This window comes from Paracoccus marcusii (assembly GCF_006151785.1).
In the GTDB taxonomy this organism is placed as follows: Bacteria; Pseudomonadota; Alphaproteobacteria; order Rhodobacterales; family Rhodobacteraceae; genus Paracoccus; species Paracoccus marcusii.
The window spans coordinates 1-54,504 of sequence record NZ_VDDD01000003.1 but is presented as its reverse complement, the minus strand read 5'-3'; the positions used below and the strand labels follow the sequence as shown (position 1 = coordinate 54,504).

The 54,504-nt window shown below is 66.1% G+C and carries 60 protein-coding genes (1 of these 60 only partly in view); 25 read left to right on the top strand and 35 right to left on the bottom strand.

Features of this window, described 5'->3' with window-relative positions:
* Positions 1-882: the 5' portion of a dTDP-glucose 4,6-dehydratase gene (gene rfbB, locus FHD68_RS01245; RefSeq protein WP_139085054.1), read on the bottom strand. 156 nt of this gene lie to the left of the window's left edge; 882 of the gene's 1,038 nt are visible here — the first part of the coding sequence; the start codon lies at positions 880-882; its stop codon lies beyond the left edge, outside the window.
* Positions 879-1,439: a dTDP-4-dehydrorhamnose 3,5-epimerase gene (gene rfbC, locus FHD68_RS01240; protein WP_139085052.1), complete on the bottom strand. Its 561-nt coding sequence runs from the start codon at positions 1,437-1,439 to the stop codon at positions 879-881. The genes rfbB and rfbC overlap by 4 nt, the downstream gene beginning before the upstream one ends.
* 172 nt (positions 1,440-1,611) lie before the next feature.
* Here rfbC and FHD68_RS01235 point away from each other — a divergent pair, with 172 nt between their 5' ends.
* Positions 1,612-2,598, top strand: a complete 987-nt coding sequence (locus FHD68_RS01235) for a glycosyltransferase (RefSeq protein ID WP_139085048.1) — start codon at positions 1,612-1,614, stop codon at positions 2,596-2,598.
* On the opposite strand, the gene FHD68_RS01230 is transcribed toward FHD68_RS01235, so the two are convergent.
* The 6 genes from FHD68_RS01230 to FHD68_RS01205 are packed head-to-tail and all read right to left on the bottom strand — an operon-like array spanning position 2,595 to position 7,539.
* Positions 2,595-3,185 (bottom strand): hypothetical protein, encoded by a 591-nt coding sequence (locus FHD68_RS01230; protein WP_045981878.1) that lies wholly within the window; start codon positions 3,183-3,185, stop codon positions 2,595-2,597. The two genes, FHD68_RS01235 and FHD68_RS01230, sit on opposite strands and share 4 nt — an antisense overlap.
* On the bottom strand, positions 3,182-4,006 hold the full coding sequence (locus FHD68_RS01225; RefSeq protein ID WP_045981879.1) for an ABC transporter permease: 825 nt from the start codon (positions 4,004-4,006) through the stop codon (positions 3,182-3,184). The genes FHD68_RS01230 and FHD68_RS01225 overlap by 4 nt, the downstream gene beginning before the upstream one ends.
* Positions 4,003-4,725 (bottom strand): ABC transporter ATP-binding protein, encoded by a 723-nt coding sequence (locus FHD68_RS01220; RefSeq protein ID WP_045981880.1) that lies wholly within the window; start codon positions 4,723-4,725, stop codon positions 4,003-4,005. The genes FHD68_RS01225 and FHD68_RS01220 overlap by 4 nt, the downstream gene beginning before the upstream one ends.
* Positions 4,726-4,731: 6 nt before the next feature.
* Complete coding sequence (locus FHD68_RS01215; RefSeq protein ID WP_239441292.1) at positions 4,732-5,349, bottom strand: cupredoxin domain-containing protein; 618 nt, start codon at positions 5,347-5,349, stop codon at positions 4,732-4,734.
* Between the two features lie 37 nt (positions 5,350-5,386).
* Positions 5,387-6,358 carry a YVTN family beta-propeller repeat protein gene (locus FHD68_RS01210; protein WP_045981881.1) on the bottom strand — a complete coding sequence of 324 codons (972 nt, stop codon included), beginning with the start codon at positions 6,356-6,358 and terminating at the stop codon, positions 5,387-5,389.
* Positions 6,359-6,366: 8 nt separating this feature from the next.
* Complete coding sequence (locus FHD68_RS01205; protein WP_045981882.1) at positions 6,367-7,539, bottom strand: ABC transporter substrate-binding protein; 1,173 nt, start codon at positions 7,537-7,539, stop codon at positions 6,367-6,369.
* A gap of 175 nt (positions 7,540-7,714) precedes the next feature.
* Between FHD68_RS01205 and FHD68_RS01200 the strand changes: the two genes are divergently transcribed.
* Genes FHD68_RS01200 through FHD68_RS01190 form a run of 3 tightly spaced genes read left to right on the top strand, consistent with a single transcriptional unit; the run spans position 7,715 to position 9,705 of the window.
* A complete protein-coding gene (locus FHD68_RS01200; RefSeq protein ID WP_045981883.1) occupies positions 7,715-8,221 on the top strand; it encodes a DUF3280 domain-containing protein in 507 nt (168 codons plus the stop codon).
* Positions 8,218-8,775, top strand: a complete 558-nt coding sequence (locus FHD68_RS01195) for an SRPBCC family protein (RefSeq protein WP_045981884.1) — start codon at positions 8,218-8,220, stop codon at positions 8,773-8,775. Before FHD68_RS01200 ends, FHD68_RS01195 begins: the two co-directional genes overlap by 4 nt.
* Positions 8,776-9,705 (top strand): YncE family protein, encoded by a 930-nt coding sequence (locus tag FHD68_RS01190; RefSeq protein ID WP_139085045.1) that lies wholly within the window; start codon positions 8,776-8,778, stop codon positions 9,703-9,705.
* Here FHD68_RS01190 and FHD68_RS01185 read toward each other — a convergent pair.
* The 11 genes from FHD68_RS01185 to hrcA all read right to left on the bottom strand — a co-directional run bounded on the left by FHD68_RS01185 (position 9,680) and on the right by hrcA (position 19,365).
* On the bottom strand, positions 9,680-10,210 hold the full coding sequence (locus tag FHD68_RS01185) for a PQQ-dependent catabolism-associated CXXCW motif protein (protein WP_046000539.1): 531 nt from the start codon (positions 10,208-10,210) through the stop codon (positions 9,680-9,682). The genes FHD68_RS01190 and FHD68_RS01185 overlap by 26 nt on opposite strands.
* Positions 10,207-11,028 carry a quinoprotein dehydrogenase-associated putative ABC transporter substrate-binding protein gene (locus tag FHD68_RS01180; RefSeq protein WP_164871375.1) on the bottom strand — a complete coding sequence of 274 codons (822 nt, stop codon included), beginning with the start codon at positions 11,026-11,028 and terminating at the stop codon, positions 10,207-10,209. Before FHD68_RS01180 ends, FHD68_RS01185 begins: the two co-directional genes overlap by 4 nt.
* Entirely contained in the window at positions 11,025-11,687 is a 663-nt protein-coding gene (locus FHD68_RS01175; protein WP_045981887.1) for a c-type cytochrome, methanol metabolism-related, read from the bottom strand. The genes FHD68_RS01180 and FHD68_RS01175 overlap by 4 nt, the downstream gene beginning before the upstream one ends.
* Positions 11,688-11,816: 129 nt before the next feature.
* On the bottom strand, positions 11,817-13,619 hold the full coding sequence (locus tag FHD68_RS01170) for a methanol/ethanol family PQQ-dependent dehydrogenase (protein ID WP_127897541.1): 1,803 nt from the start codon (positions 13,617-13,619) through the stop codon (positions 11,817-11,819).
* Between the two features lie 169 nt (positions 13,620-13,788).
* The gene (gene fghA, locus FHD68_RS01165) at positions 13,789-14,622 is read right to left on the bottom strand and encodes an S-formylglutathione hydrolase (protein WP_045981889.1); all 834 of its coding nucleotides are present in this window, start codon (positions 14,620-14,622) and stop codon (positions 13,789-13,791) included.
* Positions 14,612-15,115 (bottom strand): GNAT family N-acetyltransferase, encoded by a 504-nt coding sequence (locus FHD68_RS01160; protein ID WP_341872746.1) that lies wholly within the window; start codon positions 15,113-15,115, stop codon positions 14,612-14,614. Before FHD68_RS01160 ends, fghA begins: the two co-directional genes overlap by 11 nt.
* Positions 15,116-15,129: 14 nt before the next feature.
* On the bottom strand, positions 15,130-15,762 hold the full coding sequence (locus FHD68_RS01155) for an ATP-dependent Clp protease proteolytic subunit (protein ID WP_045981891.1): 633 nt from the start codon (positions 15,760-15,762) through the stop codon (positions 15,130-15,132).
* A gap of 79 nt (positions 15,763-15,841) precedes the next feature.
* Positions 15,842-16,972: an S-(hydroxymethyl)glutathione dehydrogenase/class III alcohol dehydrogenase gene (locus FHD68_RS01150; protein WP_046000533.1), complete on the bottom strand. Its 1,131-nt coding sequence runs from the start codon at positions 16,970-16,972 to the stop codon at positions 15,842-15,844.
* Positions 16,973-17,080: 108 nt separating this feature from the next.
* Entirely contained in the window at positions 17,081-17,665 is a 585-nt protein-coding gene (gfa, locus tag FHD68_RS01145; RefSeq protein WP_127899255.1) for an S-(hydroxymethyl)glutathione synthase, read from the bottom strand.
* 107 nt (positions 17,666-17,772) lie between these two features.
* On the bottom strand, positions 17,773-18,303 hold the full coding sequence (locus FHD68_RS01140; protein WP_045981894.1) for a nucleotide exchange factor GrpE: 531 nt from the start codon (positions 18,301-18,303) through the stop codon (positions 17,773-17,775).
* Between the two features lie 6 nt (positions 18,304-18,309).
* Positions 18,310-19,365, bottom strand: a complete 1,056-nt coding sequence (gene hrcA / locus FHD68_RS01135; RefSeq protein WP_045981895.1) for a heat-inducible transcriptional repressor HrcA — start codon at positions 19,363-19,365, stop codon at positions 18,310-18,312.
* Between the two features lie 86 nt (positions 19,366-19,451).
* Between hrcA and rph the strand changes: the two genes are divergently transcribed.
* Genes rph through FHD68_RS01110 form a run of 5 tightly spaced genes read left to right on the top strand, consistent with a single transcriptional unit; the run spans position 19,452 to position 22,660 of the window.
* Positions 19,452-20,165, top strand: a complete 714-nt coding sequence (gene rph, locus FHD68_RS01130; protein ID WP_045981896.1) for a ribonuclease PH — start codon at positions 19,452-19,454, stop codon at positions 20,163-20,165.
* Positions 20,162-20,770 (top strand): non-canonical purine NTP pyrophosphatase, encoded by a 609-nt coding sequence (locus tag FHD68_RS01125; RefSeq protein WP_045981897.1) that lies wholly within the window; start codon positions 20,162-20,164, stop codon positions 20,768-20,770. Before rph ends, FHD68_RS01125 begins: the two co-directional genes overlap by 4 nt.
* Positions 20,763-21,137, top strand: a complete 375-nt coding sequence (locus FHD68_RS01120; RefSeq protein WP_127897540.1) for a RidA family protein — start codon at positions 20,763-20,765, stop codon at positions 21,135-21,137. The genes FHD68_RS01125 and FHD68_RS01120 overlap by 8 nt, the downstream gene beginning before the upstream one ends.
* Positions 21,134-22,300, top strand: coding sequence for a radical SAM family heme chaperone HemW (hemW, locus tag FHD68_RS01115; protein WP_127897539.1), 1,167 nt, complete (start codon positions 21,134-21,136; stop codon positions 22,298-22,300). Before FHD68_RS01120 ends, hemW begins: the two co-directional genes overlap by 4 nt.
* 15 nt (positions 22,301-22,315) lie before the next feature.
* Positions 22,316-22,660 (top strand): YbaN family protein, encoded by a 345-nt coding sequence (locus FHD68_RS01110; RefSeq protein ID WP_127897538.1) that lies wholly within the window; start codon positions 22,316-22,318, stop codon positions 22,658-22,660.
* Between the two features lie 42 nt (positions 22,661-22,702).
* Here the strand turns inward: FHD68_RS01110 and FHD68_RS01105 are convergent, their stop codons facing one another.
* The 7 genes from FHD68_RS01105 to FHD68_RS01075 all read right to left on the bottom strand — a co-directional run bounded on the left by FHD68_RS01105 (position 22,703) and on the right by FHD68_RS01075 (position 29,954).
* Positions 22,703-23,596, bottom strand: coding sequence for a ParB/RepB/Spo0J family partition protein (locus FHD68_RS01105; RefSeq protein ID WP_045981901.1), 894 nt, complete (start codon positions 23,594-23,596; stop codon positions 22,703-22,705).
* Positions 23,596-24,381, bottom strand: a complete 786-nt coding sequence (locus tag FHD68_RS01100; RefSeq protein WP_127897537.1) for a ParA family protein — start codon at positions 24,379-24,381, stop codon at positions 23,596-23,598. Before FHD68_RS01100 ends, FHD68_RS01105 begins: the two co-directional genes overlap by 1 nt.
* Positions 24,374-24,964, bottom strand: coding sequence for a 16S rRNA (guanine(527)-N(7))-methyltransferase RsmG (gene rsmG, locus FHD68_RS01095; RefSeq protein ID WP_127897536.1), 591 nt, complete (start codon positions 24,962-24,964; stop codon positions 24,374-24,376). Before rsmG ends, FHD68_RS01100 begins: the two co-directional genes overlap by 8 nt.
* Positions 24,961-26,820, bottom strand: coding sequence for a tRNA uridine-5-carboxymethylaminomethyl(34) synthesis enzyme MnmG (mnmG, locus tag FHD68_RS01090; protein WP_127897535.1), 1,860 nt, complete (start codon positions 26,818-26,820; stop codon positions 24,961-24,963). Before mnmG ends, rsmG begins: the two co-directional genes overlap by 4 nt.
* A 12-nt stretch (positions 26,821-26,832) precedes the next feature.
* Positions 26,833-28,098, bottom strand: a complete 1,266-nt coding sequence (gene mnmE, locus FHD68_RS01085) for a tRNA uridine-5-carboxymethylaminomethyl(34) synthesis GTPase MnmE (protein ID WP_139085042.1) — start codon at positions 28,096-28,098, stop codon at positions 26,833-26,835.
* A 10-nt stretch (positions 28,099-28,108) separates the two neighbouring features.
* Complete coding sequence (rho, locus tag FHD68_RS01080) at positions 28,109-29,380, bottom strand: transcription termination factor Rho (protein WP_045981904.1); 1,272 nt, start codon at positions 29,378-29,380, stop codon at positions 28,109-28,111.
* A 127-nt stretch (positions 29,381-29,507) separates the two neighbouring features.
* The gene (locus FHD68_RS01075) at positions 29,508-29,954 is read right to left on the bottom strand and encodes a CopD family protein (RefSeq protein ID WP_127897533.1); all 447 of its coding nucleotides are present in this window, start codon (positions 29,952-29,954) and stop codon (positions 29,508-29,510) included.
* A 493-nt stretch (positions 29,955-30,447) separates the two neighbouring features.
* On the opposite strand from FHD68_RS01075, the gene FHD68_RS01070 reads away from it, so the two are divergent.
* The 4 genes from FHD68_RS01070 to FHD68_RS01055 are packed head-to-tail and all read left to right on the top strand — an operon-like array spanning position 30,448 to position 33,537.
* The gene (locus tag FHD68_RS01070; protein WP_127899254.1) at positions 30,448-31,302 is read left to right on the top strand and encodes a shikimate dehydrogenase; all 855 of its coding nucleotides are present in this window, start codon (positions 30,448-30,450) and stop codon (positions 31,300-31,302) included.
* Positions 31,299-31,886, top strand: coding sequence for a dephospho-CoA kinase (coaE, locus tag FHD68_RS01065; protein ID WP_127897532.1), 588 nt, complete (start codon positions 31,299-31,301; stop codon positions 31,884-31,886). The genes FHD68_RS01070 and coaE overlap by 4 nt, the downstream gene beginning before the upstream one ends.
* Complete coding sequence (dnaQ, locus tag FHD68_RS01060) at positions 31,879-32,586, top strand: DNA polymerase III subunit epsilon (RefSeq protein WP_127897531.1); 708 nt, start codon at positions 31,879-31,881, stop codon at positions 32,584-32,586. Before coaE ends, dnaQ begins: the two co-directional genes overlap by 8 nt.
* A gap of 60 nt (positions 32,587-32,646) precedes the next feature.
* Positions 32,647-33,537 carry a YihY/virulence factor BrkB family protein gene (locus FHD68_RS01055; protein WP_232303326.1) on the top strand — a complete coding sequence of 297 codons (891 nt, stop codon included), beginning with the start codon at positions 32,647-32,649 and terminating at the stop codon, positions 33,535-33,537.
* A gap of 37 nt (positions 33,538-33,574) precedes the next feature.
* On the opposite strand, the gene FHD68_RS01050 is transcribed toward FHD68_RS01055, so the two are convergent.
* Positions 33,575-34,378, bottom strand: a complete 804-nt coding sequence (locus FHD68_RS01050; protein ID WP_127897530.1) for a response regulator — start codon at positions 34,376-34,378, stop codon at positions 33,575-33,577.
* A gap of 131 nt (positions 34,379-34,509) precedes the next feature.
* Here FHD68_RS01050 and FHD68_RS01045 point away from each other — a divergent pair, with 131 nt between their 5' ends.
* From FHD68_RS01045 to FHD68_RS01015, 7 genes are all read left to right on the top strand, one after another.
* Positions 34,510-34,620 carry a NepR family anti-sigma factor gene (locus FHD68_RS01045; protein WP_231558891.1) on the top strand — a complete coding sequence of 37 codons (111 nt, stop codon included), beginning with the start codon at positions 34,510-34,512 and terminating at the stop codon, positions 34,618-34,620.
* A 55-nt stretch (positions 34,621-34,675) separates the two neighbouring features.
* Complete coding sequence (locus FHD68_RS01040; protein WP_045981909.1) at positions 34,676-35,242, top strand: RNA polymerase sigma factor; 567 nt, start codon at positions 34,676-34,678, stop codon at positions 35,240-35,242.
* Positions 35,243-35,318: 76 nt separating this feature from the next.
* Positions 35,319-37,043, top strand: a complete 1,725-nt coding sequence (locus FHD68_RS01035; protein WP_240542476.1) for a sensor histidine kinase — start codon at positions 35,319-35,321, stop codon at positions 37,041-37,043.
* A 78-nt stretch (positions 37,044-37,121) separates the two neighbouring features.
* A complete protein-coding gene (locus tag FHD68_RS01030; protein WP_045981911.1) occupies positions 37,122-37,817 on the top strand; it encodes a paraquat-inducible protein A in 696 nt (231 codons plus the stop codon).
* Positions 37,814-38,476 (top strand): paraquat-inducible protein A, encoded by a 663-nt coding sequence (locus FHD68_RS01025; protein ID WP_045981912.1) that lies wholly within the window; start codon positions 37,814-37,816, stop codon positions 38,474-38,476. The genes FHD68_RS01030 and FHD68_RS01025 overlap by 4 nt, the downstream gene beginning before the upstream one ends.
* Positions 38,477-38,518: 42 nt before the next feature.
* Entirely contained in the window at positions 38,519-40,570 is a 2,052-nt protein-coding gene (locus FHD68_RS01020; RefSeq protein WP_127897528.1) for a PqiB family protein, read from the top strand.
* 2 nt (positions 40,571-40,572) lie between these two features.
* Positions 40,573-41,238, top strand: a complete 666-nt coding sequence (locus FHD68_RS01015; RefSeq protein ID WP_052714671.1) for a PqiC family protein — start codon at positions 40,573-40,575, stop codon at positions 41,236-41,238.
* 118 nt (positions 41,239-41,356) lie between these two features.
* Here the strand turns inward: FHD68_RS01015 and FHD68_RS01010 are convergent, their stop codons facing one another.
* The 3 genes from FHD68_RS01010 to FHD68_RS01000 form a co-directional block, all read right to left on the bottom strand.
* On the bottom strand, positions 41,357-41,734 hold the full coding sequence (locus FHD68_RS01010; RefSeq protein ID WP_045981913.1) for a hypothetical protein: 378 nt from the start codon (positions 41,732-41,734) through the stop codon (positions 41,357-41,359).
* Between the two features lie 78 nt (positions 41,735-41,812).
* Positions 41,813-43,513: a S8/S53 family peptidase gene (locus tag FHD68_RS01005; RefSeq protein WP_139085039.1), complete on the bottom strand. Its 1,701-nt coding sequence runs from the start codon at positions 43,511-43,513 to the stop codon at positions 41,813-41,815.
* Positions 43,514-43,629: 116 nt separating this feature from the next.
* Positions 43,630-44,688, bottom strand: coding sequence for a phosphatase PAP2 family protein (locus FHD68_RS01000; protein WP_127897526.1), 1,059 nt, complete (start codon positions 44,686-44,688; stop codon positions 43,630-43,632).
* Positions 44,689-44,785: 97 nt separating this feature from the next.
* On the opposite strand from FHD68_RS01000, the gene FHD68_RS00995 reads away from it, so the two are divergent.
* Positions 44,786-46,324 (top strand): AfsR/SARP family transcriptional regulator, encoded by a 1,539-nt coding sequence (locus tag FHD68_RS00995; RefSeq protein WP_127897525.1) that lies wholly within the window; start codon positions 44,786-44,788, stop codon positions 46,322-46,324.
* On the opposite strand, the gene FHD68_RS00990 is transcribed toward FHD68_RS00995, so the two are convergent.
* From FHD68_RS00990 to FHD68_RS00980, 3 genes are all read right to left on the bottom strand, one after another.
* Positions 46,321-47,097, bottom strand: coding sequence for a 3'(2'),5'-bisphosphate nucleotidase CysQ (locus tag FHD68_RS00990; RefSeq protein WP_045981915.1), 777 nt, complete (start codon positions 47,095-47,097; stop codon positions 46,321-46,323). The genes FHD68_RS00995 and FHD68_RS00990 overlap by 4 nt on opposite strands.
* Entirely contained in the window at positions 47,084-48,445 is a 1,362-nt protein-coding gene (locus tag FHD68_RS00985) for a TldD/PmbA family protein (protein WP_045981916.1), read from the bottom strand. The genes FHD68_RS00990 and FHD68_RS00985 overlap by 14 nt, the downstream gene beginning before the upstream one ends.
* Positions 48,446-48,511: 66 nt before the next feature.
* Positions 48,512-50,134, bottom strand: a complete 1,623-nt coding sequence (locus tag FHD68_RS00980; protein WP_127897524.1) for a hypothetical protein — start codon at positions 50,132-50,134, stop codon at positions 48,512-48,514.
* Between the two features lie 75 nt (positions 50,135-50,209).
* Between FHD68_RS00980 and FHD68_RS00975 the strand changes: the two genes are divergently transcribed.
* The 4 genes from FHD68_RS00975 (at position 50,210) to FHD68_RS00960 (ending at position 53,177) form a co-directional block, all read left to right on the top strand.
* Positions 50,210-50,836 carry an enoyl-CoA hydratase/isomerase family protein gene (locus tag FHD68_RS00975; protein WP_045981918.1) on the top strand — a complete coding sequence of 209 codons (627 nt, stop codon included), beginning with the start codon at positions 50,210-50,212 and terminating at the stop codon, positions 50,834-50,836.
* Positions 50,837-51,008: 172 nt separating this feature from the next.
* Positions 51,009-51,764, top strand: a complete 756-nt coding sequence (locus FHD68_RS00970) for an amino acid ABC transporter substrate-binding protein (RefSeq protein WP_205963170.1) — start codon at positions 51,009-51,011, stop codon at positions 51,762-51,764.
* Position 51,765: 1 nt separating this feature from the next.
* The gene (locus FHD68_RS00965) at positions 51,766-52,440 is read left to right on the top strand and encodes an amino acid ABC transporter permease (RefSeq protein WP_045981920.1); all 675 of its coding nucleotides are present in this window, start codon (positions 51,766-51,768) and stop codon (positions 52,438-52,440) included.
* Positions 52,437-53,177: an amino acid ABC transporter ATP-binding protein gene (locus FHD68_RS00960; RefSeq protein WP_045981921.1), complete on the top strand. Its 741-nt coding sequence runs from the start codon at positions 52,437-52,439 to the stop codon at positions 53,175-53,177. The genes FHD68_RS00965 and FHD68_RS00960 overlap by 4 nt, the downstream gene beginning before the upstream one ends.
* Here FHD68_RS00960 and FHD68_RS00955 read toward each other — a convergent pair whose 3' ends face one another.
* Both FHD68_RS00955 and FHD68_RS00950 read right to left on the bottom strand, forming a co-directional pair.
* The gene (locus FHD68_RS00955; RefSeq protein WP_127897523.1) at positions 53,178-53,600 is read right to left on the bottom strand and encodes a hypothetical protein; all 423 of its coding nucleotides are present in this window, start codon (positions 53,598-53,600) and stop codon (positions 53,178-53,180) included. It lies immediately after the preceding gene.
* Positions 53,601-53,669: 69 nt separating this feature from the next.
* On the bottom strand, positions 53,670-54,504 hold an 835-nt coding region (locus tag FHD68_RS00950), incomplete at its 5' end, for an ATP-binding protein (RefSeq protein WP_244297731.1).

Below are 54,504 nucleotides of genomic sequence, written 5' to 3'. Positions count from 1 at the left end.
GATTGCATAGCGGCGGTCATGGCCCGGACGGTCGGTCACGAAGGTGATCAGGTCCGCATGCGGCGCGCCCGTCGGGTGCAGCTTGTCCATATGGGCGCAGATGGTTCGGACCAGGTCGATGTTGGTGGCCTCGTTCTCTCCGCCGATATTGTAGCTGCGGTTCAACTGGCCCTTTTCCAGGACCAGCAGCAGCGCATCGGCGTGATCCTCGACATAGAGCCAGTCGCGGATGTTGCCACCGTCGCCATAGACCGGGATCGGCTGGCCCGACAGCGCCTTGAGGATCACCACAGGCACCAGTTTTTCGGGGAAATGATAGGGGCCGTAATTGTTCGAACAGTTCGTCAGCACGACGGGCAGGCCATAGGTTTCGGCCCACGCGCGGACCAGGTGGTCGGACCCCGCCTTGCTGGCCGAATAGGGGCTGCGCGGGTCATAGGGCGTAGTTTCGGTGAACTGCCCCGTCTCGCCCAAGGATCCAAAGACCTCGTCGGTCGAGATGTGGTGAAAGCGAAAGCTGTCGGGGCGCCCTTGGGCCGTCCAGTAGGCGCGGGCGGCCTCCAGCATGTTGAACGTGCCGATCACGTTCGTCTCCACGAAGGCCGCAGGGCCGTCGATGGACCGGTCCACATGGCTCTCCGCGGCCAGGTGCATGATCGCGTCGGGGCGGTGCTGCGCCAGGATGCGGTCCTGCGCCGCGCGGTCGCGGATGTCGGCCTGCTCGAACGCGTAGCGGTCGGACCGGGCGGCCTCGGCCACGTTCTCCAGGTTCGCGGCATAGGTCAGCGCGTCCAGGTTCACGACATGATGCCCACGTGCGATCGCCAGGCGAACGACGGCAGAGCCGATGAATCCGGCGCCGCCGGTGATCAGGATCTTCATGCCTGCTCCTCAAAGACGAAGGGCGATTTCAACTCTGCCAGCGGCTGCGCATCCCGATCCTTGTCGGACAGCAACGGATCGGCGACGTCCCAGTCAATGCCGACGCTGTCCCAAGCCACCGCCCCGTCCGACGCGCGGTCGTAATGGGCCGTGCATTTGTAGACGATCTCGGTATCGGGTTCGCGGGTGACGAAGCCGTGAAGGAAGCCTGCAGGAATCCACAGCTGGCGGCCGTTCTCGAAGCTCAGCTCGGTCCCGAACCATTGGCCATAGGTCGGGCTGCCCACGCGGACGTCCACCGCCACGTCGAACAGCCGGCCACGCCCGCAGCGCACCAGCTTGCCCTGCGCGAAGGGGGGCGACTGATAATGCAGACCCCGCAGCGTGCCGGTCTGCGCGGACATTGAATGGTTGTCCTGCACGAACTCGGGCAGCACGACCCCGGAATCGGCCAGCGTCCTGCGATTCCAGCTTTCCGAGAAGAAGCCGCGCGCATCGCCATGACGGGCCGGCGTCAGCAGCAGCACTCCGGGCAGCGGGGTTGTTTCGATCTGCATCTTTGCCTCGGGCGGTTGTCCTGCACGATGTCTAGGGGCATCGACGCGCCTTGTCAGCCCCGTCCGGCACGGAAAACCAGCATGGGTGGCGGTTGCTGCACAAATGCCCTTCGTGGTATCGCGCGGTCGAACCCGGCCGCAGCCTGCCGGCAGATGACATGATCGGCACGCCATGGCCCATACCCGACCCTCGATCGCCGCCGTGGTGGTCACGCACAACCGGCTGGACAAGCTGACCGTCACGGTCGCGCGCCTGCTGGACCAGCCGGTCGATCACGTGATCGTGGTCGACAATGCCTCGACCGATGGGACCGCCGATTGGCTTTCGGCGCTGAACGACCCGCGCCTGCGCGTCCATCGCAGCGCCACGAACCAAGGCGGGGCGGGCGGGTTTTCCGTCGGCATGCAGCTTGCGCGAGACGAGGCGCAGGCCGACTGGACCTTGGTCACGGACGATGACGGTCGCCCCGCGCCCGGCGCCATCGACGCCTTCCGGGCAATGGATCTGTCGGAATGGGACGCGATCGGCGCCGCGGTGCATCACCCCGACGGCCGCATCTGCGAGATGAACCGCCCCTATCGCAACCCGTTCTGGAATCCGGGGGCCTTCCTGCGCACCCTGGCGCGGATGCCACTGGGCCGCGGCCGTGCCGGGTTCCATCTGGGCGACGGTGATTACCGGACCGGGTCACCGGTCTTGCCGGTGGACATGAGCAGCTTCGTCGGCCTGTTCCTGTCGCGCGCGGCGCTGCAGCGGGCCGGGCTACCCGACCCGCGCCTGTTCATCTATGGCGACGACCAGCTGTACACGCTGCAGATGCGCCGTGCCGGACTGCGCATCGGGTTCGCGCCGCAGGTGCGGTTCGATCACGACACCACGGCCCTGCAGGCGCAGGGCGGTGTCGTGCTGCGCCCGATGTGGAAGGTATTCTACATGTATCGCAATGCGCTGATGGCCTATCGGGTAGCGGCGGGACCGTGGTTCTGGCCGCTGGTCCCGGTGCTGCTGTGCAAGTGGCGGCGCAAGGCCGCGGATTACGGACCGGACGCCGCCCTGTTCCGGACCATCCTGGATCAGGCAGTGCGCGACGGGCTGGCTGGACGGCTGGACCGCAGCCATGACGACATCCTGCGACTGTCGCGCAGCGACGCGCCCTAGTCCAGCTGGCCGGCGATGGCGCGGCCCAGCGTGAAGATGCGCTGTTCCAGGATCACCGGCGTCTCGCACACATAGGTCAGCGACTGCTGGCGTTCGGTGAAGATACGCTGATCCCAGTCCAGGGCCTTTTCCTCGGCGTCGATGGCGTCGAAATCGGGGGCCTCGGCGGCCTCCATTTCGGCCATGCGGGCGCGGCGTTCCTCGATCCGTTCTGACAGGTCCACCTGCGACCGGCCATAGCGCGCGATGCCCGCGATCAGCGCGCTGCGGTCGCTGTCGATCCGGTCGAAGATCGCCTGCATCAGTGCGACCAGATGCGTGTCTGGGGCCTCGGCTCCGAATTCGGCGATCTCCGTCTCGGCCTCCTCGATCGGCAGGCGGCGCTGTTCCAGGCGTTCGGCCAGGCGGGCGATGTCGGGATCGCGGGCAAGGGCCAGCGTCTCGTCGTCCGGGATGGGGCCGGTCCAGACCTGGCCCATCGACAGATGCGGCTGCTTGCGCTGGATGCAGGGCCAGTCGGGATCGGTCCCCGCCGCGCCGAAGGCGGGACCGGCCAGCAGCGCCAGGGCCAGGGTGATGCGGATCATGCGGGACCTCCTTTCCGCCGGGCCCACAGGCCCTTTTGCGGATCATACATGAAGACCGCCGCGCCGAAGAACCCCGCCAAACATCCTAGGACCACCGCCAGGGCGGTCCAGTTCACCTGCATGTACAGCGCAAACCGGATCAGCTCGACCGCGTGGGTGAAGGGATTGACGGCGCAGATGTCGTGCAACAGCGGGCTGCTTTCGCGCATGCGCCACAGCGGGTACAGCGCGGACGAGGCAAAGAACATCGGGAAGATCACGAAGTTCATGACACCCGCGAAATTCTCCAGCTGGCGGATCGCGCTGGACAGGAACAGACCCATCGCGCCCAGCATCAGCCCCGACAGGATCAGCGCCGGGATCACGGTGACATAGCCCCAGACGGGCGGGCGGATGCCCCACCAATACGCGATGGCCAGGAAGGTGAAGACCTGGATGATCGACACGATCACCCCCGCGATCAGCTTGGATCCCAGCAGGTACCAACGCGGAAACGGGCTGACCAGCAGCGTGCGCATGGCCCCGGTCTCTCGGTCGTAGACCATCGACAACGACGACTGCATGCCGTTGAACAGCTGGATCATCGCGACCAGGCCGGGGGTCACGTAGACCTCGTACAGGACATAGGTCTGATAGGGCGGCGTGATCGACAGACCCAGCACGGCGCGGAACCCGGCGGCAAAGATGAACAGCCAGACCAGCGGGCGCACCAGTGCCGCCAAGAACCGCCCGCGCTGGTTGACGAAGCGCAGCGTCTCGCGGCGCGCGATGCCCAGAAAGGCGGTCAGCCAGCCGCGGGGGCGGTCGGTGGGTGCGGTCATGGCGCGACTCCGGTCAGGTCCAGGAAGGCCCGCGTCAGCCCGTGCGGCCCGGCGATGTCGGCGGCGCGACCCTGCCGCAGCACCCGGCCGCGATGCAGGATCACCAGGTCGTCGGCGGGGTCGATCTCGTCCATGATATGGGTGGCCCACAGGGCGGACACGCCATCGCGGGCGATCAGGCGGCGGGTCAGGGCCAGCACCTCGGCCCGCGACTTCACGTCCAGGCCCACCGTCGCCTCGTCCAGCAGCAGCAGGTCGGGGCTGTGGATCAGGGCGCGCGCGATCTCGGCCCGGCGCGACTGGCCGCCGGACAGGGCGGTGACGCGGGTGTCGGCCTTGTCGGCCAGATCGACCTGGCCCAGCACCTGGTCGATGCGTGGCCGCGCCAGCCTGCCGGGTATCCCGTGCAGGCTGGCGTGATAGATCAGGTTCTGGCGGATCGTCAGGTCGGCATCCATCGCGCGGCTTTGAAAGACCACGCCCAGACGGGCCAGCGCCTGCGACGGTTCGCGCCGCAGGTCGTGGCCCGCCACGCGGATCATCCCCGACCGGTTGTTGTAGAGCCGCGTCACAAGCGAGAACAGCGTGGTCTTGCCCGCGCCATTCACCCCCAGAAGGGCGGTGAATCCGCCGCGCGGCACCGTCAGCGACACATCGTCCAGTGCCTGCACGGCACCGAAATTGTGGCTGACATGGTCGATCTGCAACGCGGCGGTCAATGAACCCTACTGGATGTTGAAGACGGCTTGCAGACTGTCGCCCGAAGAACCCGGCACTGACAAGGTGTATCGACCGGGCAGCACCGCGACAAAGCTGAGGACCGCCGTGCCGTCGGCATCGAATTCGATGCTGTGCACGCCCATCGGCCGGATCTCGGTGTCGCCGATGACGATCTCGTTGATCCAGATCGCGCGGAAGAAGTCGCCGCCCGACAGGGCCAGCTCCTGGCTGCCGTCGGCCACGATGTTGATGCGATAGTAACCGCCCGACTTGATCGTGTATTCGCCGCCCGCGACGGGCTGGCCGGATGCCAGCGTCAGGGGCGCCAGGTCGGTGCGGTTCTCTCGCGCCAGAAGGCCAGAAAAGCCGTAATCGAACATGCCGGTCGCGTCATAGGTCCCCTCGGACGGGGCCTCTTCCTCCTCCTCGTCGTCATCATCCTCGTCCGCCTCGACGGCCTCGCCCGATTGGGTGCCCGCCTCGGCGGGTTCGCCCACAACGGCATCGCCGCCGGGTGCCTGCTCAGCAGAGGCGTCGGGGACCGCGGCATCCTGGGCGGTAGCGGGCACCGCCAGGATCAGGGCCAAGGCGGCACCGGACATCAGTTTCGTCAGCGTGGTCATGGAATCTCTCCTCCTCAGGATATGCAGGGATGCCGGATCAGTCCGGGGCGACGACGACACCCCAGGGCTGCTGCCCCACGGGAACCGAGCGGACGACCTCGTTGGCGGCCACGTCGATGATCGACACGTCGTTGGAATTGCCGTTGGTGGTATAGAGGTATTTCTCGTCCGGGCTGAAGGCCAGCTGCCAGACCCGCTGCCCGACCAGCAGGTAATCGGTCACCTCGTCGGTGGCAGCGTCGATCACGGCGACCCGGTTGGCCGGCCCCAGGGCCACGAACAGCTTGGACCCGTCGGACGTCACACGCGCGCCGACCGGCTGGATCGCCTCCGGCAGGACGCCGGGGATGTCGAAACTGATCTTCTTGGTGATCGTCTGCGTGGCCGGGTCGATCACGCTGACCGTGCCGCCGATCTCGGACGTCACGTACAGCTTGGTTCCGTCGGCCGTGTACTGGGCAAAGCGCGGGCGGCTGTCGACCAGCACGTTGGCGGTGATCTGGAACGTCTCGGTGTCGATGAAATGCGCCATGTTCGTCGTTTCCGACGTGTTGATCACGACCTTGCCATCGGGGCTGACGCCCATGCCCTCGGGCTCGACGCCGACCGGCACCTCGGCCAGCATCTGGTGGGTCTTGGTGTCGACCACGGTGACGATGTTGTCGTCCTCGTTGGCGATGAACAGCGGGTTGCCCGACGGGTGCAGCACGAACAGTTCCGGGTCGGGACCGGACGGCAGGGTGTGCATCTCCTCCATCGTCTCGGGGTTGAAGACGCGCACCAGGTTGTCGTCCGACGCGCAGACATACAGCTCGGTCCCGTCGGGGCTGATGGTGATGCCGCGGGGGCGGTTGCCCACGGGATAGGTCCCGATGACCTCGAACGTCTCTCCGTCCAGGACGGTGACGTCGTTGCTGCGTTCGTTGGTGACGAAGACGCGGTTCGCCAGGGCGGGTCCGGCGGCAAGCATCAGCGCAAGCCCGGTGGTGGCACTCAGAAGATGTCGCATGCGGCCTCTCAGAATTGGCATTGGGTTTCGGGGCGGTCGACGCCCAGCGTGTCCAGCTGGCTGGTCTGATGCAGGTACTGGTCCTGCGGGCTGACCGAGGTGGTCAGCACGCCGGTGGTCAGCAGGATGGGTTGGCGCACCTGGTGGTCCCAGTCGCGCACCGTCAGGGCCTGGCCCTTGAATCCCGCGACGTCAAAATCGGGGGACAGGATGAACTCCTTCAGCGCGGCGGGGTCGCCGGAATTGGTGCGGGTCGCCGCCTCTCCGACGATGCGCAGCGACAGCCAGGTCTGGTAATCCTCCTCGCGGATCGGGCGGGCGGCCAGCTTCTCGAAGCGGTTCTGGAACTGGGTGCCGCCCCAGGCCTCCATCGCCGGGTGCCAGCTGCGCGGCACCAGCCCGGCGGATCCCGCCACCGGGCGCGCGTCCCAGGTCAGATAGGGCAGATAGGCGGCGAAGACGTCCGCCTCGTCCGCGGCGATGACCACGTCATGGTCCGCGGCGCGCTGCGTAAAGACGGGCATCTGCGCCTGGACCTGCACGTGACCGCTGTCGGTGCGGCGCGCGCCGCCGGTATCGGTGTATTCACGCTCCTCGACGATCTGGGCGCCGAACTTGGCGGCGCTGGTGCGCCAGGCCTGGGCCAGGGCCTGGTCCTCGGGATGGCTGCCGTGGATCAGGAACCAGCGGGGCCAGTTCTTCCACATCAGGAACTGCGTCATGGCGTCGGTCAGCATCGCGCGGCTTGGCGCGACGTGGATCGTGTTGAACCGGCAATCGGTCCCGCGCAGGTTGTCGCCGCGCGCCATCGCATTGAAGACCATCGCCCGGTCCCCCGCCTGATCGGCCAGGGCCAGGGTCGTCGCGTCATCGGCCAGAAGCACGATGAACTGCACCCCCTCGTCCAGCAGGCGTGCCATCTCGGCCTCGGCGGTCTCGGGGGTGGCAGCCACCTCCTCGGCCTCGAAGTCCTGGCCCATGAAGCGGCCGGTGGTGTCGTTGTCCTCGATCGCCAGGCGCGCGCCCGCAAAACCCAGATCGGCGGGCATCAGGTCCAGCCGCGAGATCGGCGGCAGGCCAGGGTCGTCGACCCGCAGCACGGCCGTGCGGATCTGCACCGGGTCCGGGGTCTGGGCCGCGACGGGCTGGGCCAGTGCCACGGCACCAGCCAAAAGTCCCATGATTCCTTTGAACATTTCGTCTCTCCCTGCAGGCATGGTGGGGGGTGATCCGGGATGCGGCAAGCCGGTTATTGTTCCCGTTTCGTCCGGGAACTTTTCCCTCAACCCAAAGTCGGGGGCGGCTGCACCTTTTGTCTTAATGGACGCCTGCCCGACCCCGGCGCATGGTCGGGGAATGACCCGTTTCGGCCTGATATCGACCTTGCTGCTGGCCCCCATGGCCGCCCTTGCCCAGCCGGCACCGCCCCCGGGGACCGCGACCTGGTTCGGCCTGCATTACATCGACACCTCGACCGAGGGCGCCATCAACGGCGTCCGCGCGGACGAGACCGCGCGCATCGCCATGGTCGAGGATTTCATCGCCGAAGACCTGACCAGACGCGGCTTTGCCCTGACCCCGCCCCCGGCCGAGGCGGTGGCGGGCATCCTGAACCCGGTCCGGTCGAACGGCGCCGATACCAGGATCGCCCGCGGGATGGGATCGGACTATGCCATCGCCGGAGAGGTGCAGAAGGTCTCCAACCTGATCCAGTCGGTCAATCTGACCCTGCGCGATGCCGAAACCGGAGAGACCGTGCGCGCCGGATCGGTCGAGATCCGCGGCAACACCGATGACGCGTTTCGGCGCGGCTACAGCTATCTGCTGAGAAATGTGATCTTTCGGGAGGAACGGAAGGAATGAGGACGACGACAGTTCTGGCGGGCGCGCTTGGTGCGGTGCTGGCCCTGACGGGGATGGCGGGGGCGCATGGCCCGTCGCGCCTGAAGACGGAAAAGACCGTGACGCTGGATGCCACCCCCGCCGAGGTATGGGAGGTGATCGGCCGCTTCGACGACATGAGCTGGCATCCGGTGGTTGCCTCGACCGCGATGACGCCCGAGGGCGCGGCAGCGGACGTTCCCGACGAATCGACCCGCGTGCTGACACTGAACGGCGATGGGGCGCCCACCATCACCGAACAGCTGATGGCCATCGACAACGACAAGATGATGTACAAGTACATGATTACCGAGGTCGACACGGCGGTCCTGCCGGTGACCAACTACTCCTCGACGCTGCAGGTCAGCGACAAGGACGGCAAGGCCGAGGTCCTGTGGAAGGGCGGCTTCTATCGCGGTTTCCCGAACAACGAACCCCCGGCCGAACTGAACGACGATGCCGCCATCGCAGCGGTCGACGGCGTCTATCAGGCCGGGCTGGACGCCCTGGCGGAACGCTTTGGCCGCGTCGAATAGGTGCGGGGCGCGTTCTTGGCGCTGCTGCTGACAGGGTCCCCGGTCTTGGCCGGGGATCTTGCGTTCGTGACCTCGCAGAACGCCGATGCGTTGTCGGTGATCGACCTGGGGACGGGCGCGATCATTGCGACGGCCGACATTCCCGATGCCCCTGCGCCTGTGGCCTATGACCCGCAGGCCGGATGCGTGTATGTCATTGCCGCCGACAGCGGACGCCTGCACGTGCTGGACGAAGACGCCCGACCGCTGGCCCATCGGGACCTGGGCGCCGGGGCCTTCGGATTGGCCGCGGCGGGCGATGGCGGGGTCTTCGTCACCGACTGGTACGGTGCGCGGCTGACCCGGCTGGATGCCGACCTGCAGCCGGTCTGGAGCGCGCCCACCGGCGACGCGCCGGCAGGCGTGGCGACCGACGGTATGGGCCTGGTGGCGACGGCCGATCGTGATTCGGATCAGGTCAGCATATTCGACGCCGGAACCGGGGCGCTGCTGCATCGCGTGGCGACGGCCGGGGCGCATCCCTTCGGCGTGACCTTCCATGACGGACAGCTGTTTTCGGCCGATGTACAAGGGGATGTGGTGTCGGTCATCGATCCTGTCGCGGGGCTGCTGACGGGCCAGGTGCCAACCGGCAGCCATCCCTATGCCGTCGCCTTTGCCGGGGGGCGGGGTTTCGTCACCGATCAGTATGACGGCACCGTCACCGTGTTCGACGCGGCCACGCTGGACCCGGTGGCGACCGTCACCGTGGGCGATTATCCCGAAGGAATCGCGACCCTGCCCGACGGCAGCGGCGTCGCCGTCGCGAACTGGGATTCGGACACGCTTACGATTCTGGACGCCAAGACGCTGGTGGTGACGCACAGCATCGACATGCCATCAGGTCCCCGCGCCTTCGGCAGCTTTACGGGGCGACAGGCTCCACGGTGACCAGCGGCTGGCCGGCCTGTTCCCAGGCATCCGTACCGCCGGGGAACCAGATCACCGGGTCAAAGCCCCATTCGACCGCCCGCCGCGCGGCGTTCCAGCTCATCCAGCAGTCGGACCGGCAGAAGATCACCACGGGGCGATCGGGATCGCCGGCCTTGGCGCGGGTCAGGCCGTCGCGCAGGCGCGCCTCCTCGGCAGGGGACAGGGCTTCGTACCCGGTGTCCCACAACCATTCGGCGCCGGGAATCGAGCGGTGGGGCGGCTCGTTCCAGATCGTCCCTTCTGGAAGGCCCGCGGGCTTGGCCTTGGGCCGCGGCAGCACGTCCAGAAACGCCGCCTGCCCCTGCAGGGCGATGGCCTGACCCACATCGATGACCTGCGCCCCGGCCAGCGTCGCAGGAACCGGAGAGCGATAGGGTTCGCCGTGATAGGTGTCGGGCTCGGGCACGGTTTCGGCCCGCGCCGCGGGTGCCAGCAGCAGCGCCAGCACCAGCAGCCGGATCACGGCAGCACTTCCTTGCCATAGTCGTCGACCAGCGGCACTCCGGCATCGTGCAGGATCTGGTTGATGCCGTCCTGATTGCGACGGATCAAGCTGTTCAGCTCGCGCTTCCATTCCTGCTCCTCGGGGCGCACGCCCATGGTGATGCGGAAGAACAGGCGCGGCGACGCCTCCTCGTGCAGCAGGGGCGTGAACTGCAGGTCGGGGTCGTCCTTGACGCGCGGTCCGGCCAACGGGCCCCACAGCACGGCGGCGCCCGTCGCACCGCTGCGGACATCCTCCAGCAGATCGCCCATCGGATCCTCGACCCGGCGGTCAACGAACAGGTCCGCGCCGCGCATGTTGGGCGCCAGACCCGCCCGCGCCAGATGCGTGGCAGGCGGCGTTCCAGCCACGACGCCGATGCCGACCTCCTTCAGCGCCGGGTCGCTGAGGCGGTCAACCTTGGCCAGCGGACCGTCCTTGCGCGTCACGATGCCATAGACCGAGGTGTAGTAGTGGTTGGTGTTCTGGACCAGTTCGTCCCCCTGGGCATAGCCGATCACCACGTCGCAGTTGCCCTCCCGCAGGGTGCGTTGCACGAACCCCATGCCCGACGGGAACCAGAAATAGGTCACCGGCAGTCCAAGCTGCTGGCCGAAGAACTCGGCCAGCTTGTTCTCGAACCCACTACCGTCGCGGCTGGACATCGGCGCGTTCGCGGGGTCGGCGCAGACCCGGAACTGGGTGGTGGAGCGCAGGTCCGCCACCTGTGCCGCAGCCGGGGTGGACAGCACCCCCGCCGCCAGCACCAGCGCAGCAAGGCGTCCAAGGGCCGTCAACTGGACATGCAGGAATCTTCCTGCGCGGTATAGTCTTCGGACTTGTCGGCGCGTTCCGCCGGACGACCGCGACCGATCTCGCCGGTACCATGCGCCACCAGATAGACGTAGATGTCGTCGATATAGCACCAGACGTTCTTGTTGGTGCCAAAGGCGGGCATGACCGAGTTCGTGCCCTGCCGGCCTGACGCCACGACCTGCATGAAGTCGTAATAATCCATGCGCAGCACAGATTCCTTCAGCGCGGGGGCATAGGTCGACCCCTCACCGTCGGGACCGTGGCAGACATGGCATTCCGCGTGATAGCGGCGGAAACCATTGAAGGTAGCGAAATCGACGACGCCATCCTCGACCTTGAAGGTCGGAATGCCCTCGTCATTGCGCCAGCGGCCGTCCAGCTCCTCGACCGGGGTCATGTCCTGGCCGTTGGGCAGGACATGGGCGCCTGCCGCTGCGGTCTCGGTCCCTTCGGCGGCTGCGTCGGCTGCAGGTTCGGCGGCTGCGGCATCGGCGGGGGCCTCTGCCGCGGCATCACCCGACACGGCGGCGGCCGCACCAGCGCCCGCATCCGCCGGGGGCGTCGTTTCGGTCTGCGCCCAGGCCATGCCGGCCAAGGACGCGCCCAGGACCAGCGCCGTGAGGCTGGTGATGGCTTTCATGTCGGAAGTCCTCCCAAAGTCGTCTGTCTCCTCAGACGGTTCCGCCCCAGTCTAATGCTGGGGCGGCGCCGTCATAGGTCACGCTTGCGTATGCGGAACGAAAGTATGAGACGCCCCGCGGCCGGCAGATCAGTCCGGCAGTTCGAACACGGTCAGCTGACCGCCCAGTTCGGTATAGTCGCTGAGAGCCGCATAGCCGCCCACGGCACCCAGACCGTCATTGGGGTTGGTCAGACCGGCCGCCAGACCGATGCCGGCCCATCCGCCGACACCCGACAGAACCGCGATATACTGCTTGCCGTTGTTCTCGTAGGTCATGGTGTTGCCGATGATGCCCGACGGCGTCTTGAAGCTGTAGAGCTCCTCGCCCGTCTCGGCGTCGACAGCCTTCAGGTAACCTTCCAGCGTGCCGTAGAAGACCACGTCGCCCGCGGTCGCCAGGGCGCCCGACCAGACCGAGAACTGCTCCGGCAGCGACCACTTGATCTCGCCCGCGACGGCGTCCCAAGCGATGAAGTTGCCCATGCCGCCATGGCTTTCGGGGGCCGGATACATCGACAGCGTCGCGCCGACATAGGGCTGACCCGCGGTATAGGCGACGCGGAAGGGTTCATAGTCCATGCAGACGTGGTTGGTCGGCACATAGAACAGGCCGGTCTTCGGCGAATAGGACGCCGGCTGCTGGTCCTTGGAGCCCAGCGCCGCCGGGCAGACGCCGGTGGTGTTGGTGTCCTCGCCGTTCTGGGCGGTCGAGTATTCCGACACGACCAGCGGACGGCCGTAGGTCTCGGAGTCCTTGTTCATGTCGACTTCGGTCGCCCAGTTGACGGCCGGGTCGAACTTTTCGGCCACCAGCAGTTCGCCCGTCTCGCGGTCCAGCGTGTAGCCGAATCCGTTGCGGTCGAAGTTCACCAGCAGCTTGCGCATCTGGCCGTCGATTTCCTTGTCGACCAGGATGTTCTCGTTCACGCCGTCATAGTCCCATTCGTCATGGGGCGTCTTCTGGTAGAACCATTTGGCCATGCCGGTATCGGCGTCGCGGGCCATGATGGTCATGGACCAGCGGTTGTCGCCGGGACGCTGCGACGGGTTCCAGGTCGACGGGTTGCCGGTGCCGTAATAGATCAGGTTCAGGTCCGGGTCATAGGAATACCAGCCCCAGGTCGAACCGCCGCCGATCTTCCACTGATCGCCTTCCCAGCTGTTCAGCGAGCTGTCGGCACCGATGGGCTTGCCCAGGTGCATGGTGGTTTCCGGATCGACCAGCATCTCCTCGTCGGGGCCGGTCGAATAGGCCTTCCAGACCTCGGACCCGTCGGCCAGGCTGTAGGCGGTGACGCGGCCGCGCACGCCGTATTCGCCGCCCGACACGCCCACGATCACCTTGTCGCCCACGGGCAGCACGGTCGCGGTGTTCGTCTCGCCGATGGCCGGATCGCCGGTCTTGACCGACCACTTGACCTCGCCGGTCTTGGCGTCAAGCGCCACCAGCGTCGTGTCGGCCTGGTGCGACAGGATCAGTCCGTCTGCATAGGCCGGACCGCGATAGACGGTGTCGCAGCACATGACCGCGATGACCTCGGGGTCCTGCTGGGGCGTATAGCGCCACAGGATCTTGCCATTGTCGTTCAGGTCCAGCGCGAAGATGTTGTTCGGAAAGGGCGTGTGGACATACATCACGTTGTCCACGACCAGCGGTCCGCCCTCGTGTCCGCGCAGCACGCCGGTCGAGAAGGTCCAGGCGACGCGCAGATCGCCGACGTTCTCACGGGTGATCTGGTCCAGTTCGGAATACCGGGTGTTGGCATAGTCGCCGGTCTGGATGGCCCATTGTCCGGCCTCGGCGGTCTCGGTCAGGACGCTTTCATTCGCGTAAGCCGATGCGCCGGTCAAAAGCAGCGCGACAGCCGCGCTGTTCAAGAGATGTTTCATCGAGTGCTCCTCCGCTCCCTGGATAAGCGCCGCGGATTTCCTCCCCCCGCGGCATTCCATGTCCAAGTAGTTGGTCGGGCACCCCCTTGCGTCAATCGCGGCCCCTGCCCTTTGCCCCTAAAGTCTTATGGGAAAACGGCAGGGGCATCGGGAATGTTCGGCAATCGGTTCAGGTCAGCCGTTCGGCATGCCAGAAGACATGGTCGGCCATGAAGCTCTGGACGAAGAAGTAGCTGTGGTCATAGCCCGGATGCATGCGGAACTGACCGGGCTGGCGGCGTGCCATCATCGCATGAGCCAACGATTCGGGACGCAGCAGGTCCAGGAACTGGTCGTTGGCGCCCTGGTCGATCAGCACCTCTCCGGGATAGCCCTTCTCGGTCATCAGCAGCGTCGCGTCATGGGCCCGCCACGTGGCGCGATCCTCGCCCAGATAGGCCGTGAACTGCTTGCGACCCCAGTCCGATTCCGTCGGGTTCGCGATCGGAGAGAAGGCCGACACCGACTTGTAGCGGTCTGGATGGGTCATCGCGATGGTCAGCGCGCCGTGCCCGCCCATCGAATGGCCGGTGATGCCCATCGCATCGCGGTCGATGGCGAAATTGTCGGACACCAGTTCGGGCAGTTCATGAACGATGTAGTGCCACATCTGGAAATGTGGCTTCCACGGGTCCTGCGTGGCGTTCACGTAAAAGCCCGCGCCCTGGCCCAGGTCATAGGCCTCGTCGTTGGCCACACCCTCGCCGCGGGGCGAGGTGTCGGGAAAGATGATCGCGATGCCGGCCTCGTCGCACCACTGCTGGGCGGCGGCCTTGGTCATCGCGTTCTCGTGGTTGCAGGTCAGGCCGGACAGGTACCACAGAACCGGTACGCGCCCGTGCAGCGCCATCTCCGGCAGGTAGACGGCAAAGGTCATGTCGGTGCCGGTGGCCTGCGACTTGTGGCGATAGACGCCTTGGGTGCCGCCGAAGCTGCGGGTTTCGGACAGGGTCTCAAGGCTCATCGGGCTCTCCCTTCAGGGTGTGGAACATGACCAGCCCATCGACCGGTCCAAGCTGGGGATGACGAAACGCCTCCGGCAGCCGGCCGACAATGGAAAATCCGGCCTTCTGCCACAAATGGACGGCATCGGCATTGGTCGACACCACGAAATTGAACTGCATCGCGGCGAATCCCTGCGCGGCGGACCATGATTTCGCATGTTCGACCAGCCCGCGGGCGACGCCCCGGCCCCGCGCGTCCGGATGGGTCGCAAAGGACGCGTTGGCGACATGCGACCCGCCTGCGGGGCGGTTCGCGCCCACATGGCTGGTCCCCAGGATGCGGCCGTCCAGCACCGCGACGAAGGCCGTGAAGGGATGCGCGAACCAGTCGGCGATCGCCTCGGGGCGGGTGATGTCGCGGGGGATGCAATAGGTCTCACCGGCACGATAGACGGGCTCCAGGATGGCCCAGATCGCATCGTGATCGGCGGGGGTGGCCGGGCGGATGGTCAATCCGCCCCCTGCCGTCATTTCAGGTCGTCCGCGCTGCGGATCACCTGGCCCAGCAGGCCGTAATCCAGCGCCTCCTGCGTGTTCAGCCAGAAATCGCGCTGCGTGTCCTTTTCGATCCGCTCGACCTTCTGACCGGTCGCCTCGGCGAAGATCTGGTTCAGGCGATCGCGCATCAGGCGCACCTGTTCCGCCTGGATCATCATGTCCGAGGACGTGCCGCCGATCCCGCCCGAGGGCTGGTGGATCAGGAAGCGGGTGTTGGGCAGGCAGTAGCGGTTTTCCTTCTTCGCCGCGACGAAGATCAGCGCGCCGGCGCTGGCGACCCAGCCCGACCCGATGGTGCGCACGGTGGGACGGATGAACTTGACCACGTCGTGGATCATGTCGCCCGATTCCACATGCCCGCCGGGGGACGAGATCAGCATGTTGATCGGCTTGTCGCTTTCCTCGGCCAAGGCCAGAAGGTGGGCCACGGTGCGCTGCGCCAGCTTGTCGTTGATGGCGCCGGCGACGATCACCGTGCGCGACTTGAAGTACAGCTTGCCGATCTTGTCGCCTTCGGGCAGGCCCAGCCCGCCCTCTTCCTTGTGGCGGCGGTCGTCTTCTTGCGGTTCGTCGTCGTCATCGTCCAGCCACTGGTGACGCATCGGCCTGCTCCTTGTTCTCTCTCATGGCGACGGCGGGGCCGGGGCCCTGCCGTTCTTTTACCTAAGCAGCCATGAAGGATCAGTAAAGGACGACCGAGCGGATCGATTCACCGTGATGCATCAGATCGAAGCCCTTGTTGATATCGTCGAGCGGCATCGTGTGGGTGATCATCGGGTCGATCTCGATCTTGCCGTCCATGTACCAGTCGACGATCTTGGGCACGTCGGTCCGCCCGCGCGCGCCGCCGAAGGCCGTGCCCTTCCAGACCCGGCCGGTGACCAGCTGGAACGGGCGGGTGCTGATCTCGGCGCCCGCCGCGGCCACGCCGATGATCACCGACACGCCCCAGCCCCGATGGGTGCATTCCAGCGCGTCGCGCATCACCTTGGTGCTGCCGGTCGCGTCAAAGCTGTAATCGGCGCCGCCGATCTGGTCGAAGGGGGTCTTGGTCATCTCGACGATGTGCTGGACGATGCCGCCGTCGATTTCCTTGGGATTGACGAAATGCGTCATGCCGAAGCGTTCGGCCATCTCGCGGCGGTCGTTGTTCAGATCGACGCCGATGATCATGTCAGCGCCCGCCAGCCGCAGGCCCTGCACGACGTTCAGGCCGATGCCGCCCAGGCCAAAGACCACCGCCTTGGCGCCGATCTCGACCTTGGCAGTGTTGATGACCGCGCCGATGCCGGTGGTCACGCCGCAGCCGATATAGCAGATCTTGTCAAAGGGCGCGTCGTCGCGGACCTTGGCGACCGCGATCTCGGGCAGGACCGTGTGGTTGGCGAAGGTCGAGCAGCCCATGTAGTGATAGATCGGCGTGCCATCCAGCATGCTGAAGCGGGTCGTGCCGTCGGGCATCAGGCCCTTGCCCTGGGTCGCGCGGATCTTGGTGCACAGGTTCGTCTTGCCCGACAGGCAGGACGCGCATTCGCGGCATTCCGGCGTGTAGAGCGGGATGACGTGATCGCCGACCTTCAGCGAGGTGACGCCGGGGCCGACCTCGACCACGACGCCCGCGCCCTCATGGCCCAGGATGGCGGGGAAGATGCCTTCCGGGTCGTCGCCCGAACGGGTGAATTCGTCGGTATGGCAGATACCGGTGGCCTTGATTTCGATCATGACCTCGCCGGCCTTGGGGCCTTCCAGGTTGACCTCCATCACTTCCAGCGGTTTGCCGGCCTCTAGGGCCACGGCGGCACGGGTTCTCATGACTATTCTCCTGTTCCCTCACGGGCTTGTCGGTCGGGCGTTTCAGTCAGGTCTAAGGGGCCGACAAGCGGCCCCTTGGCTGTTCTTCCAGTCTAATGCGCATCCCCGTCAAGCGGGCAGCGCACCGGAGCGCTTGGCGATGCTGGTGGCGATCGCGTCCATCAACGGCGGGGACAGTGCGTCATAGGGCTCCAGCCCCAGTTCGCGCAGGCGCGAACGAATGCCGTCCATGCGGCTTGGTTCGACCCCCGATTCGATGACGGAGCTGACGAATGCCGCGAATTCCGGCGCCGACCAACCCTGCTCCCCCGACAGTTCGGTATGCACGAAGTCCAGCCCATAGAACGGATGGTCCTTGTTCTCGATCCGGCCGTACATGTGCACGCCGCACTCGCGGCAGCGGTGGCGCTGGATGGCGGCACCAGCGTCCACGACCTCCAGTTTGTCGGCGCCCTCCAGGACTTCGACGGAATCGCGGGACACCACGGCGATCTGGCTGAACACCGCATCGTCGGGTTTCCAGCACTTGGTGCAGCCGCAGACATGGTTGTGGGCGGTCTGCGCGCTGACCCGGACCTTGACCGGGTTGGTCGCGCAGTTACACGTCAGGACCCCGCCCGAGAAGCCCGGGCTGCCTTTCGCGATGCCGTGATCGACGGCAGGGTGGATATGCACCCCCTGAGTGCTGGTCATCATCCCCTCCTCTGGCTGACCGGTGTGACCAAGCGTCGCGCCATCGGGAACATTCGGCAAGTCAGCGGAAGGTAGCAGCCCGGCCCGCGGACCGGGCTGCGAATCGGTCAGCTGGCGGGGGTCGAGGACACGCCGACCTTGGCCGGGCGCAGCAGGCGATCGTGCAGCATGAAGCCGTTATCCATCACCTGGATAATGTGGCCCGCGACGGTGCCGGGGACCGCGGCCTCGAACATCGCCTCGTGGTGGGTGGGGTCGAACTTGTCGCCGGCCTCGGGGCGGATGATGGTCACGCCGTGCTTGGTGAACACGTTGGACAGCTCGCGCAGGGTCAGTTCGACCCCCTCGATCAGGGCGGCGGCGGCGGTGCGCTGCTCCTCTCCCGCGGCGTCCAGCGCGCGGGTCAGGGCGTCATGCACGGGCAGCAGATCGCGTGCCAGGCGCGATCCGCCGTAATTCTCGGCGTCGCGGCGGTCCTTGTCGGCCCGCTTGCGCGAGTTTTCGGCATCGGCCAACGCGCGCATCCACTTGTCGCGCAGCTCGTCGCGCTCGGCGGTCAGCTGGGCCAGCGCGTCATCGGGCTCTGCCAGGGGGTCATCCATGAATTCGTCCATGGGCTGTTCGTTCTGCTCGGTCATTTCACTTCATCCTTTCCGGCCGGACAGCACCCGCCCGACCAGCTGCGCGGTATAATCGACGATCGGCACGATCCGGCCGTAATTCAGCCGGGTCGGCCCGATGACACCCACCGCACCCACAATTTTCCGGTCGGCATTCATATAGGGTGAAACCACCAGAGCGGAACCCGAAAGTGAAAAAAGCTTATTCTCGGAGCCGATGAAAATGCGCACACCCTCGCCCCGTTCGGTCAGTTCCAGGAACTCGACGATGTCGCGCTTGCGTTCCAGGTCGTCGAACAGCACGCGGATGCGGTCCAGGTCGGCGGCCTCGCGGTCCAGCAGGTTCGCGCGTCCCCGCACGATCAGGCGCGGGTCGGTGGCCTCGGCGCCCCACAGCGCGATGCCCGATTCCACCAGCTCTGCGGCCAGCACGTCCAGTTCGCGCCTGCGGGCGTTGATCTGCTGGGACAGATGGCCGCGCAGTTCGGCCAATGTCTTGCCCTCGGCCATGGCGTTCAGGAAATTGCCGGCCTCGCGCATCGATGACGGGGTCTGGCCGGGCGGGGGGGTAAAGATGCGGTTCTCGACATGGCCGTCGGCAAAGACCAGAACCACCAGCGCCCGATCCGGACCCAGGCTGACGAATTCGATATGGCGGATCGGCGCTTCGTGCTTGGGCATCAGGACCAGCGACGCGCCGCGCGTGATCGAGGACAGCGCCGTGCTGACACGGTCCAGCAGCACCCCGGTCTCGGGGTCGTCATTGCCAAGCGTCTGGTCGATGGCGGCACGGTCGGTCGAATTGACGGCATCGATCTCCATCATGCCGTCGACGAACAGGCGCAGGCCCATCTGCGACGGCAGGCGCCCTGCGGATGCATGCGGGCTGTCTAGCAGGCCCATGAATTCCAGGTCCTGCATCACGTTTCGGATGGTCGCGGCGCTGACCTTTTCGGACAGCGCGCGGGTCAGGGTGCGAGAGCCCACCGGCTCTCCGGTCTCCAGATAGGATTCGACGACCCGGCGAAACACCTCGCGGGACCGGTCGTTCATCTCGTGCAGCAGCGATTCCTGGTTCATGCGCCCCGTCTTGTGACCCTCGGTGGGGTTGCGTGATGGTGCCCCCGGACGGTATGGGCATCCTAACCTCACGAAAAGGAACAGTCATGCGCCCGTCCGGCCGGAATCTAGCCCAAATGCGTCCGATTTCAATTGAAACCGGGGTGATGCGCCACGCCGAGGGGTCCTGTCTGATCCGGTGCGGCGACACGCATGTCCTGTGCACCGCCACCATCGAGGACAACCCGCCGCGTTTCCTGAAAGGCACCGGCCTGGGCTGGGTCACGGCCGAATACGGCATGCTGCCACGCGCCACGAACACGCGCAACCGCCGTGAGGCAGCCCAGGGCAAGCAGTCGGGCCGCACGCAGGAGATCCAGCGCCTGATCGGCCGCAGCCTGCGCGCGGGCATCGACCGCAGCGTCCTGGGCGAACGCCAGATCAGCATCGACTGCGACGTGATCCAAGCGGACGGCGGCACGCGCTGTGCGTCCATCACCGGGGGCTGGGTGGCGCTGCGGCTGGCGGTGAACAAGCTGCTGAAGGCCGGCGCGATCTCCAGCGACCCGATCCTGGACCACGTGGCGGCCGTCAGCTGCGGCATCTATGCGGGTCAGCCGCTTCTGGACCTGGACTATGCCGAGGACAGCGAGGCCGGGACCGACGGCAACTTCGTGCTGACCGGTGCGGGCCGCCTGATCGAGGTGCAGATGTCGGCCGAAGGCGCGACCTTCTCGCGCGACGAGATGGGACGTCTGCTGGACCTGGCCGAGGCCGGGATGGCCGATCTGGTCGCCGCGCAGAAGGCGGCCGTGGCATGAGGCAGTTCACCGACAAGCGGCTGCTGGTCGCGACGCACAACGCCGGCAAGCTCGACGAGATGCGCGCCCTGCTGGCGCCCTATGGCGTCGAGGTGGTCGGCGCGGCCCAGATGGGTCTGGCCGAACCCGCCGAAACCGAGGACAGCTTCGTCGGCAATGCCCGCATCAAGGCACGCGCCGCCATGCAGGCGACCGGCCTGCCCGTCCTGTCGGACGACAGCGGCATCTGCGTCGATGCCCTGGGCGGCGCGCCGGGCGTCCAGACCGCGGACTGGGCCGAAACGCCCCAGGGCCGCGATTTCGCCATGGCCATGGAGCGCACCTGGCGCGAATTGGAGGCCGTGGACGCCCCTGCCCCGCGTCGTGCGCAGTTCCGCTGCACGCTGGTGCTGATGTGGCCCGACGGCCACGAGGAGGTGTTCGAGGGCGTTCTGCCGGGCCAGGTCGTCTGGCCGCCGCGCGGGGCCGAGGGTCACGGCTATGACCCGATCTTCCAGCCCGACGGACACCCCGTCACCCTTGGAGAGATGCCCGCCAAGACCAAAAACAGCCTCAGCCATCGCGCCCGCGCCGTGTCGCGCATGATCGAGGCCTGCTTTGCATAGGCTGACCACCGGATCGCCCTTCGAAGCGCGGCTGGCCTACAGCCGCGCCGTGGTCAAGGGCGACTGGTGCTTCGTGTCGGGCGTCACCGGTTACGACTATGCCGACATGACCATGCCGGAGGATCCCTGCCAGCAGGCGCGCAACTGTTTCACGACGATCTTCTCGGTGCTGAAGCAGGCGGGTTTTGCGCCCGCCGACATCGTTCGGGTGCAGTACACGATCACCGATGCTGCGCTGGTCGACGTCATCGCCCCTGCCCTGTCCGATGCGCTTGGCGACATCCGGCCTGCGGCCACGATGGTGGTCGCGGGCCTGATCCGGCCCGAGATGCGCGTCGAGATCGAAGTCACGGCGTTCCGCGGATGACGGTCGCGGGCGAGGATTGGCGTGCCGGGGGGTTCGGCCTTTATGTGCATTGGCCCTTCTGCGCGGCCAAGTGCCCCTATTGCGATTTCAACAGCCATGTCGTGGCCCATGTCGATCAGCGCCGATGGGCAGACGCCCTGTCCGCCGAGATCGTGCGCCTTGCCGCCGAAACGCCGGACCGGCATCTGGGCAGCATCTTCTTTGGCGGCGGTACCCCATCGCTGATGCTGCCCGAGACGGTCGATGCGGTGATCCGCGCCGCCCAGGCCGGGTGGGGCTTTGCCAACGATATCGAGATATCGCTGGAAGCCAATCCGACCAGCGTCGAAAAGGGCCGCTTTCGCGGATTTGCCGATGCGGGTGTGAACCGCCTGTCGATGGGGATACAGGCACTGAACGACACCGACCTGCACCGGCTTGGCCGCATGCATTCCGTGGCCGAGGCGCGCACGGCATTCGACGTCGCGCGCAGCGTCTTCGACAGGGTCAGTTTCGACCTGATCTATGCCAGACAGGGCCAGGATAGCACCGCTTGGCGGGCGGAACTGCGCGAGGCGCTGTCCATGGCCGTAGATCATCTGTCGTTGTATCAGCTGACGATCGAGCCCGGCACGGCGTTTGGCGCACGGGCCGAGGCGGGCAAGCTGCGCGACCTGCCCGATGACGACCTGTCGGCCGACATGTATTTCGACACCCAGGACCTGTGCGAGGCTGCCGGCATGGGATGCTATGAGATTTCGAACCACGCCCGCCCCGGCGCGCAGAGCCGTCACAATCTGGTCTATTGGCGCCAGGGGGACTGGGCGGCCGTTGGGCCCGGTGCGCATGGTCGGCTGACCCTGCCCAACGGACGCATGGCGACCGAGGCGCATCGCATGCCCGGAGCCTGGATTCAGGCGGTGGAAACAACCGGAACCGGAGAGGTGCCGCGCGACGCCATTCCCGCGCATGAGCAGGCAACCGAGTACCTGTTGATGTCCCTGCGCCTGACCGAAGGCCTGGAGGAAGCGCGCTATGCAGCCCTGTCCGGCAAGCCCCTGGAGGAGCATGCGGTGACGTCATTGATCGATATGGGGATGATCGACCGCCGTGATGGGCGCATCCAGGCAACTGCGCAGGGCCGGCCGGTGCTGAACGCGATTCTGCGCGAACTGGCGGCCTGACCGGTGCGGCGGCGGATGTGGCTGGTCTTGGGGTGGCTGTTTGCCTTGTGCGGGATCATCGGTGTCGCCTTGCCGGTGGTGCCCACGGTCCCCTTCCTTCTGGTGGCCGCGTGGGCCTTTGCACGATCCTCTCCGACATTGGAGCGTCGGATCCTGGATCACCCCACCTACGGACCACCCGTGCGTGCGTGGCAGGAACGTGGTGTCGTCGGGCGATTGGCCAAGATCTGGGCCATCACCGCAATGAGCTCCGGGGTCGGCATTTCGTGGTGGATGGGGATGCCGCCTTGGGTTGTCGCGACTCAGGCGGCGATCTGTGGGCTGGTCGCGCTATTTCTTGTAACGCGGCCCAGCCAATAATCAGGATTTGGCAGTAATTTTCTTACCATAAACTATATATGGTCAGCGATTGCCTCCAAGAAGCTGGCACAGCTGATCCAGTTGGTCCAGATCACGATAGGTGATCGTCAACTGCCCCCCGTCTGCACCGCCATGTGAAATCTGCACGCGCATCTTCAGATGAGCACCCAGATCTGCCTCCAGCGCCTTGGTATCGGCATCCTTTGCAGCGCTTCGCGAGGCCTTGCGCGGCTTTTCACCGCCGTCCTGCGACAGCTTTCGCACCATCTCTTCGGTATCACGGACCGACAGGCCTTTTTCACTGACTCTACGGGCCAACTGCGCGGCGTTGGGAGCCGTGATCAAGGCGCGGGCGTGCCCCGCACTGAGCTTGCCGTCCTTGACCATATCCTGGACAGAATCGGGTAATGACAACAGCCTAAGAAGGTTTGCGATGTGACTGCGGCTCTTGTTCAGCGCTTCGGCCAATTTTTCCTGCGTATGACCGAAACGGTCCATCAGTTGCCGGAACGATGCCGCTTCTTCGATCGCATTCAGGTCGGCACGCTGAATGTTCTCGATAATGGCGACTTCAAGAACCTCGGTATCCGACATGTCGCGGATGATGACCGGCATCTCATGCAGTTGCGCCATTTGGCCCGCACGCCAGCGCCGTTCGCCCGCGACGATCTGATAGAGATCCTTGTCCTGTGGGTGGGGACGCACGATAAGGGGCTGAAGCACACCGCGCTGCCGCAAGGAGGCGGCAAGCTCCTGTAACGCGTCCGGATCGAAGGTCCGACGCGGCTGGTCAGGATTAGCGGTGATCTGCTCGATCGGGAGCATCATGCGGTCTCGCGATTGCGCGGGACCTGCGCTGTCGCCAAGGTCCATGTCGGCCATCAATGCGGACAGACCCCGGCCAAGGCCACGTTTCGCAATTTTGCTGTCCGACATCACGCAATCTCCGGGATCAGTTTCAGGCGCGCCGTGAATTCGGTCGCGAATTGACGATAGGCGTGGCTGCCCTTTGACGACGGATCATAGATCAACACCGGCTGCGCATGTGACGGGGCCTCGGACACGCGGACGTTTCTGGGAATGACCGTGGGATAGACAAGATCGCCAAGCGTCTCGCGCGCGTCTGCCTCCACCTGCTGCGATAAGTTGTTCCGATAATCGGACATCGTGAGAAGAATGCCATTGATGCGGAGCTTGGGATTGGCGCCTTGGCGGACCTGCTTCACCGTACCCAGCAATTGCGACAAACCCTCCAAGGCATAGAATTCCGCCTGAAGCGGAACAAGAACACTGGACGCCGCAACCATCGCATTAACCGTCAACAGACCCAAGGCCGGCGGACAGTCGATCAGCACGATCGTTCCATGTGGTGCATCAGATAGCTGGCGTTCCAAAAGACGCGTGCGATCAGCAACTTGGGACAGTTGTACATCGGCAGACGCAAGATCGGATGTCGATGGGACAACCCGCAGGTTCGGAACCGCAGTGTCGACGGCTGCAGTCATGAGATTCGCATCGCCGGTCAAAAGGTCATAGACCGTGAAATCACGGTCTTCGGTCCCAATCCCCAGTCCCGTTGACGCATTTCCTTGAGGGTCCAGGTCAACAAGTATCGTCGGATAGCCTGCTTGCGCCAAAGCAGCACCCAAATTAACAGCGGTCGTCGTCTTGCCAACGCCGCCCTTCTGGTTCGCGATTGCCACAATATGCTGTTCAGGCATGCGAGACTCCGGTAATTTTTAGGATGGCTGCGTCTGGATCTGTTTTACTTGGAAAGTTGGTAACGTCAAATCGCCATTCCTTCCTTGCTTCGTCGCATTCCGCTTTCCACGAACGGCCTTTCAGGAATATTGCGGTGCCGTCCTGGTGCATATGCCTTCGGACCATCGAAAGAAGGACCGACAATGGTGCAAGCGCGCGGGCAGAAACAAAGTTTGCGGCGAGTGGGGGTACATTTTCTATACGACCTGTCAGGATCGATACATTTTGCAACGATAACTCTCGAATGACGGTGCGCAAAAACGCCGACTTCCGCTGATCGCTTTCAACTAAGGACACTGTCAGCGGGGCCTTCTGAGCATATATAGAGACAACTATGCCAGGAAGCCCGGCGCCGCTTCCAAGGTCTACCCAATTCCCTTCCGGAAATTGTACGTGATCGAAGATCTGAATGCTGTCCTGAATATGCCTTGAGTTGAACTCCGGAAGTGTCGAAGGCGCAATCAAGTTTATTTTCGCATTCCATTTCCGTACGAGAGCTTCGTATGCGGTAAGCCTCTCATGTGTTTCACGTGAAACGATCATGCAGTACGACGCACGCTTGTCTTCGAAGCGACGATTAATAGCGTCAACGCTGCTGGCGTCATTCCTTCAATCTTTGAAGCCTCGAACACCGTCTTAGGTCGACGATCCGAAAGCTTTCCACGCAATTCAGACGAGAGACCACCCAAGCCGCTGTAGTCAATATCAGGGTCGAGAGATGTAGCCTCATTAGCTCTGATTAATTCAGCATCTTTGTTTTGCCGACCAGTATATTGCTCATACAAAGCATCGTTCCGCAGCTGCACCAATGTTTCACTGGAGACAGCAGCCAGTTCAGGAACAATATCTGCGAGTTTGTCCGGATTGATATCGCTATGACCGAGCAAGCTAAAGACAGTCCTTCTTTGGCCGTCCCTTGAGACGTGGAATCCGGCATTGTTCAGATCATTTGATGATAAGAAAACAGAACTAAGACGATCGCGTGCGTAAGTGTATTTCGATTGACGCGCCTGAAACGACACAGACCGTTCATTCGAAATGCACCCTATCTCTATTGCCATCGGGGTAAGACGTTGATCTGCATTGTCCGCCCGCAAGGTCAATCTGAACTCGGCGCGGGATGTAAACATGCGATAAGGTTCTGTCACGCCTCTAGTGACCAGATCATCGATCATCACACCGATATAGCTGTTTGTCCGGCTAAAGGTCACAGGTGCCTTGTCCGCCGCCTTAAGCGCGGCATTCAAGCCAGCAACGAGTCCTTGGGCAGCTGCTTCCTCGTATCCTGTCGTTCCGTTAATTTGACCTGCCAAGAACAGGCCACGAACTGATCTGACTGCGAGCGTCGTATCTAGGGACGTAGGGTCGATATAATCATACTCGACCGCATACCCTGGCTGAGTGATCTCCGCGTTCTCCATCCCCCGGATGGACCGAACATAAGCTAGCTGCACATCCTCAGGCAGAGAAGTTGAAATGCCGTTCGGGTAAACGATATCGCTATCCAATCCCTCCGGCTCCAGAAATACCTGGTGGGAATCTTTGTCGGCAAAGCGAATTATTTTATCCTCTATAGAGGGGCAATATCTGGGTCCGCGACCACTGATGTGACCGCCATACATCGCAGATTTCTGAATATTATCGTTGATGATTCGATGTGTCGTCGCATTTGTATGTGTGATCTTGCAATCGATCTGCTGAACTAACGACGCGGCAGGAAGATAAGAGAAGGTGACCGGCGTTTCGTCACCTGGTTGAGATTCAAGAATATCCCAATCGATTGACGATTTTCTGATCCGCGGCGGCGTTCCAGTTTTCAGCCGACCCAGTGGCAGGGCAAACTTGGCAAGGCTTTCACCAAGCCTGCTTGCCGCCCTATCCCCCCAACGACCGGCAGGACGGCTGACGTCGCCAATATGTATCATGCCATTGAGGAACGTGCCTGTTGTCAAGACAACCGATTTAGAACGCACGTCTCTTCCGTCGGATAGGCTTACACCTTCGACAACTTTTGCATCGCCAAGAAATTCAACAGCCTCGCCGAACACGATATCAACGCCAACGTAGCTGGAGATAAGCTCCCAAGCGGCGGCGCGATAAAGATCTCTATCCATCTGAGCCCTAGGCCCTTGAACTGCAGGCCCCTTTCGACGATTCAGAAGTCTAAACTGAATGCCGGCTTGATCAGCCAGCCGTCCCATCACACCGTCCATCGCGTCGACTTCGCGGACCAGATGACCTTTACCAAGTCCACCGATAGCAGGATTGCAGGATAACGTACCGATGTCCTCGCGGCGCATGGTGATCAGGGCTACGGTTGCACCGAGGCGCGCCGCAGCGGTAGCTGCTTCCAAGCCTGCGTGCCCCCCACCGATGACTGCGACGTCGTAATGTTTCACGTGAAACAACTCCTACTTGCCGATGCAAAACGACGAAAAGATAACATCAAGATAGTCGTCCGCACCGATTCTTCCAAGTAAACGATCTAACGATGCTGCAGATAGACGAAGCTTCTCCGCAATAAGTTCTGCGGGCACTCCCCCTACACCTTCAACTGCCTCAAGTGCGGTAATGATTTCTAAACGCTGCCGCTCATGACTGATCAGACCTGCAGATGAAACACGGTCTCTCAGTATTTCACCAATCATACCAAGCATTTTGTCAATACCATGCCCGGTCACTGCGGATAGTGTCAGATCAGCGTCACTTTCATGGATGTCCGCATGGCTGACCGCAATGACATCATCAGGGTGCCAAAGTTCCTGTACGATATCCCCGTCACGCGAAAGATGGATACGCAGATCAGCACTTTTCGCGCGATTCAATGCGCGGTCTATCCCAATCCTCTCAACAGCATCCTCGGATTCCCGCAAACCTGCCGTATCAAGAAACGTCACGGGCAACCCGTTCAGATCGAACTTGAGTTCAATCACATCTCTTGTCGTTCCCTCCCGATCAGATACGATCGCTACATCTCTCTGGGCCAACCTGTTCAGGAGACTCGATTTTCCGGCATTTGGCGGTCCGATGATAGCGACTTCGAACCCCATCCTGATCCGTTCGGCCGATGAGAATCCTGCCAACTCGCGCTGCAGCGCTTCGCGCAGTTCTGCAATTGCTTCGAAAACCCGATTGGGAACCTCATCAGGAACGTCTTCGTCCGCGAAATCAACACTGACCTCGACCAAGGCGCCAGCTTCGATCAGAAGTTGCCGCCAATCCAACGCCTTTTGGGCCAGTTCGCCGCTCGCAGTGCGCAAGGCCAACTTACGCTGAGCCTCGGTCTCTGCTGCAAGGAGATCACCCAGCCCCTCGATTTCGGCAAGATCCATCCGGCCGTTCAGAAAGGCTCGCCGTGTGAACTCGCCGGCTTCCGCTGGTCTGGCACCCATGGACAGCAGCGCTGACCCTACCCGTCGTGAAATCACAGGTGCACCATGCAGATGCAATTCTGCCACTTCGTCGCCGGTAAAACTCTGACCCTCTGGGAACCACATTGCCAGAACCTGGTCGATCGGCTCGTCGTCGTGCCTCAAGGTCCGAAAATACGCATGACGCGCGTCAGGCATTTGGCCGACAAGACGCTCGGCAGTCAGCCGAGCATTCGTGCCGCTCAGACGGATGACAGAAACTCCCCCCCGCCCGAGCGGGGTGGCTTCTGCAAAGATCAGGTCCATGGCTGCCTCGTCAGGCGTTCATCGAGTCGAAGAACTCGGCGTTGCTCTTGGTCTGTTTCATCTTGGAAATCAGGAACTCAACGGCGTCAGTCGTGCCCATCGGATTCAGGATGCGACGCAGCAGATAAGTCTTCTGAAGGTCCTTGCTGTCGACCAGCAGTTCCTCTTTCCGCGTACCGGATTTCAGGATGTCCATGGCCGGGAAGACGCGCTTGTCTGCAACCTTGCGGTCCAGGACGATCTCGCTGTTGCCCGTACCCTTGAACTCCTCGAAAATCACTTCGTCCATGCGCGATCCGGTGTCGATCAGCGCCGTGGCGATGATCGTCAGACTTCCGCCTTCCTCGATATTGCGTGCCGCGCCGAAGAACCGCTTGGGTCGCTGCAATGCATTCGCATCGACACCACCGGTCAGCACCTTGCCCGAGCTGGGGACAACGGTGTTGAACGCTCTACCAAGTCTTGTGATAGAGTCCAAAAGAATCACAACATCTCGCTTGTGCTCGACCAGACGCTTTGCCTTTTCGATGACCATCTCGGACACAGCAACGTGGCGGCTGGCCGGTTCGTCGAAGGTCGAGGACACGACCTCGCCGCGCACGCTGCGCTGCATGTCCGTCACTTCCTCGGGGCGCTCGTCGATCAGCAGGACGATCAGATAGCATTCCGGATGGTTCTTCTCGATCGAATGGGCGATGTTCTGCAGCAGAACCGTCTTGCCCGTCCGCGGCGGTGCCACGATCAGCGACCGCTGACCCTTGCCGATCGGCGCCACCAGATCGATGATCCGGGCACTGCGATCCTTCACAGTGGGATCCTCGATCTCCATGTTCAGGCGTTCGTCCGGGTAAAGCGGCGTCAGGTTGTCGAATGCGACCTTGTGGCGGGCCTTTTCCGGCTCTTCAAAGTTGATCTTTTCGACCTTCGTCAGCGCAAAATACCGTTCGTTGTCACCAGGCGCACGGATGACGCCGTCCACCGTGTCGCCCGTACGCAGCGAATGCTGACGGATCATGTCCGGGCTGACATAGATGTCGTCCGGTCCGGGCAGATAGTTCGCCTCGGTCGACCGCAAAAAGCCGAAGCCGTCCTGAACGACCTCCAGCACGCCTTCGCCGCCGATCTCCCAGCCCTCCTCGGCATGCTCCTTGAGGATCGAGAACATCATCTCGCCCTTGCGCATGGTCGAGGCGTTCTCGATCTCCCACTCCTCGGCCATCGACAGCAGGTCGGCGGGGCTCTTTGCCTTGAGGTCGGACAGATTCAGGCGTTCTTCGGTCATTCTGATGCAAACTTTCAGCCGCGCGACGTATCGGACGGAGCAGACAGGCGTTCAAGGGAATCCCGTACCGGACGGCCGGGGTTGGGGCGCAAATAAGGCCGCGCCGGTCACGAGTCAATCTTTTCGATCAGAACTTGACGATCACGGCGGTCACGATCCCCACCATCAGCAGGGTCGGCACCTCGTTCATCATCCGATAGGACCGCCCGGCAAGGGCCATTCCGGCCGACAGATGCCGCCGTTCGTGCGCGCACCACATGTGAAACACGCTCATCGCGATCACGCAGGCCGCCTTGACCCACGGCCAGGTCATGTCCCAGCTGACGATGCCCGGCGTCATCACCAGGGCCAACCCGCTGATCCACGTGGCGATCATCGCCGGGTTCATGATCAGCCGCAGCAGCTTCTGTTCCATGATCATGAAGCTTGCGACCGGTTCGGCCGATTCCCTACTGCGTTCGGCGTGATAGACGAACAGCCTGGGCAGGTAGAACAGGCCCGCCATCCACGAAATGACGGCCATGACGTGGAACGCCTTCACATAGGGATAAATCAGGGCCAGTCCGTCGATCATCGCGAAACCTCTCTTCGGTCTTCTCTTAAATAAGAAAGATAAAGAAAGGAATGTTGTTGAAGTAGGGCCTGTGGATAGCAGGAATTGGACTCTGTTCACCGGGATTTCCTCAGAATCGGGCGTTGTGGACAAGCATGTGCGAAAGCGGCAAGCCGACCTGAAAACTGTTTGTAAACAAAGCGATCATATGTGGATAACTTTGCGGATAATGATTTGGCCGCTGATTCCTCCACAGGCCGCCCGATCGGGCCGCCCGATTCGTCCCCCTGTGGAAAACGCCCTGCTGTTTCTGCTTTGTTCCAAGGGCAAATCAGGACAGGCAGGGGATTGACGCGGGTTGCCACCAACCCCGGCGCCGATTCCTCCGAAGATTTGTCCACAGCGTGCCTGCCCCGATCCGCCACGGATATGCCGCCAGATGCCGACAGGGGCTTTCGTCACGCCGTCCGTGTGCCTAGTCTGCACTGAAAGACGCCATGTGATGATCAAGCCGATGCAAGACGACCCGCCCGCCAGCCAGATCACCCACGCGCCCCTGGCCGGCGTGATCGGCATGCCCATCGCGCATTCGCGCTCTCCGCGCCTGCACGGACATTGGTTGGCCCGCTATGGCCTGCCCGGCCATTACGTGCCGATCCCGGTAATGCCCGAACATCTGGCCGAGGTTCTGCGCATCCTGCCGCGTGCCGGTTTCGTCGGTGCCAATGTCACCATTCCCCACAAGGAGGCGGTCCTGACGCTGGCTGACACGGTCACGGATCGCGCGGCCCTGATCGGTGCCGCCAACACGCTGATCTTTCGCCCCGACGGCAAGATCCATGCCGACAATACCGACGGCTATGGCTTCATCGCGAACCTGCGGCAGAACGAACCCGACTGGCAGCCCGATCTGGGCCCCGCCGCGGTGATCGGTGCGGGGGGTGCGGCACGGGCGGTGGTCGCCTCCCTGCTGGACAGCGGCGTCAAGGAGTTGCGCATCGCCAACCGGACGCGGCTGCGGGCGGAACAGATCAAGGCAGAGTTCGGGGCGCGCCTGGTCGTCTATGACTGGGCCCAGGTCGGCAACATGCTGGAAGGCGCATCCACCGTCGTCAACGCCACCTCGCTTGGGATGGATGGAAAGCAGCCGCTGCGGGTGCCGCTGGACGCGCTGTCGCCCGGTGCCTTGGTCACAGACCTGGTCTATACCCCGCTGATGACCCCCTTCCTGACCGAGGCGCAGGCCCGCGGATGCCGCGTGGTCGATGGTCTGGGAATGCTGCTGCACCAGGCGGCCCCAGGCTTTGAACGTTGGTTCGGCCAGCGCCCCGATGTCGACGACGAGGCGCGGCGGGTCGCGCTGGAATGACCTTTCGTCTTGGCCTGACCGGCAGCATCGGCATGGGCAAATCCACCACGGCACAGATGTTCCGCGATCTTGGTCACCCGGTCTGGGACGCGGATCAGGCCGTCCATCGCCTGTATGCCCCGGGCGGATTGGCCGTGGCGCCGGTCGCCGCCGCCTTTCCCGCAGCCCTAAGCCAAGACGGAATCGACCGGGGCGCGCTGAAGACCGCGCTTGCCACCGACCCTGCCGCACTGGCGCGGCTGGAGGGGATCGTCCACCCCCTGGTCGCACGGGACAGGCAGGATTTCCTGGCGCGACATGTGGGCGCACCCCTGGTCGTCCTGGACATCCCCCTGCTGTTCGAAAGCGCGCATCCCCCCGATCTGGACGGGGTCGCGGTGGTGTCCACCGATCCCGCCACTCAGGCGGCCCGCGTGCTTGCGCGTCCGGGCATGACGCGCGATACGCTGGCCATGATCCTGGCGCGCCAGATGCCCGACGTGGACAAGCGTGCGCGCGCCGACTGGATCATTCCGACCGACAGCCTGGATGGCGCCCGTGCCGCCGTCGCCCGCATCGTGAACGAGGTTGCCCCCCATGCGTGAGATCGTCCTGGACACCGAAACCACCGGCTTCGATGCCGAGGGTGCCGACCGCATCGTCGAGATCGGCGCGCTGGAGCTGATGAACCACCTGCCCACCGGGCGCACCTTCCACGTCTACATCAACCCCGAACGGTCGATGCCCAAGGAGGCGTTCGACGTCCACGGCCTAGGCGACGACTTTCTGCGCGACAAGCCGAAATTCGCGGCGATCGTCAGTGATTTCATGGACTTCATCGCCGACGACGCCAAGCTGGTGATCCACAATGCCAGCTTCGACATGAAGTTCCTGAACGCCGAACTGAAACGCGCGGGGCACAAGCCGCTGCCATGGTCGCGGGCGCTGGACACGCTGATGCTGGCACGCGAAAAGTTTCCCGGATCGCCCGCGACGCTGGATGCGCTGTGCCGCCGCTTCGGCGTGGACAATTCGGGTCGCGAGCTGCACGGCGCCTTGCTGGACAGCGAACTGCTGGCCGAGGTCTATCTGGAACTGATCGGTGGCCGCCAGCCTGACCTGGTCCTGGACAAGCCCGGTGCACAGGACGACGCTGCCCGTAGCCCCGATGGCCAGATGCGCCCGCGCGCCGCGCGTCCCCGCCCCCTGCCGCCCCGCCTGACCCCGGACGAGGCGCAGGCCCATGCCCAATTCGTGGCCAAGCTGGGCGAGGATTCGGTCTGGGCGCGCTTCGCCACGACCTGACGGCGGTCTTGCGCGGGCCGGTTTCGCGGACCATGCTGACGAAAAGGGATGCGGGGCGGGATGCTGGACTGGCTGCGGGATCTGGGATCATTCTGGGGTGCCATCTTCGAACGGATGGACAAGACCCACATGACGCTGATCGCGGCGGGCGTCGCGTTCTATGCGATGTTCGCGGTGTTTCCCGGACTGGCCGCGATCATCGCGCTGTGGAGCCTGTGGTTCGACCCGATGGTCGTCCTGACCTATCTGGACGTCGCGCATGAATTCCTGCCGGACGGCGCGTCCGACATCGTCGACGACCAGGTGACCACGCTGACGCAAAATGGCCAGACATCGGTCGGGTGGACGTCGTTCGTGTCGTTCATGATCGCCACCGTCGCGGCGCGGGCGGGGGTGGACGCCCTGATCCGCGGCTTGAACGCCGCCTATGGGGTGCGGGCGCATTCGACGATCTTCGGCTTCGTGCTGGCCTATGCGCTGACATTGGTGATCGTCGGGATCTCCCTTGCAGGGCTGGCGACGATCGTCGTGGTGCCGGTGCTGCTGAACTTCCTGGTCTTTGCGCCCGTGCGGGCATCGCTGCTGACGGTGCTGCCTTGGGCGGGGATGTTCCTGCTGGTGATCGTGACCATCGGGGTGCTGTATCGCTACGGTCCCAACGTCAAGACGCCGCGCACCCCGATCTTCACCTGGGGGGCGCTGTTCGCGGCCGTGCTATGGTCGGCGGGGTCGATCGCGTTTTCCGCCTATCTAGGCAGCTTCAACAGCTATAACCGCATCTACGGCTCGATCGGGACCGTGGTGGCGCTGCTGATGTGGTTCTATCTGGCGGGGTTCTCGGTGCTGCTAGGCGCGCTGATCAATGTCGAACTGGCGCGGCGTCGCCGGATGCGGGCGGCACGCGAGGCACGGCGCGGCTTTGACGAACTGCTGGCAGAGAAGGCAAAGTGAAAGGGGCGCCCGGTCCGGGGCGCCCCTGTCCTTATCCTCAGGCGTTCAGGCCCTCGGTCGAGGCGAAGAACATCGCCTGGCTGACCGCCGAACGCACCTGCTCCTCGCTGTAGGGCTTGGAGATCAGGAAGGCCGGCTCCGGTCGGTCGCCCGTCAGCAAGCGTTCCGGGAAGGCGGTGATGAAGATCACAGGGATGTCGCCCATGCTGCCCAGCAGCTCGTTGACGGCGTCGACGCCCGACGATCCGTCGGCCAGCTGGATGTCGGCCAGGATCAGGTCGGGACGGTACTTGCCGGCCAGTTCGATCGCGGCGGTGTGGGTACGGGCGACGCCGGTGACGTCGTGGCCCATCGCCTGGACGATGCCCTTCAGGTCCATCGCGATGATCATCTCATCCTCGATGACCATGACCTTGCCGCGCAGCGCCTGGCCCATCTCGTTCAGGGCGATCTGGACCAGTTCCTCCGCCTCGGCAGCCTCGATCTGCATCACACGGGCGATCTGGTCGGCGCGCAGCTCCTCGATCGTGCGCAGCAACAGGGCCTCGCGCGAGTTTGGCGTCAGGCCGCGCAGATGGCCTTGGGCCCGGCGTTCACGTTCGGACATCTCGGCATCGTCCACCGGCTGGCCCGAGCTTTGCCAGATCACGTGGAACGTCTTGAACAGCGCGATGCGCAGGTCGTCTTCGCCGTCCAGAACGCTGCGATCGGTCAGGATCGCCTCCAGCGTGGCGGCTGCATAATTGTCGCCGGCGCGCTGGCTGCCGGTCAGGGCGCGCGCGTAGCGACGCAGAAACGGAAGCTCGCGCCCGATGGATTGGGCCAGATCGGCAACAGTCATTACACAGTCCTCTTAAATCGCGTATTGCAGGGAACCAACTGAACCCCCTATCGGTTGCATGCTGTGCGCACAAGTTTGTCGGGACTGACACGAATATGACACCAAAGCGAGACGACCGCAGGAGAGCGGCTGTGGAAAAACAGATCGATGAGAACCTGAAACGCGTCTATGAGCAGGATGCAACTGACCAGATCCCCGATCGGTTTCTGGAACTGCTGAAGAAGTTGAAGGAACAGGAATGATCCGTTTCCCGGCCCGGCGTTCCTCGATCCCCAAGCTTTCCGGTGTTTCATTTCCATGACCAATTCCCCTTCGGTTCATCCGCGCGACCAGCTGGTCGATCACCTGCCCGCATTGCGGGCCTTTGCGCTGTCGCTGACCCGCGAGGGGGCGTCGGCCGATGATCTGGTGCAGGACACCATCGTCAAGGCGTGGACGAACATGGACAAGTTCCAGGCCGGAACGAACCTGCGCGCCTGGCTGTTCACCATCCTGCGCAACACGTTCTATTCGTCGCGCCGCAAGACCAAGCGTGAGGTCAGCGACAGCGACGGCATCCATGCCGCCCGCCAGGCGACGCGGCCCGACCATGACGGGCGCCTTGCCCTTCGCGACTTCCGCGCGGCCTTCGACAAGCTGCCCGACGAACAGCGCGAGGCACTGATCCTGGTCGGCGCATCGGGCTTTTCCTACGAGGAAGCGGCCGAGATGACCAAGGTCGCCGTCGGCACGGTCAAGTCGCGCGCCAATCGCGGGCGCCGGAAGCTGGCTGAACTGCTGCACCTGGAACAGGGTGAGGAGTTGAGCATGACCGACCAGGCGACCCTGGCCGTCATGGCGCAGAACAACTACAGTTCTCGCTGAGGCGGGCGGTGTGCTGAGGCGGATCACCCAACGGATGGAATTCACGCGGCGTCTCGGGTTTCGGCTCGGGGCGCTGTTGTCCATCGCGATCCTTCCGATCGGCCTGATCTCCCTTGTCCAGAACCTGCACCTGTCGCGCGAGGCGGAACGCAGCGCCGAAATCGCGTTGCTGGGCCGGACCGCATCGGCCGCCGCCGGAGAGCGGGCTTTGCTGCAAAGCGCATTGGGGGCCGCCGACGCCCTGGGCCCCGCGATCCTGGAAAGCGCGGGCCAGCCCGGCATGTGTTCGGATCTGCTGCGCAATTTCGTGCAGCGCAGCGGCACCTATCGCCATGCGGCCTTCGTGCCGGTGGACGGGCGCGTCGAATGCAGTTCCGCCGGGCCGGACGACCCGCAGCTGGACCTTTCGAACAGCGACATGGTCCGCGATTTCATGCGGAACCCGATGACCGCGGTGACCGCCATGGCCCAGGGGCCGGTCAGCCGGGAACCTGTCGTGGTGGTGCTGCAGCCCCTGTATCGCGACCGCGAATTCCTGGGCCTGACCGCCCTGTCCCTGACGCAGGAGCTGCTGCGTTCCACCCATGCGATGGATTTCGGGACCGAAGGTGCGCGTATCCTGACCTTCAACAATTCCGGCCGCGTGCTGATCGCGGATACCAGCCAAGGCGACGACCCGGCCCAGCTGCTGCCCCGCGACGTGCCCCTGGTCAGTTTGCCCGGACAGGGAGAAGCGACCTTTCGCACCCGCGCCAACAGCGGAGAGATGCGCGTCTTCACCGTCGTGCCGGTGGTCCCCGGCCTGGTCTATGCCCTTGGCAGCTGGAGCCCCAGCATCGCCGGCGTCGGGCTGTTCCAGCTGTCGCGCTTTGGCGCGGTCATGCTGCCGGTGGCGCTGTGGGTCGTGTCGCTGGCGGTCGCCTATTTCGCGGTGTTCCGGCTGGTCCTGCGCCACATCACCGTCCTGCGCGGACAGATGCGTCGTTTCGCCATCGGCAATCGTGACAGCCCGCCCCCGGTCCTGGCCGATGCGCCGACCGAGATCGCAGATGTCAGCCAGACCTTTCACAACATGGCCCGCATCCTGATCCGCGACGAAGAGGCGATGGAGCAGGCCGTCGCCGAAAAGACCGTCCTCCTCAAGGAGGTCCATCACCGGGTCAAGAACAACCTTCAGTTGATCGCCTCGATCATCAATATGCAAAGCCGCTTGATCGACGACCGGGACGCCAAGCGCGTGCTACGCTCGGTCCAGGACCGGGTGGCGGCGTTGGCCACGATCTACCGAAACCTGTATCAAGCCGAACAGCTGGATCAGGTCTATGCCAACCGGTTGATCACCGACATCATCGCCCAGCTGACCACCGCATCGGCCAGCGCAGGCCGTCACCTGCAGGTGCAGACCGACATCCAGCCGCTGACGATGCTGCCCGACCAGGCGGTGCCGCTGACCCTGCTGACGACCGAAGCCTTCACCAACGCCATAAAATACGCGGGCAATCCGGCGGATGGCGGCGATCCGTGGGTGCGCGTGTCGTTGACCTCTCCCACGCCGGGGCAGGGCCTTCTGGAGGTGGTGAACTCCACCGGCCCGGACGAGGCCGCGGGCGGCACCGGCTTGGGCAGCCAGCTGATCGAGGCGTTCTCGATGCAGCTGGAAGGCGATGTCACCACCGATTCCCAGCCCGGCGCCTATCGCCTGGCGCTGACCTTCCGGCTTGGCCAGGCCGGTTCCGCGGGCGGTAACAGCCCGCGACAGGTCGTCCTGACATCGGCGGCGCGGGCCGGATCGCGGCATTAGCGCCGCGCCTGCGTGCAATTCTGCGTGGCCCGCTCGCGCCATGCTTGCACCGCAGGCCGTCAGGCTTATCTTCGGCGCATGGAACGGGAACAAACATATGATCTGTCGACCGGCGAAGGGCTGATCGCCTGCCCGCTCTGCGACGCCCTGCATGTCCAGGAGGATCTGGACGTCGGAGAGACCGCGCGCTGCATCCGTTGCGGCACGGTCCTGGCCAAGCCGCGCGACGGCGCGTTCGCGCAGCTGATCGCGCTGGCCTTCACCTCGATGGTGCTGCTGGTGGGGGCGGTGTTCTTTCCCTTCCTCGAGGTGTCGGCGATGGGCTTCGGCAATGCCAGCTCGCTGTTCGACGTGGCTTTGGCCTTTGCCGACGGGGTTCTGCTGCCGCTGGTCTTGGCGGTGCTGGCGATGATCATCGGCCTGCCGATCCTGCGGGCGTTCCTGCTGCTCTATACGCTGGTCCCGCTGGCGCAGGGGCGTCCTCCGCATCGCCACGCGGCCATCGCCTTCCGCTGGTCCGAGCTGCTGCGCCCCTGGTCCATGGCCGAGATCTTTGTCATCGGCACCGCGGTCGCGCTGATCAAGGTCGCAGGTCTTGCCACCGTCCATCTGGGCCCGGCCTTCTGGGCATTCTGCGCGCTGATCTTCGTGAACCTCGCCAGCCGCGCCTTCATGTGCCAGACCTCGATCTGGGACGCGATCGAGGATACCGGTATGAAGACCGAGTATCAGGCCAAGACCCCCGCCCCCCTGACCGCCCCCGGCGACGCATGAGCGCGCCTGCCGGACAGTCCGATGCCCCCGTCCTGACCGCGCATCGCGCCGGTCTGTCGGGGTGCCACCGTTGCGGCCGGGTCTGGCCCCAGGATCAGGCCCGCTGTCACCGCTGCGGCGCGCATCTGGTCGCGCCCGACCGGCGCGGCCTGCAGAAGGTCTGGGCGTGGTGGCTGGCCGGGCTGATCGCCTATATCCCCGCCAACGTCTTCCCGATGATGAGCACCCAGACCTTCGCGGGCCTTGCCGGCAACTCCGAGGCGACGATCCTGGGCGGCGTGGTCGAGCTGATGCATTACGGCAATTACGACATCGCGCTGATCGTCTTCGTGGCCTCGGTCATCGTGCCGGTGGGCAAGTTCCTGGCCATCGCCTGGCTGGCCGTCGTCGCGGGCCGCCCGGCCAGCGTGGACCAGGCCCATTCGCGGCTGAAGGTCTATGAGGTCGTCGAATTTATCGGTCGCTGGTCGATGATCGACGTCTTTGTCGTGGCCATCCTGTCGGCGTTGGTGCAGCTGGGCTTCGTCGCCTCGATCCGGCCGGGACCGGCCGCGGTGTCCTTTGCCCTGTCGGTTGCTTTCACGATGCTTTCTGCGCAAAGCTTTGACGCACGATTGATCTGGCGCGGCCTGCCCTTGCGCACCCGCCGCGAACCCTGACCACCTGCATTTCCAGTACGAACGCCCAAGGATCACGACCTCATGACGGACACACCCCCGCCCCTGACGCCGGCCAGCCCGGTGCGCAAGACGGCCGCCCGCGCGGCCCAGGCCGGTATCAACGTCATCTGGATCGTGCCCATCGTGGCGCTGATCGTGACGCTTGGCATCGCCTGGAACGCGTTCCGCGACCGGGGCAGCGTGATCGAGATCGAATTCGCGGACGCCACCGGCATCACGCCCGGAGAGACCACCCTGCGCTTTCGCGAGATCACCGTGGGCGGGGTCGAGGGGGTCAAGTTCACCGACGATCTGTCGCGGGTCGTGGTGTCGGTCCGCGTGGACACCGACGTGGCGCAGTTCATCGATGCCGACGCGTCCTTCTGGATCGTCCGCCCGCAGGTCAGCGCCCAGGGGGTCACCCGTCTGGACACGGTCCTCAGCGGCGCCTTCATCGAGGGTTACTGGGACGCCGAGGTGTCCGAGCCGGCCGCACGCTTCACCGGACTGGACCGCCCGCCGCTGATCCGCAACGATCAGCCCGGCACCTGGGTCACCCTGTCGATGGAGACCGCCGACGGCCTGTCCGAAGGGGCCCCGGTCCTGTTCCGTGGCGTTCAAGTTGGTCGGCTGGAGAACATCCGCGTGGATTCCGGCACCGACCGCGTCATCGTGGACGCCTTTGTCGAGGCGCCCCATGACGCGCGGCTGACCAGCGCGACCGTCTTCTGGGACACGTCCGGCTTCTCGGTCTCGCTTGGGACGCAGGGGGTGGCGCTGAACGTCAATTCGCTGTCGTCGCTCCTGCAGGGCGGCGTGGCCTTCGAGACCTTCGTCAGCGGCGGCGCGCCCATCGAACCCGGACAGGAATTCGCCGTTCAGGTGGACGAGGGCACGGCCCGCACCGCCCGGTTCGAGGATGACGATACCCGCCTGCTGCGCGTGGGGATCCTGATCGACGACAGCGTCGAGGGCCTGTCCACCGGCGCCGATGTCCAGTTCCAGGGCCTGCGCGTCGGTCGCGTGACCGACCTGGCCGTCAGCCTGACCGAGGATGAGCAGGGCAACACTGTGCCGCGCCAGCTGGTCAGCATGGTGATCTCTCCGCGGCGGATGGGCCTGCCGGACGGATCGACCGCCGACGACGCGCTGGCCCTGCTGACCGAGGAGGTCGGCGACGGCCTGCGCGCGCGTGTGGCCAGCGCCGGGTTCCTGGGCACCACCCTGATGGTCGAACTGGTCGACATGCCCGATGCGGCCACGGCGACGATCGACCTGGAAACGGGTCCGAATCCGCTGATCCCGTCGGTGCCCGGCGATCTGGACGATTTCACCGCCAGCGCCCAGGGGCTGGTCAACCGCATCGGCAACCTGCCCATCGAGGAGCTGCTGACCTCGGCCCGCGACACGCTGGACGGGATCACCGCGCTTGCGACCTCGCAGGATACCCGTGCGATCCCCGGTGCGCTGCGCGAGGCGATCGAGGGGGGCAGCGTTGCCTTGGCCGACATCAGCGCCATCACGGGCGATCTGCGGCAGGCCGAAAGCGGCCAGACCCTGGCCCGGATGCTGGACGAGGCCTCCGCCGCCTTCACCGCCGTGTCCGAGGCCGCCGTGGGCGTCCCCGAGATGGTCGAACAGATCGACAGCGCCGCAGCCTCGGTCGAGGAGTTCGGCTTTGCCGAGATCAGCCTGCAGGCCGAGGGAATCCTGGCCGACCTGCGCGCCATGCTGGGCAGCGAAGATGCCGAACAGCTGCCGCGCAACCTGTCCAACGTGCTGGAATCGGCCACGGGCCTGCTGGACGACCTGCGCGACGGCAACGCCGTAGGCAGCCTGAACAGCGCGCTGGACAGCGCCAGCCAGGCCGCCGACCAGATCGCGGCCTCGGTCCAGCAGCTGCCCGACCTGCTGCAGCGCCTGCAGGTCACCGCGGCGCGGGCCGACACGCTGTTCGCCAGCTATGGCGACCGGTCGGCCTTCAACAACGAACTGATCGGGGCACTGCGCGAGCTGCGGCGTGCCACCTCCTCCATCGGCTCGGTCGCCCGGCTGATCGAACGCAACCCCCGCGCCTTCATTCTGGGACGATAGACATGATGCTGCCCCACCGCGCCCTGCGCCTGCCTGCCCTGCCCATCGCCGCCCTGATCGGGGCGTCCCTGCTGGGCGCCTGTTCCAATCCGGAAAAGACCGGGCGTTTCCTGATCGACCCCCCGGTGGCCGGGGTCCAGGTGCCCAACCGCCTTGGCACCGCGGAACTCAAGGACGTGTCCCTGCCCGAATACGCCGCCGACCAGGAGGTCGCGTTCCAGACCGGCGACGGGGCGGTGCGGTCCAATTCGGACAACCTGTGGGCGGACGACCCGGCCCGGTCCTTCACCACGACGCTGGCCCGCGCGATCAGCGACGTGTCCGGCGCCACCGTCATCAGCGAGCCCTGGCCCCTGGCCCAGCCCCCCGCCCGCATCCTGGAGGTGCGCGTCGAACGCGCCTTGGCGCAGGCCGACACCACCTATCGCCTGTCGGGGCGGTATTTCGTGTCCGACGACGGCCTTTCGGGGGGCGGCACGAACCACGCGCGCAGCTTTGACATCCGCGTTCCGATGACCGCGCAGGGGCCGGCCGCGACGGCGGCCGCGGCCAGCCAGGCGATCTCGATCCTGGCGCAGCAGATCGCGACGCTGTCGGGGCCGGGGGCGACCATCGCCACCACGCGTCCGGCCGCGTCCGATCCGTTCGACCTGCCGCCGCTGTTCTGAAAAAGATCGGCGGAAGGCCGCCCCAGACGGCCTTCCGCCGATCCACCCGCAGGACGGGCACCAATACCACCACACCGCTCACGACAGACGGCCCTGCAGGTATCCCTTCCGGCGCGGATCAGGCGCCGGATGTCTCGGTGGGCCCGTGGCCCAGCACCCGGATGATGACCGGCAGCACGAAATGGTCAAAGCAGGTGCGGTCCGGGTTGAAGGCGCCGGGCCGCCCGACGCCGCCGCATTCCTCGCAATCCTCAAGCGTGCCCCAACAGTTCGGACAGGCGCCAAGCGCGCAGGCCAGCATCTCCGCGTGATCGATCAACAGCTCGTTCTCGCGCTCCAGCCGCTGCAGCGCGGCCCAGCTGGGCCGGTCGGCGGTGCCGGTGGTCTGCATCCGCGCCATCGCCCGCCCGACCGACGCGCCGGGCGCCGGGTCCGCGCCCAGCATCCGCAGGGCGGCCAGCATGTCCTGGAATTCCGCGGTGTCCTTGTCCTTCATCGCCTGTCCCCCGTGCGGACGATCCGTTCGTCCTGTGCATCGTGATTCGCATGCCGCCGTGAAAGCGGCGTGAAAGGATCAGTCCCGCGGCGGGTCGGTCGGCAGGACCGGCACGGGGACGTCTGTCGCCCCCTGCACCAGCCGGATGATCGCCGCGCGGCTGTCGGGCCGCGCCCCGTCGGCCAGGTGTCCGGCCAGCCAGCGTGTCGCCTGAGGGGCCGCCATCGAGCTGCCGCTCATCACGGCAAAGCTGCCGCTGGTGCGGCCGCGCACGATCATGCCGGGCCAGGCCTGCGACCGGTCCACGCAGGCCAAGAGATCACCGCCCTGCGCCACCCCGATCAACGACGCATAGGCCAGCCCCCGCCCGCTCCGGTCCACCGCGCCCACCCGCAGGCTGTGCCGCCCCGTCGCATAGGCGTTCACCGTGTCCGCCCGCTGCACCCGCGCGGGGCCAGTGGCCCGCGGGTCCAGCAGGACGGGAAACCCCCGGGCGTCCATGTCGGCATAGGCTGGCTGGGACAGCCAGCTTTGCCGCGCCTCTCGCGGGAAGCCACGCAGGACGTCGTCACGCTGGACCGACACCGCGTGATCGCCGTCCCCCTGCACCAGCGCCAGCCCCCATCGGCCGGGCGGCGCCCAGCTGTCGCCCGCGGCCGCGGGGCAGGTCGGCGCCATGATCAGCGTCATGCATTCGCGCCAGCCGTCGGGATGCGGCATCACCCGATAGAACGCCCGCCCCAGATCGCGCCCCCGCCCGTCGCGCAGCGTGCTGGACTGGGCGGGGGCGCAAAAGCGGGTCCGGGCCTCGGTCCCGCCGGGTGGCGTCAGCCCGATCCGCATGGGCCAGTCCGGTCGCGTGGGACGGACCGGCCCCCAGATCTCCAGCGGGGTCTGGGTCGCGTCGTCGGGCGGCAGTTGCCATCCGATCCTGCCCTGGGGACGCAGGGTCGCGCGCAGGCGCGCCATGCGATGATTGCCGGTGGGCAGCACCGCATGCACCGGCCCCAGTCTGGTGGACGCATGGGTCGCCAGCGCATCCAGAAAGCGTTCCAGCAGGGCCGTGCCGTCGCGCGGCCCCGCTGTCAGACCCAGGCTGAGGTTCAGCACCACGGGCAGGCGCACGCTGTCCACAGGCAGGCCATGCGCGGCCTCGACTTGGCGGCACAGCATCCGGGCGCGGGTGATGACGAAGACGATGGCGGCCAGCAGCGGGTCCTGGGCCAGCGTGGCCGAGGTGTCCGCGATCACCCCGGGGGCCAGCGTCACGCCGATCACCGGATGATCGCAGGCAAGCGGATCGTCCGGTGCAAAGCCCGCGGCCAACAGCGCCACCGCCGCGCCGTGACCCGCGGCAAAGGCCGCGCTGTGCGTCGTGCGGCGGTCCATCGCCACGACCCCGGCCCTGCGATAAACCGCATCCTCGGCCGCGATCGCTCCCGATTCCAGTCCCGCCAGCCAGCCGCCGATCCTGTCGCCCCGCAGCTCGATTCCCCATGGCAGGTCGCGGCCCGGACCGTCGGGATCGACGCGGGCATCCTGGACCCACAGCGACGCCACCCGCGACAGCGCCCCCGGCAGGCGCAGGTGCTGATGTGCGAACGGAATGGCATCGTCTATGACGGCGATGATGCAGCCACGGTCCGGGTCCGGCAGCGCGCCCGCAGCCATCAGCGGACCGGCGCCCGCAGGGGCCAGGTCACGGTTCACCGCGTCCGGGGGCAGGACCGCGGATGGCAGGAACCAGGACCGATCCATCCGCCCGAACGCCTGCGCCATCAGCGCGGGAAGGTCGGGCGCGGATGTGGGCGGGGGGACTCGGTGTCGCCGGCACCACTCCACCAGCGCGGGCGACAGCCCCGCCGGGGCAGCACCCGGGGTGGTCCATATGGCTGTCAGCTCCACTGGTCTGCCCGTTCGTCCCGGGCGCGCGCGACCAGCGTGGCCCATAACGGTGCGGGGCGCGGGGTCAGTGCAGGTCCCCTGAGCCTTGTGGCGGGATCGGCGTCGTTCAGAATTTCGGTCAGAATGCCATAGTGGAAATCGCGCACGGCCCCGCCGTCGTGATAAAGCCGCCCGTCGAACTGCGCACCGTGGGCGGTCGCGGCCGGATCGGCGCGGGCCAGCATGTAATGCGCCAGCTGCATCCCCAGCACCGCCCCCGCGGCGCTGTCGGCGGGGAAATGCACTCCGGCCACCGTCCGGTTCACCGCGATTCGACAGGCCAGTCGGAACAGCGGGTCGTCGGCCCGCAGCGGCGCCCGTGGGTCGTCCAGCCGCGTCAGCAGCGTGGCCAGGCAAAAGGCCTGGGTCGCATGGCCACTGGGCAGGGTAGGATGGCTGGGACAGGCGATCATCGGCTGGATCAGGTCGCTGAATTGCGTGGGGCGCGGACAGGCCAACGCAAGCTTGAGACGCATGACTGCGGCGGTGGTCAGGTCCATCGCGCGGGCCAGCATCTCCAGCGTGGCGGGGTTCCGCGACGGCTCCAAGGGGCGGATCGCGGCAAAGAACGGCATCAGGCCGTGGGTCTGGACCTCGATCTCGGGGGCGCGGTCGGGGCGCAGTTCGGCGTAATGCCCGACCATCGCCGCAGCCTCGCGGAACTGCACCAGATCGGGCCGGTCGATCCGCACCAGCGAGGCGCAGGTTCCGTCCGCCTGGCGGCACAGCAGGCTGGCGGATGATGCACCGGCGATCCCGTCATCGGCCGACAGGGGCATATCCTCGGACAGTTCCGCCAGCAGGATTGCGGCGCGGTGGTCCGGGTCCAGCCGCGCCAGCCGCGCACCCGGCGCCAGCATGGCGGGGGAACCACCCCGGCCCTGCGGATCCTCGATCCCCGCGATCGCATCGCGCGTGCGCATCAGGGCAAGGGACAAAAGCGCCCCCTGGCCGTCCGGCATGTCGTCGGACTTGGCATGCTTGGCATGTTTGGCGTGGAACAGGGACATGATGCACCAGGGAAAACAGGAACGGGTGACCCGATTAATCTATCACACGAAGCCGTGATTGGATAACCTTTTGCAAATCGCCCTTTGGGACAACGCCATGGACCGTCTGACCCTGCACCTGATCGGTCCGGTCGAGATGACCGGCCCGGGCGACCACCGTCTGACGCCGCGGGGCATGCGGGCCCGGGGGGTGCTGGCGGTACTGGGCACGGCCCGGGGCCTGCGCGTCACGCGGGCGCGGCTGCAGGACCTGCTGTTCAGCGACCGCGACCCCGATCACGGCAATGCCAGCCTGCGCCAGCTGCTGAGAGAGATCCGTCAGTGCCTTGGCCCCGCCCGCGACGCGCTGGTCACGGGGCCGGGCTGGGTCGGGCTGGACCCCGACCGGGTGCAGGTGGATCTGGCCGCCCGCCCCGGTCCCGACGGCCAGGTGCCCGAATTCGCGGCCGACCTGGACATCCCCGACCCGGAGTTCGAGGACTGGCTGCGTGATGCGCGCCAGACCGCGGCCGCCCGCATGCCCCAGGTCGCCACGGCGGATGCGCTGCCCGACCTGCTGCTGTCCGATCCGGTGTCCATCGGGCAGGACGCGATGGTGCTTGCCACGATGATCCTGTCCGAGGCCGCGGGCAGGGCCGCAGACCTGCTGCCCATCGCGGTCCTTTCGCCGGGGGCTGCGCCGCGGGGGGCCTATGTGCGGGTATCGTCGATGGCGAACGTGCAGGGCGGCGTCTTCAGCCTGCTGGTGCGGCTGATCCACCAGCCGTCGGGCCGGGTGATGTGGTCACAGAGGCTGACGGCGCCGCTGGCCGGCCTGGACGGACGGTTGGACGACCTGGCCGCGCGCTGCTGCCTGGGGATGCTGCAGGTGCTGGACCAGGGGCGGGCGCTTGGGGCGGCGATGGGAATCTCGTTCGCGGACGTGTTCAGCTTTTCCGCGTCCCGTCTGGCGCGCGCCGATCAGGTCCTGGCGCAGCTGGGCGACAGCATCACCCCGGCGGTGACCTTGTCGCTGCGCGCTTGGATCCGCACGACCCATGCCTTTGAACGCCTGACCCCCGATCCCCGCCAGGCCATCGCCGAGGCGGCAGAGCTTGCCGCCCGCGCCCGTCGGGCCGCGCCCTTCCACGCCACCGCCCTGGCCGTGCAATCGGTGGTCGAGGCCTATCTGGACCGCGATCAGATCGCCTTCGACCTGTCGCGCCAGGCCGTGCTGGCCGATCCGGGCAACCCCCTGGCGCGGCTGGCCCATTCCCGCGCGCTGGCCGGTGTAGACCGCTTTGCCGATTCCGCGGCGCAGGCGCGGGCCGGGCTGGACCAGGCGCTGTCCAGTCTGAACCCCGCCAATTGGCACTTGGGAATCGGGGTGGCGATGATGCGCGCGGGCGATCTGTCCGCCGCCACCCGCCACCTGGAGGCCGTGCACCGCTTTGCCCCCGACAACCGCCCTGCCCTGCGCTTTCTGGCCGCCCTGCGATACGCGCAGCGCGACGAGGAGGGCACCGTCCGCGCCCTCCTGGCCCTGCGCAGGCTGGAGCCGGATTTCAGCCTGGACCTGATGGGCAGCGACGGATACCCGGTGGACAGCCTGCGCAGGCTGGGCCTGCTGCAGGTCGCGGGATCACGGCTGATCTAGCGCAGCGCGGCCAGCAGCGCGCCGTGCAGGCGCGAGCCTGCCACGATCAGCCCGTCCACCTGCGCGGCCTCGCTGTTGAACCGCATCGGCTGGCCCCGCCGGTCGGTCACGCGCGCGCCCGCGCGTTCCGCGATCAGCGCCCCGGCGGCGATGTCCCATTCCCACGCCGCGCGCAGCGACAGCGCCGCGTCGAACCGTCCCTCGGCCGCAAGGCACAGCCGCCACGCCAGCGAAGACCGGAACTCGCGCCGGAATCCGGGCATGCCGCTGTGCCAGTTCGGCGCATCGGCCACCGCGCGATAGGTCAGCACCCGTGCGCCCTCGATCGATGCATTGGTCGGGGCGATGGGGGCGCCGTTCAGCGTGGCGGGGCCGTCGACATGGGCGGCATAGGTCAGGTCCAGCACCGGCAGGTGGACGACCGCGGCCACGATCCGGTCGCCCCGTGCCACGGCCAGCGAATGGGAAAACCCGTCCTGCCCGTCGATGAAGGCGCGGGTGCCGTCGATCGGGTCGATGATGAAGCAATGTTCGGCGTCAAGGCGGGCGGGGTCGGCCTCGGATTCCTCGGACAGCCAGCCGTAATCGGGGCGCGCGGCGGTCAGGGTCGCGTGCAGGGCGTCGTTGACCGCCAGGTCGGCCTCGGTCACCGGGCCCGCGCCGCCGCCCTTGTCCCAGGCCTGCGGATCGCGCCGCCAGAACCGCAGGGCGATCCGCCCCGCGTCCCGCGCGGCGGCGGTCAGCAGGTCCAGGTCGGCCTCAGCCCCCGGCAACGGTCATGCCCTGGACCAGCAGGCTGGGCACCTCGGTTCCGCGCCACGGCAGGGCGTCGTCGGCGGCCTCCAGCGTCATCAGCATGTCGCGCAGGTTGCCCGCGATGGTGCATTCGTTCACCGGCCAGGCGATGCGGCCGTCCTGAACCCAGAACCCGGCCGCGCCGCGGGAATAATCGCCCGTGGTGCCATTCACCGACGCCCCCAGCATCGACGTCACGATCAGGCCGGTGCCCATCCGTTCGATCAGGTCCTGGCGGCTGACGCGCCCCGGCGTCAGGATGACGTTGCTGTGGCTGGGGGACGGGCTTGAGGCCAGCCCCCGCGCCGCCGATGCGGTGCTGTCCATCCCCAGCTTGCGCGCCGTGGCCAGGTCCAGCGTCCAGCCCTGCAGCACGCCGTCGGCCACGATCATCCGCGCCCGCGTGGGCAGTCCCTCGGCATCGAAGGGGCGCGACGAGGGATAGCGCGGGCGCAGCGGATCCTCGGCCAGGTCCATGCCGGCGGGCAGGACGGGTTGGCCCAGGTCGCGCCGCAGCCAGCTGGCCCCGCGCGCGATGGACGACCCGTTCACCGCCGACAGCAGATGGCCGATCAGCGAGGCCGACACGCGGCGGTCATAAAGGATGGGATAGGCGCCCGTCGGCGGCTTGCGCCCGCCTGCGCGGGCCAGCGTGCGTTCCGCGGCCAGGGCGCCGATCTCCTCGGGGGTGGGCAGGTCGGCGGCGAAGGTGCGCGATTCGCCCGCATAATCGCGCTCCATCCGCAGCCCCTCGCCGGTGATCGCCACGACCGACAGCGAATGCCCGGTTCGGGCATAGCCGCCCGAAAACCCGTTCGACGCGGCCAGCCACATGCGCCGCTGGCTGTAGCTGGCATTGGCCGCCTCGACCTGAGAGATCCCCGCCACGTCCAGCGCCGCGGCCTCGGCGCGCTGCGCCAGGTCCTGCAGGTGCTGGGGTTCGGGTTCGGGCGCGTCCTCGGCCAGTTCCAGGCCGGCGGCGTCGCGATGGCGCGCCAGCTGGCCGGGATCGGCCAGGCCCAGATGATCGTCCACCGGCGCCTCGCGCGCCATGGCGACGGCACGGGCGGCCATCTCGACGATGGCGGCGTCGCGGTGGTCGGACGACGACACCGCCGCCTGGCGCCCGCCCACCAGCACGCGCAGCCCGATCTCCAGCCCTTCGGCGCGTTCGGCCTGTTCCAGCGCGCGGGCCCGCATGTCGATGCTGACGGACCGCCCGTCGACGGCCAGCGCGTCGGCCTGGTCGGCCCCGGCACGGCGCGCGGCATCGATCAGCGCCTCGGACAGGCGCTGAAGGCGAAGGGGGTCGGCGGCGTCGGTCATGCGGGCCTCACAGGCGAAAGGATCAGGCCGGGACGGATGCCCCGGCCCGCTGTCAAGGGATGCGGATCACTGGATCTGCTGGCCGTTGGCAAAGATCGCGCCACCCTCACGGAACTCGATCTCGGTCTGCAACTGGTCGGGGTTGCCCTCGACCGGGCGGGCGAACATCGCCATCATCATGCGTGGACCCATCAGCTGCTCCTGCGGCACGACGCCCATCGCGACCAGCGTATCCAGCAGGCCGTTGATGCCGCCGAACGTGCCCTCGATCTTGCCCAGGGGCTGGCTGGGATCCTCGCCGAAGGTCAGCGCACCGGACAGGTCGGCGGTGGCGCCTACGGCGTCCAGGGCCAGTTCCTTGATGGTCAGGCTGCGCGGCTGCAGGGGCATGGGCGCGGCGCCGTCCGGACCGGGCTCCACCGGCTGCGGAAAGTCGGGATCCATGAAGTTCTGCGTCAGCAGCGCCGTCCCTTCCAGGTCGATGGTCAGGCTGGCCGGATCGCGTGGCAGCGCCGCCTCGGGGTCCAGCGCCTGCCAGATCGCGTCGTCCAGCGTCAGCCCGTCCAGGACATAGGTCAGCGCAAAGGGCTGCTCCTGATCGGATGCCACGATCGGCATGGCCAGCCGGAACCGGTTCTCCGCCGCGCCATAGGCGATCGGGAAGGGCATGTCCGTGGCGGTCAGGTTGGTCGTCATGTCGGTCAGCCCGCCTTCATAGGACAGGCCGTCCTTGGAGATGCCGACGGCCAGCGTGCCGCTTGCCGCCTGGAAGCTGCCTTCGGAATCGTTACGGCTGCCATCCGCGGTCAGGGTGCTGGCAGTGAAGCTGCCGCTGGTCGCGCCCATCGCAAAGCTGCCCTTGCCGCCAAAGCCCGCCTGCAGCGCCTGCGTGGGCTGGCTGCCAAAGTTGACCTCGCCCGCAGGGCTGGTGCCGTCGCCCTGCATGGTCAGGTCGGCGATGGTGATCGTGGCCTGGAAATCGTCGGTCTCTGCGGTGGCCGCCGGGGCGTCGGGCGCCTCGGATGCCTCCGGCGCGTCGGTGGCGTCGGGCGCGGTTTCGGTTTCAGGCGCATCTGTGGCGGCAAGCGACGGCCCCGAGGCGGTGATCTGCGCCTCCAGCGCATCGGCGCGACCCTCGAAGGTCTGGGTGCTGGCGCCGTCGGCGGCGGTGGTGACGGTCTGGCTGCCGGTGACGCCGGTCAGCGTGGCGGTCAGCGGAACCTCGTTCCGGTCGTCCAGCGCGCGGCCCGACATGGTTAGCGTGGGCATGGTCACGTCATGGGTCAGCGCCTCGGGCGTGCCCGAGCTGATCGTCTCGTTGCCGGGGGCGTCCATGGTCATGGAAAAGCCCACGGCCTCGTCGTCGCCCTCGGGCACGGCGCTGCTCTCCAGCGTCATCTGGCCGCCCACGACTGACCGCACGGTGCCGTCGCCGACCGCGGTCAGCACGATTTCGGGCAGGGTCAGGACCATGTCCGGGGCATCGGCCTCTCCGTCGACGGTCAGGACCACGTCGGTCAGGGTGATCGCCTCGTCCGAGGCATCCTCGGACCCGACCTGGACCGCATAGCCCATCTGTTCATAGCTGTCCTGCAGGCTCTGCCAGACTTCGGCGGGGGTGACGTCTGCAAGGGCCGGGCCCGCGCCCAGGATCAGCGCAAGCGCCGAGGTTGCAAGGGGACGGTTCATGGCGGATACCTTTCGCAAACCTGAAATCGGGGGGATTCCTGACACAGTGCCGCCGAAAGGGAAAGGGAACAAGTCGTGATCCGCAGCCACCACCGGGACGGCCTGTCCCTGCTGACGATCGACCGCCCCGACAAGGCGAACGCCCTGACCGCCGACATGCTGCGCGACCTGCGCGCGGGTGTGGCGCAGGCCCTGGACAGCGGCGCGCGGGCGCTGATCCTGACCGGGGCGGGCCGGGTCTTTTCGGCCGGCGCGGACCTGGACCAGGCCCGCGCGGGTCTGGCCACGGCCCCCGAATGGGAGGATCTGTCCGCCGCGCTGGCCGCCCTGCCCTGCCTGACCGTCGCCGCGCTGAACGGGTCGCTGGCCGGGGGCGCCTTCGGCATGGCGCTGGCCTGCGACATCCGCCTGGCGGTGCCCGATGCAAGGTTCTTCTATCCGGTGATGCGGCTGGGCTTTCTCCCGCAGCCAAGCGACCCGGCGCGCCTGGTGGCGCTGGTGGGGCCCGCGCGGGCGCGGATGATCCTGATGGCCGGCGCCCGGATCGACGCGCCCGAGGCGCTGGCCTGGGGCCTGGTCGACCGCATCCTGCCCGCGCCCGACCTGATGGACGCCGCGCGCGCCCTGGCCACCGATGCCCTGGCCGCCGACCCCGCCCATGTCGCCACGATCAAGGCGATGACGCGGCCTTCGCGCGCTTGATCGCGGTCCCCGGACCCATCATGGAACGAAGTTCCCCGCCCGCCGTTGCGCCAGCAGGGCTTGTTCCGCGGTGCTGCGGCCTGCCGCATCTTTGTCCTTTTCTGCCGCCGCCCCGCTTGCGGATCGCATTGCCAGATCGCAGGTAACGTCCAAGAACCTATGGAGATTTCCCGTGCGCACGCTTGTCCTGATCGCCGCCCTTGCCCTGACCACCGCCCTGCCCGCCGCGGCCGACACGATCCGCGTCGGCATGTCCGGCGGCTATTTCCCCTTCACCTTCACCCGTGCGGATGAACTGCAGGGCTTCGAGGTGGATTTCCTGAACGCCATCGCCGAAGAGACCGGCGACGAGGTCGAATTCGTCACGATGTCCTTTTCGGGCCTGATCGGCGCGCTGGAATCGAACCGCATCGACACCATCGCCAACCAGATCACCATCACCCCCGAACGCGAGGCGGCATTCGCCTTTACCCAGCCCTATGTCTATGACGGCGCCCAGATCGTCACGCGCGAGGGCAACCCGGCCGCGATCGAGGGGCCGGACAGCCTGGACGGCAAGACCGTTGCGGTGAACCTGGGGTCGAACTTCGAACAGCTGCTGCGCGAACTGCCCAATGCCGACCAGATCGACATCCGCACCTATGAAAGCAACATCGAACAGGACACGGCGCTGGGCCGGGTCGATGCCTTCGTCATGGACCGCGTGTCCTCGGCCCAGGTGATCGCGCAGAGCCCGCTGCCGCTGGAACTGGCCGGAGAGCCCTTCTCGGAGATCAGGAACGCCCTGCCCTTCCGCAACGACGAGGCCGGTCAGGCGCTGCGCGACCGCGTTGACGCGGCCATCACCACCCTGAAGGAGAACGGCACCCTGGGCGAGATCTCTCAGAAATGGCTGGATGCCGACGTGACGCAGCCCGTGTCGCAGTAACATGCGGCCTCTGGACACCGCCTACATGTGGGACCTCGTCCCGGTCATCGCGGGCTATGTGCCGCTGACGCTGTTCATGGCGATCGTCGCGATGGTGGCGGCGCTGACCCTGGGGTCGGCGCTGGCCATCGTGCGCGTGCTGCGCGTGCCGGTCCTGGACCGCATCGTGGCGGTGTTCATCAGCTTCTTCCGCGGCACGCCGCTGCTGGTGCAGCTGTTCCTGTTCTATTTTGGCCTGCCCCAGATCGTGCCGGCGATGACCGGCATCGACGGCGTCACCGCCGCGATCATCGGCCTGACGCTGCATTTCTCGGCCTATATGGCCGAAAGCATCCGCGGCGCCATCCTGGGCGTCGACCGCAGCCAGTGGGAGGCCGCAGCCTCTATCGGCATGACCCAGGGACAGCTTCTGCGCCGGATCATCCTGCCCCAGGCTGCGCGGACCGCGGCGCCGACGCTGATGAACTATTTCATCGACATGATCAAAAGCACCTCGCTGGCCTTCACCCTGGGGGTGACCGAGATGATGGGCGCCGCCCAGAAGGAGGCCGCAGGCAGCTTTCTGTACCTGGAGGCGTTCCTGGTGGTCGCGCTGTTCTATTGGGTGATCGTCGAAACCCTGTCGGTCGGCCAGCGCCGGCTGGAATCCAGCCTTGGAAAGGCCGTCGCGCGATGAGCTGTCAGATCGAGATCACCGGACTCGTCAAGCGCTTTGGCGACAACACTGTTCTGGACGGCATCGACCTGTGCCTAGAGCCGGGCGAACGCGTGGCGATCATCGGGCCGTCCGGAACTGGGAAATCGACCCTGCTGCGTTGCCTGAACTGGCTGGACACGCCCGATCAGGGCACGATCCGCATGGGCGACGTGACGGTCGATGCCGCACGCGCGACCAAGGCGCAGATCCTGGGCCTGCGGCGGCGGACGGGGTTCGTGTTCCAAAACTATGCGCTGTTCGCCAACAAGACCGCCCGCGGGAACATCACCGAGGGGCTGACCACTGTGCGCGGCTGGCCCGCCGACAAGGCGCGGGCGCGGGCGGATGACATTCTGGCCCAGATCGGCTTGGCGGATCGGGGCGACAGCTATCCGGCGGCTATGTCCGGCGGTCAGCAGCAGCGCGTCGGCATCGGTCGCGCAATGGCCCTGGACGCGGACCTGATGCTGTTCGACGAACCGACCAGCGCGTTGGATCCCGAATGGGTGGGCGAGGTCCTGGACCTGATCCGCCGCATTGCTGACGGACGCCAGACCATGCTGATTGTGACCCATGAAATGCAGTTTGCCCGCGAAATCGCGGACAGGGTGGTCTTCATGGAAGGTGGGCGGATCGTGGAACAGGGGCCGCCTGCGCAGATCTTCGGCAATCCGCAGGACGACCGCACACGGGCCTTCCTGCGTCGCGTGGGCTGATTACAGCCCTGCGACCTGGAAATAGGCCTGCGTGCTGCGGTCATCGCTGAAGCCGATGCCGCTGGCGATGATGCAGCTGGTCTGATCATCGCGCGGCGCGACCAGCGTCCATGTCCCCAGCTGATCGGACCCCCACAGCTGCGTGCCTTGCACGCCGGTCATGTCGACGGGATATTCCGCGAAATCCTGTTCCAACGTCGCGGCGATTTCCGCATCATCGGCGCAATACGGCTGGTCGTCGACGGCCATTTCCGAAACCGGCATGGTCTGGATGTCCTCCAGCAGGGCGGCAGGCTCGATGCCCTGCATCGCGCTCCAGCCCTGAACCGGCTGGTTGGGGCTGGCCGACAATGCCGGTGTGACGCTGAGCAGCGCCACGACGCCGGCGTAGCCAAGGCGGGTGATGCGGTCTGCACGGGTCATGATGATAGCCTTTCTTGCGAATTCCCCAACAAAACGCGGTTTTGTTCGCAAGAGTTCCGTCGGCCCCTCTTACGCCCAACTGCGCGCCAGTGCCAGGCGGGCCTCCAGACCGTGCGGCGCGCGGTGGAATTCCAGCCGTCCGCCATGCTGCGCGGCGATGGTCGACACGATGGCCAGGCCCAGCCCGACGCCGCTGGCGGTGCCGGCATTCTCTCCGCGCTGAAAGGCCCCTGTCAGGCGCGCCAGGTCGTCCTCGGTCAGGACCGATCCGCGGTCGGTGACCGAGATCCAGGCCTCGTCCGCGTCGCCGCCGGTCAGCACCTGCGCCTCGCGCCCGTATTTCAACGCGTTGTCGATGAGGTTGGACAGCGCGCGGCGCAGCGCGGTGGGCTGGCCGCGCATCAGCAGGGCGTGGCTGTCCACCGTCGGACGGCTGGTGGTTCGTGAAAACAGCGTGCCGGCGCGGGCAGGGGGCAGCGACGACTGGCGCAGCGTCACGGGCAGGCCCACGTCCTGGTAATCGGCCACGACCGCATCGGCCAGGGATGTCAGGGACAGCTGGCGGAACGGTTCGGCCCCGATCTCGGCGCGGGTATAGGTCAGGACGCCGTCGATCATCGTCGTCATCTCGTCGATGTCGCGGTCCAGGCGGTCGCGCAGGGCGGCATCCTCGATCATCGCGCTGCGCAGGCGCAGGCGGGTGGCGGGGGTGCCCAGGTCGTGGCTGACCCCCGACAGGACCAGGGCCCGGTTCTCCAGCGCGGCGCGGTCCTGGGCGACATAGGCGTTCACGGCCTCGGCGGTCTGGCGCAGCTCGATCACGCCGCCGACGGGCAGGGCGGCGGTGCGGGCGCGGTGATCGCGCAGCGCGGCCGCAAAGGCGGTGAACGCCCCCGCGACCCCC

What these genes read in the sequence shown, in the direction of transcription:
- rfbC (WP_139085052.1), bottom strand. Translation starts at nt 1,439, where the DNA reads ATGCAGATCGAAACAACCCCGCTGCCCGGAGTGCTGCTGCTGACGCCG.
- FHD68_RS01235 (WP_139085048.1), top strand. Translation starts at nt 1,612, where the DNA reads ATGGCCCATACCCGACCCTCGATCGCCGCCGTGGTGGTCACGCACAAC.
- FHD68_RS01230 (WP_045981878.1), bottom strand. Translation starts at nt 3,185, where the DNA reads ATGATCCGCATCACCCTGGCCCTGGCGCTGCTGGCCGGTCCCGCCTTC.
- FHD68_RS01225 (WP_045981879.1), bottom strand. Translation starts at nt 4,006, where the DNA reads ATGACCGCACCCACCGACCGCCCCCGCGGCTGGCTGACCGCCTTTCTG.
- FHD68_RS01215 (WP_239441292.1), bottom strand. Translation starts at nt 5,349, where the DNA reads ATGACCACGCTGACGAAACTGATGTCCGGTGCCGCCTTGGCCCTGATC.
- FHD68_RS01210 (WP_045981881.1), bottom strand. Translation starts at nt 6,358, where the DNA reads ATGCGACATCTTCTGAGTGCCACCACCGGGCTTGCGCTGATGCTTGCC.
- FHD68_RS01205 (WP_045981882.1), bottom strand. Translation starts at nt 7,539, where the DNA reads ATGGGACTTTTGGCTGGTGCCGTGGCACTGGCCCAGCCCGTCGCGGCC.
- FHD68_RS01200 (WP_045981883.1), top strand. Translation starts at nt 7,715, where the DNA reads ATGACCCGTTTCGGCCTGATATCGACCTTGCTGCTGGCCCCCATGGCC.
- FHD68_RS01195 (WP_045981884.1), top strand. Translation starts at nt 8,218, where the DNA reads ATGAGGACGACGACAGTTCTGGCGGGCGCGCTTGGTGCGGTGCTGGCC.
- FHD68_RS01175 (WP_045981887.1), bottom strand. Translation starts at nt 11,687, where the DNA reads ATGAAAGCCATCACCAGCCTCACGGCGCTGGTCCTGGGCGCGTCCTTG.
- FHD68_RS01170 (WP_127897541.1), bottom strand. Translation starts at nt 13,619, where the DNA reads ATGAAACATCTCTTGAACAGCGCGGCTGTCGCGCTGCTTTTGACCGGC.
- fghA (WP_045981889.1), bottom strand. Translation starts at nt 14,622, where the DNA reads ATGAGCCTTGAGACCCTGTCCGAAACCCGCAGCTTCGGCGGCACCCAA.
- FHD68_RS01155 (WP_045981891.1), bottom strand. Translation starts at nt 15,762, where the DNA reads ATGCGTCACCAGTGGCTGGACGATGACGACGACGAACCGCAAGAAGAC.
- FHD68_RS01150 (WP_046000533.1), bottom strand. Translation starts at nt 16,972, where the DNA reads ATGAGAACCCGTGCCGCCGTGGCCCTAGAGGCCGGCAAACCGCTGGAA.
- gfa (WP_127899255.1), bottom strand. Translation starts at nt 17,665, where the DNA reads ATGACCAGCACTCAGGGGGTGCATATCCACCCTGCCGTCGATCACGGC.
- FHD68_RS01140 (WP_045981894.1), bottom strand. Translation starts at nt 18,303, where the DNA reads ATGACCGAGCAGAACGAACAGCCCATGGACGAATTCATGGATGACCCC.
- hrcA (WP_045981895.1), bottom strand. Translation starts at nt 19,365, where the DNA reads ATGAACCAGGAATCGCTGCTGCACGAGATGAACGACCGGTCCCGCGAG.
- rph (WP_045981896.1), top strand. Translation starts at nt 19,452, where the DNA reads ATGCGCCCGTCCGGCCGGAATCTAGCCCAAATGCGTCCGATTTCAATT.
- FHD68_RS01125 (WP_045981897.1), top strand. Translation starts at nt 20,162, where the DNA reads ATGAGGCAGTTCACCGACAAGCGGCTGCTGGTCGCGACGCACAACGCC.
- hemW (WP_127897539.1), top strand. Translation starts at nt 21,134, where the DNA reads ATGACGGTCGCGGGCGAGGATTGGCGTGCCGGGGGGTTCGGCCTTTAT.
- FHD68_RS01110 (WP_127897538.1), top strand. Translation starts at nt 22,316, where the DNA reads ATGTGGCTGGTCTTGGGGTGGCTGTTTGCCTTGTGCGGGATCATCGGT.
- FHD68_RS01105 (WP_045981901.1), bottom strand. Translation starts at nt 23,596, where the DNA reads ATGTCGGACAGCAAAATTGCGAAACGTGGCCTTGGCCGGGGTCTGTCC.
- FHD68_RS01100 (WP_127897537.1), bottom strand. Translation starts at nt 24,381, where the DNA reads ATGCCTGAACAGCATATTGTGGCAATCGCGAACCAGAAGGGCGGCGTT.
- rsmG (WP_127897536.1), bottom strand. Translation starts at nt 24,964, where the DNA reads ATGATCGTTTCACGTGAAACACATGAGAGGCTTACCGCATACGAAGCT.
- mnmE (WP_139085042.1), bottom strand. Translation starts at nt 28,098, where the DNA reads ATGGACCTGATCTTTGCAGAAGCCACCCCGCTCGGGCGGGGGGGAGTT.
- rho (WP_045981904.1), bottom strand. Translation starts at nt 29,380, where the DNA reads ATGACCGAAGAACGCCTGAATCTGTCCGACCTCAAGGCAAAGAGCCCC.
- FHD68_RS01075 (WP_127897533.1), bottom strand. Translation starts at nt 29,954, where the DNA reads ATGATCGACGGACTGGCCCTGATTTATCCCTATGTGAAGGCGTTCCAC.
- FHD68_RS01070 (WP_127899254.1), top strand. Translation starts at nt 30,448, where the DNA reads ATGCAAGACGACCCGCCCGCCAGCCAGATCACCCACGCGCCCCTGGCC.
- coaE (WP_127897532.1), top strand. Translation starts at nt 31,299, where the DNA reads ATGACCTTTCGTCTTGGCCTGACCGGCAGCATCGGCATGGGCAAATCC.
- dnaQ (WP_127897531.1), top strand. Translation starts at nt 31,879, where the DNA reads ATGCGTGAGATCGTCCTGGACACCGAAACCACCGGCTTCGATGCCGAG.
- FHD68_RS01055 (WP_232303326.1), top strand. Translation starts at nt 32,647, where the DNA reads ATGCTGGACTGGCTGCGGGATCTGGGATCATTCTGGGGTGCCATCTTC.
- FHD68_RS01050 (WP_127897530.1), bottom strand. Translation starts at nt 34,378, where the DNA reads ATGACTGTTGCCGATCTGGCCCAATCCATCGGGCGCGAGCTTCCGTTT.
- FHD68_RS01040 (WP_045981909.1), top strand. Translation starts at nt 34,676, where the DNA reads ATGACCAATTCCCCTTCGGTTCATCCGCGCGACCAGCTGGTCGATCAC.
- FHD68_RS01030 (WP_045981911.1), top strand. Translation starts at nt 37,122, where the DNA reads ATGGAACGGGAACAAACATATGATCTGTCGACCGGCGAAGGGCTGATC.
- FHD68_RS01025 (WP_045981912.1), top strand. Translation starts at nt 37,814, where the DNA reads ATGAGCGCGCCTGCCGGACAGTCCGATGCCCCCGTCCTGACCGCGCAT.
- FHD68_RS01020 (WP_127897528.1), top strand. Translation starts at nt 38,519, where the DNA reads ATGACGGACACACCCCCGCCCCTGACGCCGGCCAGCCCGGTGCGCAAG.
- FHD68_RS01015 (WP_052714671.1), top strand. Translation starts at nt 40,573, where the DNA reads ATGATGCTGCCCCACCGCGCCCTGCGCCTGCCTGCCCTGCCCATCGCC.
- FHD68_RS01010 (WP_045981913.1), bottom strand. Translation starts at nt 41,734, where the DNA reads ATGAAGGACAAGGACACCGCGGAATTCCAGGACATGCTGGCCGCCCTG.
- FHD68_RS01005 (WP_139085039.1), bottom strand. Translation starts at nt 43,513, where the DNA reads ATGGCGCAGGCGTTCGGGCGGATGGATCGGTCCTGGTTCCTGCCATCC.
- FHD68_RS01000 (WP_127897526.1), bottom strand. Translation starts at nt 44,688, where the DNA reads ATGTCCCTGTTCCACGCCAAACATGCCAAGCATGCCAAGTCCGACGAC.
- FHD68_RS00995 (WP_127897525.1), top strand. Translation starts at nt 44,786, where the DNA reads ATGGACCGTCTGACCCTGCACCTGATCGGTCCGGTCGAGATGACCGGC.
- FHD68_RS00985 (WP_045981916.1), bottom strand. Translation starts at nt 48,445, where the DNA reads ATGACCGACGCCGCCGACCCCCTTCGCCTTCAGCGCCTGTCCGAGGCG.
- FHD68_RS00980 (WP_127897524.1), bottom strand. Translation starts at nt 50,134, where the DNA reads ATGAACCGTCCCCTTGCAACCTCGGCGCTTGCGCTGATCCTGGGCGCG.
- FHD68_RS00965 (WP_045981920.1), top strand. Translation starts at nt 51,766, where the DNA reads ATGCGGCCTCTGGACACCGCCTACATGTGGGACCTCGTCCCGGTCATC.
- FHD68_RS00960 (WP_045981921.1), top strand. Translation starts at nt 52,437, where the DNA reads ATGAGCTGTCAGATCGAGATCACCGGACTCGTCAAGCGCTTTGGCGAC.
- FHD68_RS00955 (WP_127897523.1), bottom strand. Translation starts at nt 53,600, where the DNA reads ATGACCCGTGCAGACCGCATCACCCGCCTTGGCTACGCCGGCGTCGTG.